This window comes from Halococcus sp. PRR34 (genome assembly GCF_028617175.1).
Taxonomy (GTDB): domain Archaea; phylum Halobacteriota; class Halobacteria; order Halobacteriales; family Halococcaceae; genus Halococcus; species Halococcus salifodinae.
The window spans coordinates 112,833-167,284 of record NZ_JAQJDA010000004.1 but is presented as its reverse complement, the minus strand read 5'-3'; the positions used below and the strand labels follow the sequence as shown (position 1 = coordinate 167,284).

The following is a 54,452-nucleotide window of genomic DNA, read 5'->3' as shown; positions in this document are numbered from 1 at the left end:
CTCTCGTCACCGACAGCCGCCATCGTTCGTCCCCGAGATCAGTCCATCCAGTTGGGGCGCGGTCTGGGCGGGCTGAAGCACTCGACACCGCGAACGATCGCGTCGCCACGGTTCTCGACCGCGTGCGCCTCGTCGGCGGGGATGGCGTACGATCCTTCGGGGCCGACTTCGTGTTCGTCGTCGTCGAGGACGAACGTCGCGTGGCCCGCGAACAGGTAGCCCGCCTGTTCGTGGTGGTGGCTGTGCGCTGGAACGGTCGCATCGGGTTCGATCGTGAACGCCTGGACGTTCATCGCCTCGCCGCTCGCGAGCACTGTGACCGAAACACCCTCAACCGCCTCGGTGGTCTCGCGATCGGCCGTCGCAACGGTCTTCATGCGGACATCACACGGCCGATGTACCTAAAGGTTCAACCGATCGCGGACCCGAGAAAGGGGCATGTATGCGGTGGTCGGCTGCGGCGAGTGCAGCGCGCTGTGGGTGGTCGAGGACCGTCCCGAGACCACGTCCTGCCCCTCGTGTGGCGCGCGCCATCAGTACCCGAAGCTCACGAAATTCGCCGAGACCGACGCCGCCGACGCCGCGCGCGAGGCCCGCACCGCGCTGCTCGCCGACCGCAGCGACCACGCGCCCGACGACCTCGACTCGTTCGCAACGCTCGAGACCCGCGCCGAGAACGAACGGATGGACGAGACGACGTACCTCCAGGAGTCGGGCCTCGACGCCGAGGCAGTCTCCGAAGCGGGCGAGGGCGCGACGAGCGGGGCGGCCGCGGGAAGCCCGAACTGGCTCGATACCGTTCGAGCGGCAATCGACGAGCTCGACGAGCCAGGGGAGGCGGAGGTTGTCGCGTACGCGACCGCGCGTGACGTGTCCGCCACGTTCACCGAGCGCGCGCTCGACCGACTCGTCCAACAGGGCGAGGCGAGCCGGAACGACGGCGCGTACCGACTCCTGTGACGGGCAAGCGTGACCTCGATCCCGCGCCGCTCGCGGTGGGCGCGCTGGTCGGGCTCGCCGGCCTGCTCTTCCTCCTCGAACCCGTGGTCGAACCGATTCCGATCTTCGGGACCCCGACCCCGCCGTTCGTCCTCTCCGGCGCAGTGTTGACGATCGGGTTCGGGCTCGGTGCGGTGGTGTATCTCCGGCGCGGTCGCCGGCTGATCGGGCTCGCTCACGCGATCGGCGCGGGCGGGTTCGGTCTCGTGGTCGGTGCGACCGCGCTCGCCAGCGGCACCGTGTTGATCGTCGGCGTTGCGGTGCTCGCCGGCGGCTGTGCGTTTCTCGTGGGGCAGATGCGATAGAAGGAGTCCGTCGTTCGTCGATCCGATCGAACCGGATCGTGACGCTGAACTACGGGTCGTTGGATTCGTACTCGACCGGGACGATGTGTTCGGCCTCGTCGCGGTCGGCGTTGAGATCGACGTCGTTCCGCAGCGCCGGTCGAACCTCCGAGCCGAGCCGCTCGCCGAGTGCCTCGATCGCCTCGTCGTCGAGATCGGCGTCGGGATCGGGGAGATTGAGTTCGTCGCCGACGAAGCGCTCGGGATGCAGATCGACACCCTCCGCGGGCTGTTCGAACCCGTCTTCGTGGACGAACAGCTCCGCCTCGCCGTCGGGCGCGACACGGATCGCGGGCTCGCCGACGGGGTTGGGTTCGAGGAACTTCTGCTGGAGCGCCGTCACGACGAGATCCGGCTCGGCACGGACGCGATCGATCTCGGTCATGGCTCGCCTACTGGCTCGCCGGTTATGTCGGCACCGGTCTCCGGTGGCGGCGGTCGCAGCGCCGATCGAGCCTCACCGTCCAAGCTCTTCGTGGGCGCTCGACAGGTTCCGTGAGGCGAGCGCTCCGAGGAGGGAGAGTTCGCCAGCGAGCGCGCCCGCGGCGATCACTTCCGCGAGGCGGTCGGCGTTCGCGCCGGGCGGGTCGCCACCGCCCGCCACGCCGAGCAGCGAGAGCGCCTCAGCCTGCGTCGGCAGTTTCGTCCCGCCACCCACCGTTCCGACTTCGAGACTCGCAAGCGAGACGCTGGCGTAGAGTTCGTCTCCCCTGGCTTCGACGGTCGTGATCGCGTTGCTTCCCTCGACCACCTGGGCGGGGTCCTGGCCGGTGGCGAGGAAGACGCCCGCCACCACGTTCGCGGCGTGGGCGTTGAATCCCAAACTTCCGGCTTTCGCCGACCCGACGAGGTTCTTTCGGGTGTTGACCTCGGCGATCGCGTCGGGCGTGGCGTGGAGTCGATCCTCCACCACCTCGTTCGGGATCGTCACGTCGGCCACCACGCTCCGACCGCGACCCTCGACCGCGTTGATCGCGGCGGGCTTCTTGTCGGTACAGAGGTTGCCCGAGAGCGCCACGAGGTCGGCGGACGTCTCGGCTTCGACTACCTCGCTGGCCGCTCGCGTGGCGATGGTCGCCATGTTCATCCCCATCGCGTCCTTGGTGTCGTAACCGAAGCGGAGGAACACCGAGTCACCCACGACGTAGGGCGTCACGTCCGTGAGTTCGCCGTGGCTCGTGGTCTCCTCGGCGGCGTTCCGGAGTGCGTCGCGGTTCTCGCGCACCCACGAGACGACCGCCTCGGCCTCGACCACATCGGCCACTCGAAAGACTGGCGCGCGGGTCATCGAGCGCTTCGTGACCCTGGCGTTCGCGCCCTCGGCCGCGCGGAGGATCGAACAGCCGCGGTTGACCGAGGCGACCAGCGCGCCCTCGGTTGTCGCGAGCGGAAGGTAGTGTTCGTCGTCGGCCGCGCCGCCCGCCACAGGAAGAGGGCCGGCGACGCCGAGCGGGATTTCGACTGCGCCGATCATGTTCTCGATGGTCGTTCCGACGGCGTCGGTTGGATCGAGGGCAGTTGCTCCCACCCCGTCGAGATCGGTGTCGGTCGCGCGCGCGACGACCCGGCGTCGGGCTTCGGTCGCGGTTGCGGGATCGGCGTGATCGTCGAGGTCGTGGAGCGCGAGGTCGCCCGATCGAACGCGCTCGGCGAGGTCGGCAGCGTCGCTCATACCTCGACAGCGGGTGGCCGCCGCCTAAGCGTTACCCTCTCTGGTGTGCTTGCTGGCTAGGACTGCTTCGTGTCATGAGGATGTCCGGTGACTATCACCGTCGTCGAGACCGCTACGATGCCGACGCAAATGAGAACCACAAGCCACGAGTCTCCCCAGCCGACTCCCTCGGTCGCTGCGCTCCCTCGGTCATCCCTCGCACGAGTCGCGCGCTTTGGCGCGCTCCCGCGCGCCAACCGCAACTACCGCAGCAGCGACATCAGTACCATCGTACTCGGCATTGGCTCATCACCCATCCGACACGCCCGCTTCGCTGGCTGTATCCTTATTGCCCACCCGATCGTTCCAACGCCATGACCGACGCTGCGGATCTGGTGCTTACGAACGCCGCGGTCCACACGCTGACCGATCCCGACGAGACCGCCGAGGCGGTCGCCGTCCGCGACGGCGAGATCATCCGGGTGGGGTCGACGTACGAGATCGACTTCCTCGCGGGCGTCGACACCCACACGATCGACCTCGACGGCCGCGTGCTCCTCCCGGGATTCATCGACGCCCACACGCATATGGAGGAGCTCGGCAAGCGCCTCGTCCACGCCGACCTCGCCGACGCCACCTCGCCCGACGAAGCGGTCTCGCTGCTCGCAGAGCGCGCCGACGAACTCGACGACGGTGAGACCGACCGCGAGTGGGTTCTGGGCTTCGGCTACGACGAGAGCGCGTGGGAGGAGTCGCGCTATCTCGACCGGGAAGACCTCGATCGGGTGAGCGAGACGCGACCGGTGGTCGCGTTCCGCGAGGACATGCACACCGGGGGCGTGAACGGCGTCGCCCTCGATCGCCTCGGCGACCGGCTTCCCGAGGGCGATGTCCGAACCGAGAACGGCGATCCCACGGGCGTGCTCGTCGAGGATGCGCTCGGCCCCGTTCGAGAAGCGATCGCGCCCGACCGCAACGAGACCCGCGACCTCCTCCTTGCCGCCCAGGAACACGCCAACGAACGCGGCGTCACCGGCGTCCACGACATGATCCGGCACTCCCACGCACCGCGGGTCTACCGCGACCTCGATTCCGCAGGGGAGCTCGCGCTCCGAGTCCGAATCAACTACTGGAGCGATCACCTCGACGCCGCGATCGAAACCGGCCTCGCGACCAACCACGGCAGCGAGTTCGTGCGGACGGGCGCGATCAAGACCTTCACCGACGGGAGCATCGGCGCACGGACCGCGAAACTGACCGAGCCGTACGCCGACACTGAGACCGAAACCGCTGACGGCGGGGCCACTGGTCAGTGGGTCGTTCCGCCCGCCGAACTCCGTGAGATCGTCGAACGTGCCGACGACGCCGGCTTCCAGGTGACGGCCCACGCCATCGGCGACAGGGCGGTCGACGAGGTCCTCGCGGCCTACGCGGCGACCGACGATCCCGGCGGCGCACGTCACCGGATCGAGCACGCCGAACTTCCCTTCGATGGGGCCATCGACCGCTTCGCCGATCTCGACGTGGTGGCGTCGGTCCAGCCGAACTTCCTGAAGTGGGCGGATGAGGGAGGGCTCTACGACGCCCGGATCGGTTCCGAGCGCCGGCGACGCTCGAACCCGCTTCGAGAACTCCGCGACGCCGGAGTTCGACTCGCCTTCGGCAGCGACTGCATGCCGCTCGACCCGCTGCTTGGCGTCCACCACGCCGTGAACGCGCCCGCCGACGTCCAGCGACTCCCCGTGACCGACGCGCTCCGGGCGTACACCCGCGGCGCGGCGTACGCCGGCTTCGACGAGGATCGGCTGGGAACGATCGAACCAGGCAAGCGTGGCGATCTCGTCGCGCTCGACCGCTCGCCGTGGGACCAGCCAGACGACATCGCGGCCATCGATGTCGCGGCAACGATCATCGACGGCGAGATCGTCTACGACGCGCGCTGAGCCCGGTTCGCGGCGATCGGATCCTCCTGTTGTCGAAATCGATAGCTTGTGGTCCCGGCAGATACGTTTTGAAGAGAAAATATTTTCAATAATGGCCACCGTGGGCTAGTGCTACCGGAGTCCCGAAACACATGCCAGAACTGGAAACAACGGACCTCAAAACCGACCTCAGCCTGTTCAAATACGACAATCTGGAACAGCTCCCACCACGATACCGGGAACTGTCCGAATCCGAGCGTACGGAGCGCATCGGGCGGGCGCTCGACGAACTCGGCGACGACGTCCTCGTGCTCGGACACAACTACCAGCGCGAGGAGATCGTCGAGCACGCCGACTTCATCGGCGATTCGTACGCCCTCTCGAAGCGCGCCGCCGAGGCCGACGCCGATCACGTCGTGTTCTGCGGCGTGACGTTCATGGCCGAATCCGCGGACATCATCACCGACGACTCTCAAACAGTCATCCTCCCCTCGATGGAGGCCTCTTGCCCGATGGCGGGGATGGCAGAAGCCCTCCAGGTCGACGCCGCGTGGGCGGAGATCACCGACGCCGCGCCCGACGAGAACATCATCCCGGTGACGTACATGAACTCCTACGCCGACCTGAAGGCCTTTTGTGCCGAGCAGGGCGGGCTCGTCTGCACGTCCTCGAACGCCCACAGGGCCTTCGAGTACGCCTTCGAGCGCGGCGACAAGGTGCTCTTTCTCCCCGACAAACACCTCGGTGAGAACACCGCTCACCGGTTAGGAATGGAAGACGATACTGCTGTGTGGGACCCGTGGGACCCCGAGGGCAAGGACGCGAGCGAGGTCGCGGCGGCCGACATCGTGCTCTGGGAGGGGTACTGCCAGGTCCACGAGCGCTTCCGCGAGAGTCACGTCGAGGAGATTCGGGAGGACCACCCCGACGCGAACGTGGTCGTCCATCCCGAGTGCCGCCGCGAGGTCGTCGAGGCTGCGGACGTGGTGGGCTCGACCAGTACGATCACCGATACGGTGGCCGAGGCCGATCCCGGTGAGACGTGGGCGATCGGAACCGAAATCCACCTCGCGAACCACCTCGCGCGGTGGCATCCCGAGGTCGAGGTCCTGCCGCTCTGCGGCGACGCGTGCATGGACTGCAACGCGATGCGCCAGATCGACCCGAACTACCTGACGTGGGTGCTCGAAGAGCTGGTCGAGGGCCGCGAGCGAAACGTGATCGAAGTCGCGCCCGACGAAAAGGAACTCGCCGGCGTGGCGCTCGACCGAATGCTGGAGATCTGACCGTGCCTGGCACCGAAGCGGACGGCAGCGAGGCTGCGAGCGAGACGGACGAAACCGACGACACGAACGCGACGACCGCCGAAACGCTGGTAATCGGCAGCGGCGTCGCGGGCTGTGCGGCGGCGCTCGCGGCCGCACGCGCAGGCCAAGACGTGTTGCTCGTGACGAAGGCCGAGCGCCCGGCGGACGCGACGAGCTGGTGGGCCCAGGGCGGCATCGCGGTCTCGCGCGAGCACCCCGAAGAGTTCAAGCAGGACATCCTCACGGCGAGCGACGGCGCGGCCGACCCCGAGGCGGTCGACGTCCTCGTGGAGAACGCGAACGACGCCGTCGAGGACGTGCTCGTGGAGACGCTCGACGTGCCGTTCGACACCGACGAGGACGACGACGGGTTCGCATACGGCCGCGAGGCCGCCCACGGCGAGCGCCGAATTCTCCACGTGAACGCGAGCACCGGCCGCCACGTCCTCGGCCCGTTCCTCTCGCATCTCGACGACCATCCGAACGTGGCGATCCGCGAGGACACCGCGGCGCTCGAACTTCTCACCCGCGAGGGCCGGGTCCACGGCGCGATGGTCGAGTCCGATTCGACCGTCGAACCGATCTATGCCGGCGCGACCGTGCTCGCCACGGGCGGGATCGGCGCACTCTACGACCGCTCGACCAACCCCGAGGGCGCGACCGGTGACGGGATCGCGATGGCGGCGCTCGCCGGAGCCGACGTCACGGATATGGAGTACGTCCAGTTCCATCCGACAGCGTATGCCGGAGACGAACCGTTCCTCCTCAGCGAAGCCGTCCGTGGGGAGGGCGCACTGCTCCGGAACGACGAGGAAGAACGATTCATGCCTGACTACCATCCGGACGCCGAACTCGCGCCGCGGGACGTGGTCGCGCGCGCCGTGGCGAGCGAGCGCGACCGGACCGGCGACGTGGTGCTCGACGTCTCGCCGCTCGACTTCGAGGAGGAGTTCCCGGACCTCGCCGCGAAGTGCAACGAGCGCGGAATCGACGTTGAGGCAGGGATTCCGGTGTCGCCCGCCGAGCACTTCGTGTGCGGCGGGATCGGCGTCGATTCTCACGGGCGGACGAGCCTCGATCGGCTGTTCGCGGTCGGGGAGTGCTCCCGAACCGGAGTTCATGGCGCGAACCGGCTCGCCTCGACGAGTCTGCTCGAAGGGTTGGTGTGGGGCCTACGCGCGGGCCAGGCCGCCGCCGCGGACGATGCGTCCCCAGTGGTGGTCGAGGCTCCCGACCTCCGCGACAGCGACCCCGCGCTCCCCGAGGCGTTCGCTGAAGAGAAGTTCAGCCGGCTCCGGCGGACGATGGACGAGTACGTCGGCCTCACCCGCACCCCCGACGGCCTCCGGCGCGCGAGCGCGGCGGTCCGGCGGCTGAAGGGCGAGGTCGACGCCTACGTCCGGACACGCACCTCGCGCGAACTCTACGAACTCCGGGCGGCGACCGTCACGGCACTCCTGATCGTCCGGGCCGCGAGCGAGAACGCCGAGTCGTGCGGCTGTCATCATCTCGTCGACGAGAGCGCCGATACGACCGACGCCAGCGAAGAGAACGAGGTCCATGCCGGTCGCCCGTAGCCAGGTCGAGCGGTGGCTTCACGAGGACCTCGGCCACCACGACGTGACCAACGAGGTGCCGGGCGAGACGACGGGACGACTGGTCGCGAAGGAGTCGGGCGTCGCGGCCGGACTGGAGGCCGCCGTCGCGGTCTTCGACCATCTCGGGGTCGGGGTCGAGACGCACGCCGATCCGGGCGATCGGATCGAGTCGGGCGACACGGTTCTGACCGCCGACGGTGCGGCGCGCGAAGTTCTCCGTGGCGAGCGCGTTGCGGTCAACGTCGCGGGCCACGCCTCCGGGGTCGCCACTCGAACCCGGGAGGCCGTCAACGCCGCCCGCGAGGTGAGCGACGGGGTGCGGATCGCGGGGACGCGCAAGACCACGCCCGGTCTCCGCGGCGTCGAAAAGCGCGCGATCGTCGCTGGCGGCGGCGACACCCACCGGCTCGATCTCTCGCACATGGTGATGGTGAAGGACAACCACGTCGCGGAGATGGGGCTCGAAAGCGCCGTTTCGCACTTCCGCGAGCGTGCCTCCTTCGCCACGAAGATCGAAGTCGAGGTCGAGCGCCCCGCCGAGGGCCGGCGGGCCGCCGAAGCGGGTGCGGACATCGTGCTGTTCGACAACCTCGCGCCCGAAGCGGTCGCAGAAGGCGTCGAGGCGCTGCCCGCAGACGTGCTCGCGGAGGCGAGCGGCGGGATCACGCTCGACACCGTTCCCGAATACGCCGCTACCGGCGTCGACGTGATCTCGTTGGGCTCGCTCACCCATTCGGCCCCGGCATTCGATTACTCCTTCCGGACGGGGTGAGGGCGTTCAGTCACGTTTCTCGGCGACTGATTCGACAGTTACAGTTCGACGCGCTCGCCGGTCTCAGCGGATTCGTAGGCCGCTTCGATGATGCGGAGATCGGTGAGTCCGTCCTCGCCGTCGGTCTCACAGTCCTCGCCGGTGAGCACGCAGTGCGCGAAGTAATCGAACTCCTCGCGGACCTCGTCGACCGACGGGCCGGCGTAGCGGGTGTGAGTGTCGCCACGCTCGACCACGATTTCCTGGGAGACGTCGCCGCCGAAAGGGTCGGTGATGAGCACCTGGCCGTCGGTGCCGAGCACCTGGAGACGGCTGTCGGGGTGGGCGTCGAAACTCGCCGTACACGAGGCAGTCACGCCACCTGGGAAGGTGAGTTGGAGGGCGACATGCTCGTCCACGCGGTCGAACGGTGCTTCCCCGGAGTGAGTCTCGGCCACCACCGACGTGGGATCGGCATCGAGCAGGAAGCGGGTGGTGTTGAGCGGGTACACCCCCAGATCCATCAGCGCGCCGCCGCCCGCAACGTCGGGATCGAGCCGCCACGTGTCGGCGCTCATGTCGTCGAGCAGCCGTGCGGAGAACCCGCCGTGGACCTGGACTGGATCGCCGATCGCGCCGTCGGCGATCAGTTCGCGCATCCGCCTGACCGCGGGTTCGGTTCGGAGCCGGTAGGCTGTCATACACACCACGCCGGCGTCTGCACAGGCCGCGACGATGCGCTCGGCCGCCGCGTGATCCACGGCGAGGGGCTTCTCACAGAGGACGTGTTTGCCGCGGTCGGCGGCGGTCGTCGCGTACTCCTCGTGGAACGCCGGCGGAGTCGCGACGTAGACCGCGTCGTACGCGTCGCTGGCCTCTCCGTCGCGGAACGCCTCGTAGTCAAGCACCCGCTCGACGCCGAACGACGTGGCGAGGTCCGCAGCCTTCTCGGGCGACCCACTCACGAGGACGGTGACCTCGCAGAACTCCGCGTCGCGGATCGCAGGCAGGGCGCGCTCGCGGGCGAACCCACCGAGACCGATCACGGCGATTTCGACTTGCCCCTCGTCGATCGTCTGCCAGTCGCGCCTCGTGAACCCCTCGAAGTAGCCGTCGAGAGCCATTGCCCGCGCTACGGCCGTCGGCGGTAATACGGTTTCCCGGCGCGAGGGATGTCAGCGCAAGAGCAAAGGCCGTTCCCCACGTGGTTCCAGCCCATGTCCGGAACCGTCGCGGAGCAACTCATCGACGACCACCTCGTCGAAGGGGAGATGGAACCAGGCGAGGAGATCGCCCTCGAGATCGACCAGACGCTGACACAGGACGCCACTGGCACGATGGTGATGCTCGAGCTCGAAGCCATGGACGTCGAGCGGACCGAGACCGAACTCTCGGCCCAGTACGTGGATCACAACCTGATCCAGGAGGACAACAAGAACCCCGACGACCACCTCTTCCTCGAAAGCGCCTGCGAGAAGTGGGGCGTCTGGTACTCCGCCGCCGGCAACGGCGTCTCCCATCCCGTCCACCAGCAGCGATTCGGCATCCCGGGCAAGACGCTGCTCGGTTCGGACTCGCACACGCCGGCCGCGGGCGCGATGGGAATGCTGGCGATCGGCTCCGGGGGGCTGGACATCGCGATGGCGATGGCCGGCGAACCCTACCACGTGGCGATGCCCGAGGTGTGGGGTGTCGAACTCACGGGAGAACTCCCCGACTGGTGCAGCGCGAAGGACGTGATCCTCGAAATGTTGCGTCGCCACGACGTCGACGGCGGCGTCGGCCGCGTGATCGAGTATCACGGACCCGGACTAGAGACCCTGACCGCGATGGACCGGCACGTGATCGCCAACATGGGAACCGAACTCGGAGCCACTTCGACTGTGTTCCCCGCCGACGACGCCGTGAAGCAGTTCCTCGCCCAGCAGGGTCGAGAGGACGAGTTCCGTGAACTGCACGCCGATGACGACGCCGAGTACCACGTCACCGAGACCATCGCACTCGACGAGATCGAGCCGCTGATCGCCAAACCCTCTAGTCCAGGCAACGTCGTCCCGGTGACCGAGGTGGCTGGCGACGATCTCTACCAGGCCTACATCGGCTCCAGCGCGAACCCCGGTCTTCGGGATTTCGCGGTGCCGGCGATGATGGTCGCGGGCGAGCGCGTCCCGCCCGCGGTGAGCTTCGACGTGAACCCCACCTCCCGACAGCTGCTCCAGAACCTGACCGAGATGGGATATTTGGGAGATCTGTATGCCAGCGGCGCGCGTGTCCACCAGGCCGGCTGCAACGGCTGCATCGGGATGGGTCAGGCCCCCGCCACCGGGCGGAACAGTCTGCGAACCGTCCCCCGAAATTTCCCCGGGCGCACCGGCACCCGCGAGGACAGCGTGTTCCTCTGTAGCCCGGAGACCGCGGCCGCGAGCGCGCTCAGTGGTAAAATCACGGACCCGCGCACGCTCGAAGACACCCACGACATGACCTACCCCGAGTGGTCCGAACCCGAGGCGGTCATCGTGGACGAGGCGTCGCTGAGCCCGCCGCCCGAGGAGCCAGGTGGCGAACTCGAAAAGGGGCCGAACGTCAAATCGCTGCCTGCATTCGAGGCGGTTCCCGACTCGCTTGCTGGCCCGGTGTTGATGAAAGTCGGTGACGACATCTCGACCGACGAGATCATGCCCGCCGGATCGGACGTGCTTCCCTACCGATCAAACATCCCGAAGATCAGCGAGTGGGTGTTCGATCAGGTCGAGCAGGGGTTCTACCAGCGCGCCGAGGACGCGGGCGCGCCGTGGCTGGCCGTCGGCGGGTCGAACTACGGCCAGGGGAGTTCGCGCGAGCACGCCGCCCTCGCGCCCTACCACCTCGGAATGCGGGCCGCGCTAGCCGTGAGCTACGCCCGCATTCACTGGCAGAACCTCGTGAACTTCGGGATCGTTCCCCTGGAGTTCGTCGACCGTGACGACTACGACGCCATCGAGCAGGGCGACACCCTCGAACTCCCCAGCGTCCGCGAGGAGCTACAGAACGGCTCCGACGTCACCGTGCGCAACGCCACGCGGGACACCACGTTCACGGCCGAACACACGCTGAGCCCGCGCCAGGTCGAAATCGTGCTCCAAGGCGGGATGATCGAGGACTACAAGAACTGATCTCGCCAGTGGGGAGCGCGACGTGCGCGCCGACGAGACGGGGGATGAACCCCGACCCGCGCGGCCTACTCATCCACGACCAGCGTCTCGCCGGTCATCACCTGGGGCACCTCGATGCCGAGCAGCGAGAGGAGCGTCGGCGCGATGTCGGAGAGTTTCCCGTCGGGGCGCACACGTCGGTCTTCCGACGATGCGTCGTCGGGCGTGAGGTAAACCAGCGGCACGGGGTTCAGCGTGTGCGCCGTGTCGGGGTCGCCTGGCGTGCCCATGTCGTCGGCGTTGCCGTGATCTGCGGTCACGAGCACGTGGGCACCCGCCTCGCGGCAGGCCGCGACTAGACGTTCTAGCTGGGTGTCGACGGCCTCGCACGCGGCGACCGCCGCGTCGAAGTCGCCGGTGTGACCGACCATGTCGGGGTTCGCGTAGTTGAGAACCATCACGTCGGGATCGTCCGTCTCGATCACCCCGATGGCCGTGTCGGTCACCGCTTCGGCGCTCATTGCCGGCTGGTGGTCGTAGGTCGGCACGTCCGGGCTGTCGACGATCTCTCGAATTTCGCCGTCGAACTCCACCTCGCGTCCCCCATTGAGGAAGTAGGTGACGTGAGGATACTTCTCGGATTCCGCGATCCGGAGCTGTGTCAACCCGTTGGCGGCGAGGGTCTCGCCGAGGCTGTCCGTGGGCTCGTGAGGCTCGAACGCCACAGGAAAATCGAAGGTCTCGTCGTACTCGGTCATCGTCACCAGTTCGATCGCGGGCTGGTCGAGAGCGGACCCCCACTCGGGACGAGTGTCAGTCAGCATCCGGACGAGCTGGCGCGCGCGGTCGGCCCGAAAATTGAAGAACACGACCGAGTCGCCGTCGCCGAGCGCCGGTCCACTCTGCTCACGGCTCCGCCGTTCGCTCTCCGAGGTCGTTCGAGAGGCGCTTTGCGCCTCGCCCTCGATCGTCGTCGGCTCGACGAACTCGTCGGTCTCGCCGCGGTCGTACGAATCTTCGACCGCCGCGACCGCCGTTCCGGCCGTGTGGTCGGCGTCGCGTTCCACGATCGCGTCGTAGGCCCGGCGAGTACGCTCCCAGTTTTTGTCCCTGTCCATCGCGTAGTACCGACCAGTGACGGTCGCCACGTCGCCGGTGCCGTGCTCGTCGATCGTGGCTTCGAGGTCCGCGAGGTAGCCCGCGCCGCTCTTGGGGGGTGTGTCCCGGCCGTCGGTGAACGCGTGGGTGACCGCGTCGACGCCGCGGTCGGCGGCAGCCTCGATCAGCGCGTGGAGGTGGCGCTGGTCGGAGTGCACGCCGCCATCGCTCACCAGACCCATGAAATGGACTCGGCCGCCGTTCGTCTCGGCGTGGGCGAACGCCGACTCGATGGCGTCGTTCGTCGGGAGCTCGTCCGCCTCGACCGCCCGCGTGATCCGGGTGTACTGCTGATCGATCACTCGCCCTGCGCCGATGGTGAGGTGGCCGACCTCGCTGTTGCCCATCTGGCCGTCGGGGAGGCCGACCGACCGCCCCGAGGTGTCGAGAGTGCCTGTCGCTCCCTCGTCGGCGAGGCGATCCATCGTTGGCGTGTCGGCCGCTCGGATCGCGTCGAGCCGATCGTGGTCGCCGATCCCCCAGCCGTCGAGCACGACGAGCGCCGCTCGCATACGCGTCACTCTCGTCGTGGGTGGCTAATTACCTTCGCACTCGGGCCCACACGGTGGGCGGACTGGTGATGTCGACACCGAGTCAGCCGAACAGTCGGAGGCCGACGCCGATCGCGATCACGACGAGCCCGAGAACCGACGTGATCGGCTCGGGGAGGAACAGCATCACGACACCGATCGCGATCACCAGCGTACTGGTTTTGACCATACGATCGACAGCACCCGAAGCCCGATAGTCGCCCGGCTTTCGAGCGCCGGGCGTGGCCGAACCGTGGTCGTGGCGGGAGTACAGCCGTGTCGCTACCGCCGGAGTCAGAGGATCGGTTCGTCGTGGGTGTCGGGGTCGCGCTCGACGACTTCGATCTCGACGTCGGCCTCGGCGACACCGATCCGGGCGAACTGGGTCCGGAGATGCTCGTGTGCGCCGTCGACCGCGCGCTCGCGGGTCTCGAACCCGTGGGCCACCGGCGATTCGAAGGCGACGTTCACCGTTTCGCCGCCAACCATCTGGCGCTGGCCGCCGCTCTCGACCTCGTAGAAGGAGTCACAGACCCAGACGTAGGGCGCGTCCTCGTCGGGCGCACCGCTGAAGGAGGGAGCGTCCTCACCGCGCTCGTAGAGCGTCCCGGTCAGATCGGTTCCGCCGGCTCGTCCGCAGATCAGAAGCATACCCATTCTCGGTACCGAGCGGCCAAAACCTCGGTGTTCGCCGGCGGGCGGTCGATGGGGCGGTGGCCGATCCCCTCGGAGACAACAAGCCGTGGATTTAACTCGGATGCTATGCTACTACCCCACATGGCGAAACGCGTGTTGGTGCCGATCGACGGCTCGGACGGAGCGTGGGATGCACTGGAGCACGCCGTCACGGAACACCCGGACGCACACCTCACGCTGCTGTACGTCATCAACCCTGTCGGAGCGGGCGCGGGTGGCCAGGTCGGCGACGTCGGCTACGCCGAGGAGTGGTACGAGACCGCCGAACGTCGCGCCGAGGAGCTGTTCGACGTCGCCGCCGATCGTCTCGATGGTCATGCGTTCGACAGCGAGATCGTGGTCGGTCGCCCCTCTCGGGCGATCGTGGAGTTCGCCGACGAGCACCCGATCGACGCCATCGTGATGGGCAGCCACGGCCGCGAGGGTGTCTCGCGCATCCTGCTCGGCAGCGTCGCCGAAACCACCGTCCGGCGCTCGCCGGTGCCGGTGACTGTCGTCCGTTGAACCACCACGTTTTTACTTCGGGGAATCGCGCGCTCGCTGCGCTCGCGCGCTCAACCCCTCGCAAAAACCTGGACTAAAAACACCCGCTCGCTCCCTCCGGTCGCTCGCGGTACAACAACTAGCCTTCTCCGCACTGCTCCGCAACCGCACAGCACCGCCCGAGCCCTCGCGCCTTCGGCGCTCGCCCTCGATCCACCGAGGGCAGCCCCCGCAGCCGCAAACCGCTGAAGCCCTCGCTCGTTTCACTCGCTCACGGGTCGTTCCTCCCCGTTCGCGCGTTCGACGGTGCTCACTCCGTTCGCACCGCCCGACGCTCGCCCTTCATCCGCCAGGCCCGCACCGCTCTGCAACCGCCGCCACAGCCGCACCCGCCCCGCACCCGCCCCGCAACCGCCCCGCACCCGCCCCGCACCCGCCCCGCACCCGCCCCGCAACCGCCCCGCACCCGCCCCGCACCCGCCCCGCAACCGCCCCGCACCCGCCCCGCACCCGCCCCGCAACCGCCGCACGGCACGGCGGACCATGCGGCTTTTGTCTGGTGGGCGTTAGTACCGAACGATGAGAGTCGGGATCGTCGCGCGGCGAGGCAACGAACGCGCAGCCTCGCTCGCCAGCGACGTCCGCGAGCGCCTCCGCAAGGATGGCGTCGAAGTCCGACTCGACGAGGCGACCGCCGACGCGCTCGGTCACGCTGGCCACCCGGTCGATCGAATGAGCGAGTGTGACCTCGTGGTCTCGATCGGCGGCGACGGCACCCTCCTCTTCGCCGCGCGCGGCGCTGACGAGGCCCCCGTGATGGGGGTGAACCTCGGCGAAGTCGGCTTCCTGAACGCCACCCCACCCGAGGAAGCGGTGGCGACGGTCGAACGCGAGGTCGAGCGCATCGAGACCGACGGTCAGCCCCGCACACGCACCGTGCCGCGGCTCCGTGCGACCACCGACGGCCGAACGCTCCCGCCCGCGCTCAACGAAGTCGTGGTCCAAGGCCGGCGCGGGCCTGGCGGGGGGGCCGACGTCGCGGTCGAGATCGACGGGTCGTCGTACTTCGAGAGTCACGCCGACGGCGTGCTCGTCGCCACCCCGACCGGCTCGACCGCGTACAACCTGAGCGAGGGCGGCCCGCTGGTCCATCCCGACGTCGATGCGCTCGTCGTCACCGCGATGTGCGGGGCCGAGACGATGCCCCCGCTGGTCGTCGACGCCGACGAGGTCGTCGTCCGAGTGACGAACGCGCCCGAGGCTGTCGTCGTGGGCGACGGCCGGACCCGCGAGACGATCACGCCACCCGCCGAGGTCACCATCGACCTCGCTCCCGAACCACTGCGGATCGCGGGCCCGCCACTCGAATTCTTCAGCGCACTCGACAAACTCGACTGACCGCACCGCGGCCGCCCGACAGCTGACTGACTGGCTGGGAAAACACGAAACAGTTTGTGGCTTTCGCAAAACGTAACCAGCGCCATCACCAACACCGATCCAATGAGTCAGCAGCTGCCGGATGTCCAGGCCGCCCAGCCCGACGTCACCGTCGGCCTCAATCAGGTCGGCGTCACCGGGGTCGAGAAGCTCGTCGAACTCGATCGGCCCGACGACCGCCCGATCGTCCTGATGGCGGAGTTCGAGGTGTTCGTCGATCTCCCCTCGTGGCGCAAGGGCGCGGACATGAGCCGGAACATGGAGGTCGTCGACGAGACCTTAGAAGCCGCGGTCGCGGAGCCGGCCTACCGAGTGGAAGACGTCTGTGGCGACGCCGCCGAGCGCCTCCTCGAAAAACACGAGTACACCACCGAAGCCACCGTCGAGATGGAGGCCGAACTCGTCACGCGCGAGCGCACCCCCGCGACCGACCGCCCCACCCAAGGAACCGCAACCATCATCGCCGGAGCCTGTGCGACCGAGGAGGGCACCACCGAGGAGATCGGCACTCGCGTGACCGGGATGACGGTCTGTCCGTGTTCACAGGGGATGTCGAACTCGCGCGCCCGCGAAACCCTCGCCGACCTCGGCGTCGACGACGAAACCACGGAAGAGTTCCTCGATCGCGTGCCTCAGGCGGGCCACTCCCAGCGCGGCCACGCGACGCTCAGGGTCGAAAGCGACGGCGCACCCGAGGCCGACCTCTCCGATCTGATCGACGTCGCGCGCGATTCGATGAGCGCACGGATCTACAACCTCGCCAAGCGGCCCGACGAGGACTACATGACCGAGCACGCCCACGCGAACGCGAAGTTCGTCGAGGACTGCGTTCGCGACATGGCCGAGGGTGTGGTCCGGGAGTTCCCCGACCTCCCCGACGACGCGGTCGTGACGATGAAACAGTCCAACGACGAGTCGATCCATCAGCACAACGCTCACGCCGAACGGGTCGCCCAAGTGAGCACCCTCCGCGAGGAACTCGACGACACGGACACCCCGGCAGACGACTGAATCCGCTTTCTCTCCGCCTATCTGTCCCCGAGCGCGAGCGGCTCGGCTTGCTCCCACCGCGGGGTGAACTCCTCCAAGATTTCCGTCGCGAACGCCGGGTCCTGGAAATCGATCATCGCGAACGACTCGCTACTGTCGAGCGGGTGAGGGACCTCGATGCAGGTCTCGACCCCGTCGATCACCGTGAACGTCCGCTCGACCGCGTCGCTGGTCCGGGTGGCAAATCGCTCGTTCGGCGCAAGTCGGTCGAGATAGCGCTCGCCGACGGTCTCGGGCAGCGCCGACACGAGGTCCGGGCGCATCAGCAGCGATACCTCGACGCCGCGCTCGACTGCCGCATCGAGCTCCGCGGTGATCCGGTCGCCGACCGAATCGACGTCGAACTGCCTGGAGAGCGCCGAGGCCACCATGACCACGCTCTCGTCGGCTGTCGCGAGCCGCTCGACGAGGAGGTCAGCGGTGTCGGCCGGCCCGACCGCCGCCGTCCAGAACGTCTCGCTGGACTGGTCGGTCGCGTCGAGCTCGCCGATCAGGTCGTCGACGATCTCCTCGTACTGGTCGGCCTTGGCGTCGAGCTCGCGCTGGCGGTCCTCCAGCAGCCGCGAGAGCGCGGTGTCGGGCTCGACCGCGACGTACTTCTTGGGGCGGCTCGCGGTCTGGGCGCGCACCAGTCCGTGAGTTTCGATGCTCGCCAGGACATCGTAGATCCGGCCCATCGGGACCTCGCTCGCGCGCGAGAGCTCCTTCGCGGTCGTCGGCCCGGTGTCGAGCAGCGCCCGGTAGACCCGCGCCTCGTACTCCGAGAGACCGAGATCCCTGAGACTCGCCATACCACCATCCGTGACCGCGCGAGGATAAACCCACCGGCAGTTTACGCCGACTGCTCAACTCTCGCCGTAGTCAGGGAGTCGTGCCGATCGATCGGTGCCGTCGACGAACGGCAGCGGCTCCTTGGTCGCGTCGTGTTTTTCGTCCTCGGCTTCGATCGCGAGCTCGTCGGTCGGGGCGTCGAACGCGACCAGCGCGAGCGCGATCGGCGCTTCGAGCATCGGACTCTCGGCCGCGCGAGTCACTTCGCCGACCGACTCGCTCCCGGCGAGCACCGTCGCACCCGCTTCGGGCAGCGTCTCACACCGGAGTCCGACCAGCCGTCGGCTCGGCTGTCCGCGGTTCTCGACGCGCGAGACGACTTCCTGACCGACGTAACACCCTTTCTCGAAGTCAAGCGCGTTCCGGAGGCCGAGCACGTTCGGGATTCGCCCTTCGAGTTCGGTGTGATAGAGCGGTGTCCCGGCTTCGAGCGTGAGCGCGTCCCACGTCCGATAGCCGAAGGGCGCGGCGTTCAGTCCGTTGTTGATGAGGGTGTCGAACACGGACTCGGCGCGATCGGCCGCACAGACCACCTCGTACCCCTCCTCGCCGACGAGGCCGTCGCCCCGAATCACCGTCACGCCGTCATCGCCCATCGTCCCGCGCACGAACTGGAGGTGTTCTTCGGGGGTGCTCGCGCCGTTGAGCACGCTCGCGATCTTCTCGGTCGCCTTCGCGCCGTGGACGCCGAACACGCCGAACGCCTCGGTGGCGACTTCGATATCGACGTCCTGGATGAACGTCTTCTCGCTCCAGTCATCGGCGACTGGTGCGGCGCGCTCGGGTGGGGTGAAGAGGAGGAGACGCTCGCCGGCGTTGTAGATATAGAGGTCGGTCTCGATCTTGCCCTGGGGATCACACAGAAGTGCATAGCAGCCCGCACCGTCCTCGTGGGGAACACGGTTCGACACCGCGTTGTCCACGAACTCGACCCGGTCGTCGCCGGTGACGGTGAGCACACCGTAGCCCATCTCGATCGTGCCGACCACGTTTCGGACTGCACGGGCCGCACGATCGGGGCGGCCGTACTCGGTGGCGACCCGGACGCCACCGCGCTCTTCGAACGTCGCGCCGTGGGATTCGTGGACGCCGGCGACGAGCGTCATTTCCGTATCGTCGGCCCCGGGCGGGGATAAGTCGTGCTATAGGCCGAGCCGATCGCGGAGCTCATCGAAAAACGACTCCTCAGTGTCTTCGTCACCTGGTTCGGGCACCACCCGATCATCGGGTTTGATCAGCATGCGCTCGCTATCGTCGTCGGCCTCGATCAAGCCGTCGGCCTTGAGCGCGGCGAGCGCGTCCTCCAGATCGTCGATGCCGACCGCGACGTGCGAGCGGAGTTCGAACACGGTCATGCCGTCCTGACGATCGACCAGCGCGTCGAGGACGGCCACCTCCGTGTCGTCGCGGTTCCGGAACTCCCGCTTTGCCTTCATGTACAGGGCGTTCGACCGGACTCGCCTTACCCTTATCCCCTCGATCGGGGAGTGTCCGCGTCGTGATCGTTCCGATTTCGTCGCCTGCTCTTCTCGTTTCGTTCGTCCACACGGTCTCGTTCGTCCGAAGGGGAGTCTTTATGTCACACAGGGTCCCAATGGCGTTTCAATGGGGCTTCGCTGTTCGGTGCTCGGGCACGACTACGGTGAGACCGGCGTCGAGCGCGAGCGCGACGAACGGGGAGCGGAGGTCGTCCGGACGGCAAAGCGGGTCCAGACGTGTCGACACTGCGGTCACGAACGGACCGTTTCGGCGAACACCGAGATCACGGCGCTCGAACCCGAGGCCGGCGTGGTCCGCGACGGGGATGGCCGCGTGGTCGCGGCGACCGCCGAGGAGAACGTGGCGGCCGACGGAACTGGCTCGATCACGATCGAGGACGGCACGCTCGATGGCGGAACCGCGACCGACGACGCGACGAGTTCCACCGGGGACGCGGCGGTCTCGCTCGACGAGATCTCGGGAACGGACGTCGAGGGGCTATCGACGAACGAGCCAGCAAGCGGCACGGCCGCGAACGAACACGAGCCCGACGCCACTGCAGCCAAGCCAACGACCGACACCACCGCGACCGAAACAGCGACCGAACACGACTCCGGCACCACCGCGACCAAACACGACTCCGGCACCACCGCGACGGACACCGCTGTGGCGGACGACGAGAGCGAGATTCCGACCGTCGAGGCGTCACGGACTGACGACCCTGCCGACGAACCGGGCCGCGCACCCGGTGAGTGGCCAGCGGATCCAGGTGCCGAATCGGCAGGATCGACGGGACGGACGGGGAACGGGGCGGGATCGCTTACGCCCATCGGCGACGCAGCTGACACCGCGGCCGGCAGCGACCCGGGATCGAGGACACAGCCGCTCACCGAGGGGTGGACGCTGGAGAGAGCTGAAGCGCGCGCGAAAGAGGAAGGTGCAGCCGGGACGAACGGCTCGCCCGGGACGGCCGAGCCGGGAGAGACGTTCGTGTGCCGGCAGTGTGGGTTCACCGCCGTGGTCGTCGACTCGCCGCTGCGGGCGGGTGACAGCTGCCCGGAGTGTCGGACGGGGTATCTCGCGCGCGGGACGCGAAAGGAATAACCCCGCTGCTCGCAAACGAACCGTTCATGCGTGAGTACAAGATGCGGCGCGGTGAGCATCTCGACGAACGGATCCCCGACATGACAGGCACCGTCGAGGGGTACTTCGGGGAGATTACGGCGACCCAGGAGCACAACGGCAGCGATCTCCACGTCGTCGAGGATCCCGAGAACCCGGTGTTCGAACGGATCGTCGCGGGCACGGTATCCTACGGCAGCAAGAAAGACACCCTCGCAGTCGATTTCGAGGAACGTCCAGCCGAGGACGTGATCGCCGAGGGCAACGCCGACGCGGCCGCCGACGCGGTCGACGCGAAAAACGAGTTCCTGCTCGAAGCCACCGGCCGCGACGCCAAGAGCCGCCGCGAGTCGATGAAACGCACCGTCGAGGACGACGCGGACACACCCGACAACGTCTGAAATCGTTTTCGGTGCGAGTAGTGGTTCGTACAACGTTATTACGCAGGGCGGCGGGGCACAAATTATGACGACGAGATCTATTCGACGAACGGCTGTCACCGTGTTACTGGTGATACTCGTGCTGGCCGCCGGCTGTTCGAGCCTTGCCGGGAACTCCGATACACAGGACACGACCACAACCAGTACCATGCTGGAGGGGACAGCGACGGCGGCATCAACTCCGGGTTCGTCCGGAACGACCACTCCGACGCCCACTGCCAATCCAACGAGCGTTTCGACGGAAACGGCGACGCAAACGCCTACAGCAACGTCGGCATCCACGGCGACATCGACACCGACTCCGACACCCACGCCGACGCGAACCGAGACGACCACGCAGACAGCGACACCGACCGAAACGCCAACCGCGACTCCGACGCAGTCCTCGACGCAAACGGATCGGTCGAGACCTGACGGCACGTACAATCTGACGATCGTCGCAGCCAACGGCGGCGAGTCACATTATCGGGTATTCGGCCAGTTTGGAATGAGACTCGGCCCCGAGGCCGATAGAGAGAACGCCAAATACCCGGATGCGATATACAACGACGATCCGTATTACATTCAAGGCTACATCGGTGATGGCGGAGTCGATAGCTACTACACATACGGTGGTGGCCCCGGCGAGATCCCGTATTATTCCTCCAGGAACAATGGGAACGCGACGTTGCACGTCTACGTTAACGGCAACCAAACACGGACCGTTGCTCCGGGCGAGGGAGTCGAAGAAGATTTCGGTCCGTCAGCACCTCCGAAGGGTAACAACACCATTACCGTCAAAGCCGCCGGTGATGGCGCATCGAGCTATCGACTCTCGTCGAAAAACGAGTCGTACAACCCTATTTACGTGGAGTACGGGGCAAATCCCTACCAAACGGCGAAGTATCCAGACTATTCGAACATTGACAACGCCGGTCAAATCCATTCCGCTGCCGGTGGATTCGTCGCCGACGGCGGTGTCGATTCGTTCTCGTCCGACCACAGGCTCACGAAGGTGACGAACAACGGAACAGCGACGTTGAAGATCTACCAGAACGACGAGTTGTGGGCGACCCTCCAGCCGGGTGAGGAGGTGTCCAAAGGAGAAGATTCCTAGCAGTCGAATCGACCGATAGACGCGCTGGTTGCTGCGCGATTCGTGCTACCGAAAGGCCGATTTGTTCCGATCTGACGCCGAAAGTTGGCCTACTGGCCGAGTTTCGTGCGTGAAATACCGATCGTCCCGGGCGTGATGATGAGCTGGTCGTCGGCCTTCTGGATGATGTCGCCGCCGACCTCGCTGGTGATCTCCTGGAGGTCCTGGGTGATGCGCTCCATCGTCTGGTCGGTGGTGGAGTGACGAGTGATGTCGGCGATCACGATGTCGCCGTCGTAGATGGCGTTTTTGATGTCGATGACGTCACGCTGGCTGTCGATACTGGCGATATGCACCGTAGTCGCCGTCTCGCCGACCGACCCCTCGACGTCGTCGGCATCGAGTTCGACGTACTCGCCGCCGCCGGTCCCGCGTCGCGGCTCGCGACTCCCGAGAAGGTTGTCCATCAGACCCATGCCCGCTACCGCGGCCGTCGGCGGTATATCTCTTACGACGCAGTGTCACGCCCGTCCCGAGTGAGCACCGCGACGGTCCGCCGACTCGGGGCGATTCCACCGGCTCGGGGCGACTCCGTCGAACCAGGGCGACTCCGCCGACAGCGAGATCGATCACGGGGCGATTCTCCGGCAGTATAAGTGTCCACCAGCCCTACGCCGGGCGTGACCACGACGGCCACGGACGATCGCCCCGTCCGGACCCGTGCGGCCGATCGGGCCGATCTGCTGGCGGTGTTCCGGATCGAGAAGGCCTCGTTTCCGCAGCCGTGGCCGTATCGTGCGTTCGAGCGGTTCCTCGGCGAACCGGGATTTCTGGTGGCCGATTCCGGCGAGGTGGTCGGGTACGTGCTCGCCGACGTGACGCCGAACGGCGGCCGACGGATCGGCCACGTCAAGGACATCGCGGTGGCCCCGTTCGCCCGGGGGCAGGGCGTCGGCGCGACCCTACTCGGTCGGGCGATCGACGTCACGCGCGAGCGGAACGCAGGGTCGGTCAGGCTCGAAGTCCGCGAGAGCAACGAGCCCGCGCTCGCGCTCTACCGTCGGTTCGGCTTCAGCCACCGCACCACCTCACCGGGCTACTACGCCGACGGCGAGGACGCATTCGTGTTGGTTCGAGATCTTGACGGGTGATGACACCGGTGCTGTCGGCGGTCAGCGCTCGTCGCCAACGTCGCCCCTCACGGCAGCCGCGTAGTCGGCGAGGCCGGCCCCATCGCGCGGTTGGTCCGGGATATCACGAGCAGCCGCCTCGAAGTCGCGCATGATCGTCTCCGGTTCCGTCGATTCCCCGGCATCGAGATACTTCGCCACCATGCCGGCCACCTCGGGAGCCGAAAACGAGGTCCCCGACGATTTCACCCACGGCCCGTCGAGATCGGTTCCCATCGTCGTCCCCGACGCCTGGGCGAGTCGGTTGTCCTTCCCGATGGCGGCCACGTCGGGGTTGTCGCGGTCGGGGTTGTAGGAAGAAAACTCCGCGATCGCCCCGTCCTCGGTGCAGGCCGCGATCGAGAACGCGCGCTCGGCAGTCGCGGGGCTGCCCGATCGCTTCCCGGAGTTGCCGGCCGACACCACGTCCCGGATGCCCGTCTCGACGAGGCCGTTGTGGACGCGGTTGATCGCTCGTGAGTTTTCCTGCGATCCCCACGACATGTTCACGACGTCGTACGCGTCGGTGTTGTCGTGGAGCCACTCGTAGGCGCGCATGATGACGTTGTTTTTCGTCCGGCCCTCCGCGCCGAAAATTCGGAGTGCGATCAGGTCCGCTGCGGGGGCAATTCGGGAGATCTGCCCCAGCACGGCAGTGCCGTGACCGACCGCATCGCCCGTCCCCGATCCCGTGACGTCGACCTGCTGGATGGCGACGTCCTCGAACACCGGATGGTCGGGATCGATCCCCGAATCCATCGCCACCACGGTGAGACCCGCGCCGGTGGCGTCGTCCTCGGGAACGTCGTGGAGTCGCCGGACGTCCTGGATCGTGGCCACCGTGTCGCGCTCCTCGCTCACGTGTGCGGGTTCGACGTGAGGTTCGATCTCGTAGTTCGCCTCGATCGCGAGCACCCGGTCGTCGTCGGCGATGGCCGACTCGTGCTCGGCCTCACACTCCACGAGCGCCGCGCTCCCGACGTCGCCGAAGTGGTACGTCTCGACGACATCGCAGTCCATTCCTTCGAGGAACTCGGCCGGCTCGCGCGCGAAGACGATACGTTCGTTCATTGGTCCCATGACTCGTTCTTTCGGCTACGTCGTCTTAACGTTGTTCCAAATGACAGGCAGAAATCACGCAACGAAGACCGATTCCACCGAGAGCACCCGCGTCACGAGTCCGTTTTCGTGATTATCGTTCCAGCGACCAGATCTCCGAGACGCTGGCGCTGTCTGGTGAGCGCCATCGCGACGAAGCCGATGAGATAGAACAGCGGGAAATCGACGATCCGAAGGAGGTTGCGGATCGCAACGCTTCGCGTCGAGCACTGCGACCCGTCGGCGGCCACGACGACCAACCCGAGGAGTCGCTTGCCGATCGTGCGCCCGAACGTCGCTTCGAGGACGAAGCCGTACAACACCGGCGTCGAGAACGCGCCGACAAGCAGTCCCAGTGGTATCGTTCCGAAAACGAGTTCGGAGACGGCCCCGCCCATGACCGCCACTGGAAGGGCGAGAACGCTGACGATGACGAGATCGATCAGCCCCGCCACCGTCCGTGCGGACGTGGTGCGAGAGTTGAGTGGTTCGCGCGAGTCCGGGTGGGTGAACACGCCGTCGTCCGTGGGTTCGGGATCGGTGCGTTCGTCGTCGGAGCGCTGGAGCCACTTGCTCGCCCTGGATCGGGCGATCGAAACGCCGGTATCGCCGGCCAGTCGGATGAGGCCACTGAGATGGGCCTTGCCGGTGATCAGGCAGGCCCGCTCGTAGCCGTGTTCGGCCGACAGCGCCTCGATTCGCTCCAGCATGTGTCGGTTTCGTTCGGCAAGCGTTCGCTTGACGAACACCACGAACGTGAGGAAGAACACGGCGAGGACGGGGAGCGAGAGTACTCCGAACCAGAACCCGAGCCCCACCGCGAGCCACGGCACTACCGCTCCGAGGAACGAACCGAGGAAGGGGACGTACCGAGCCGGAATGCTGGCCACCAGCCACGCCGCCAGCAGCACGGCGGCCGTCGTCAGTAGCGACCGTGGCCAGAGCACACCGAGGCCGGCGACGAGCGCCCAGTTGGCGACGATCCACGGCCACGGGCTTTCGGCCGCGATGAGCAGCGGATGGTCGTCGACACGGTGAAGCGGTACGTCGCGTTCGTCGCTCAGGCGACGGGCAGCGTTCATTTCGACACTGAACAGCGGGCTCATCCTTCGGTTGAGGAGAACGAACAGCGGCATCTGCAGGAGGCTGTTGAAAACGAGTCCGAAGAAGAAAACGGGAGCCTTCAGCAGGCATCGACCGTACGTGGTCCAGCTCGGATCCTCCTCGGGATATTCGATGAACAGTGCATCGAACGTTCCAGAATACTCCCGGAGTTCAGAAGTCACTTTTTCGAGCCGGTCGATGTGGATGACACCGAACAGCCACAGCGCGACGCTATCCGCCATACAATCGGCGAGCGGGGCTGATCACGTCGCTCACTGCTCGACGATCCGCTCGTCGACCGCCTCGCCGAAGTGGCGGGCGGTGTCCTCGTAGTAGACCCGCACCTCGTCGCCGGCTTCGAGATCGGTCACCGCCCGCGGCCCGTCGCGGGTGGCGACTTTGATGGTTTCGGCGTTCTGGAGCAGCGTCTCGATCCGATCCCCCTCAGGCGGCGTACTGTCGCTGTCGTCCGGCTCGGCCTCGTCGACCCCGCCGGAATCGTCCACATCGCCCGCCTCGGTGTCGCCGCCGACAGCGGCCTCGATCCGGAACATCGGCCGGCGCTCGATCTTGGCGCGTCCGACGACCGCCTCGCGCGCCCGGCCGTCGGTGTCGATCACCTGGACCTCGTCGCCGCTTCCTAGCTCCGCGAGGTACTTCGTCCCGCCGCCGGGCGTCCGGACGTAGGCGTGGACCGCACCCGCGTTCACCCGGAACGGGCGGGAAGCGACGTACGGCGATTCGGCGGTCTCGGCGTGGACGAAGAAGAGCCCGCGGCTCATCGATCCCACGAGCATCCCCTCGTCGCTCTCCATCAGCGAGCCGGTGTCGACGCAGACCCGATCGGCGGAGCCGACCCGCTCGATCTCGGTGATCGTCGCCCACTGGAGGTCGAGCTGTTCGCGCTCGGCCTCGTCCCTGATTTCGACGGTTTGCCTGATCTCGTCGGGATCGTCCGAATCGAGCAGGACGCCGTCAGCCCCGGTTTCGAGCGTCTCGAACGCGGTGCGGGCCTCCGCCGCGGTCTCGACACCCGCGACGAGTTCGGTCTCGTCGCCGATCCGTGCGATCAGGTTTTCGAGCGGGATGATGGTCCAGTCCTCGCTCACCACGAGGGTGTGATCGGCGGCCTCGGCCGCGGTCTCGGCGAAAGATTCGTAATCCTGGTTGAACACCCGGACGTAGGCGGTGTCGGCGTCGCCCCGTCGGAGCGTCGAGAGGTCCGCCGATCCCGAGAGGTCGGGTGGGAGGTCGGCGGTGCCGTCGCCCTCGCCGTCCTTGCCGACGGCGACCGCATCCGGCCCGTCGTCTACGGTGTCGACGACATCGATCCCCCCGTTCCGGAAGGCGGCGATCGACACCGCACCGAGATCGCGCACGCGCGAGACATCGTCCTCGTCGACGAGGACCCAGTCGACGCCGGCCTCAAGCCCCGCGGTGATCCGCTTCTTTCTACTCTCCCAGTCGCCCACCGCGTCGTCGGCCTTGAGCCAGACGGAACGTGTCATAGCGTGGCGCTCGGTGCGGGGCGGCTTGAACGTGGCGAAACCGCCAACGGAAACCCGGACAGTGTGTGGCCGAACGCTTATCGCCGCCGCTCGCCAACGCCCGGCAGTGACGACACCTCCGATTTCGACGGTCTGTTTCGATCTCGACGGGACGCTGCTGACCTACGACCACGATCCCGACGAGGTGCTCGCGACCGCGTTCGACGACGCGGGCGTCGAGCAGTTCTGTGATCCCACCCAACTCTGGGCCGCCGCCGACGACGTGGACGACGCCGACGACGACATCGACTTCCTGACGAAGACCTTCCGGGTCGCGGGCGAGCGTCAGGACGGTGAGATCGACAGTCCGGACGTGCTCGCACGGGCGTACGACGACGCGACCGATCACACCGACGTCTCCTTTCGCCCCGGTGCGCAGACAGCGCTAGATCGAGCCCGCGAGCACGGTCGCGTCGGCCTGATCACGAACGGTGGGCGAGCGACCCAGCGAGAAAAGCTCGACGCCCTCGACATCCACGACGCCTTCGAGACCCACGTCTACGCCGGTGAGACCACCCCGCCAAAGCCCGCCACCGAGCCGTTCGAGCGAGCGATAACCGCTCTCGACGCTGACCCCGAGCGGACGCTGTACGTCGGCAACTCGCTCCGACACGACGTGGCGGGCGCGCGAGCTGCCGGCCTTCAGGCGGCGTGGTTCCCGGTCATGGGCGATCGCGACGACCGGGGCGACGGCGATGGCCACGAGCCCCACCACGTCTTCGAGAGCCTCCACGACCTCGACGACGTGCTCTGAAGAACAGGAGGTCAGGCCTCGACCGCGAGGTCCGCCCGGTCGAGCGCCTCGTCGGCCGGGAGGTCGTCGTGGACGACGCCCGAAACCGCGCTGGTGATCGCCTCGGGATCGTCGTGCTGGAAGATCGTCCGGCCCATCGAGACGCCGGCCGCGCCCGCGTCCATCGCGCCCCGGACAGCGTCGAGCGTCGCGTGATCGCCCTCGGGTTCGCCACCCGCGATCACGACTGGGAGTCGGGTGGATTCGACCACGTGCTCGAAGCTCTCTGCATCCCCTGAGTAGCCGGTCTTCACCACGTCGGCTCCAAGCTCCTCGCCCAGCCGGACCGCGTGACCGAGGCGTTCGGGATCGGTTGCGTCGACGCCGGGCCCGCGAGCGTACGTCATCGCCAGAACGGGGATCCCGAACTCACCGGCTCGTTTGGATAGCTCCGCGAGATCCTCGATCTGAGTCGGCTCGGAGTCGCTGCCGACGTTGACGTGCATCGAGACCGCGTCCGCACCCGCTCGAATCGCCTCCTCGACGGTCGCAGTCATCCGCTTGTCGTTGGCGTCGGGCCCGACCGCGGTCGAGGCGTTGCAGTGGACCACGTAGCCCGCGTCGTTTCTGTTGGGATGGACCCGTGGGGCGATCCCCTTCTGTGTCAGGACCGCGTCCGCGCCGCCGCGTGTCACCGCGTCGATGGTGTCCTCGATCTCTTTCAGGCCGCCGACGGCCCCGATCGTGATGCCGTGATCCATCGGGACCGTGAGGTAGCGACCGTCTGTGCCGATGCGATCGAGTCGTGCCTGCGTGCCGGGTGTCATACTGGTATTCGGTCGCACGGCGGTTATGTTCGTTCCGGTCGCGGTGTGCGTTGCGCGCCTGCGACCGCCCCGTCTTTGAGTTCGCGGGCCTTCGCTTCGAGTCGCTCGGCCACGGTCGCAGCATCCTCGCCTGCCTCGTAACCCTCGGCCACGATGTCGACGAGCGCGCTCCCGACGATGACGCCGTCCGCGCCCGCCGCGACCACCTCGCCCGCCTGCTCGCCCGACGCAATCCCGAACCCGACCGCCTTCGGCACCTCCCACTCAGCGAGCCGATCGAGGCTCTGTCCCGTCTGTGCCGAGACGTCCGCCTTCGCGCCGGTGACGCCGAGTCGCGCCTGAACGTAGACGTACCCCGAGACCCGCGACATGATCCGATCGAGGCGCTCGCCCTGGGTCGTGGGCGCAACGATGAACACGAGGTCACAGTCGAACTCGTCGCAGGCCTCGCGAAGCGGATCGGCCTCCTCGGCCGGCAGGTCGGGCACGACGAACCCTTCGATCCCCGCTGCGGCAGCGCGCTCGACGAACGCTCGGGGTCGTTCGGCGTCATCATCGCCGTACCGGTAGATCAGATTGTAGTAGGTCATACAGACCAGCGGCACGTCCACATCGAGCTCCTCGACGAACGCGAAGAAGCGTTCGGGGGTCATCCCGGCGTCGAGCGAGCGGTTGACCGCCGCCTGGATCGTCGGGCCCTCCGCGACGGGCTCGGAGAAGGGGAGGCCGAGTTCGATCACGTCGGCCCCGCCGCGTGCGAGCGCTTCGACGTATTCGAGCGATGCGTCGTAGTCGGGATCACCCGCCGCGAGGTACGGCACGAACGCCGGTCCCTCGGCGAAAGCCGCCTCGATGGCGTTCATCGGAGTCCCTCCGTGAAGACGTCCATTTCGGGCGCTTCGTCGATCTCGCGCCGATCGGTCTCCTCGATCACCGTTTCGAGGTCCTTGTCGCCCCGTCCGGAGACGTTCACGACGACTGTATCACCGAGGTCGTCGTGGGCCTCGTGGAGATGGGCGAGCGCGTGGGCGCTTTCGAGCGCCGGAATGATTCCCTCCGTGCTGGAAAGTCGATGAAACGCCGCGAGCGCGGCGTCGTCGTCGACGTTGGTGGCCCGAACCCGACCGGAGTCGACGAGATGCGCGAGTTCCGGACCGACCCCCGCGTAGTCGAGCCCTGCCGAGACCGAGTGGGATTCGAGGATCTGGCCGTCGTCGTCCTGGAGGAGCCGCGTGCGCGCGCCGTGGAGCACGCCCTCTTCTCCCGTGGAGAGCGACGCGGAGTTGGGCGCGACGCCGCGTTCCTCGTCGACCGCGAGCGACGAGCCGCCCGCCTCGACTGCGTGGAGATCGACCCCGTCATCCGAAGCGAACTCCGCGAACGCCCCCATCGTGTTCGATCCTCCACCTGCGCACGCGAGCACGCTGTCGGGGAGTCCGCCGGCCTGATCGCGGACCTGTCGCCTGGCCTCCTCGGAGATCACGGCCTGAAAGTCCCTGACCATCGCGGGGAAGGGATGTGGGCCGACGACGCTTCCGAGCACGTAGTGGGTGTTTTCGACAGTCGTGGCCCAGTCACGCATCGTCTCGTTGATGGCTTCCTTCAGCGTCCCGCGGCCCGCCGTGACCGGGGTGACGTCCGCACCGTTCAGCCGCATCCGGAAGACGTTGGGGCGCTGGCGGTTGATGTCGGTCTCGCCCATGTAGACCTCGCAGGGCATATCGAGGTGGGCGGCGGCCATCGCGGTCGCGGTACCGTGCTGGCCCGCGCCGGTCTCGGCGACGATTCGCTCCTTGCCCATGTACTTCGCGAGCAGGACCTGGCCGAGCGCGTTGTTCAGTTTGTGTGCGCCGCCGTGGAGCAGGTCCTCACGTTTGAGGTACACCTCGGTGTCGTAGCGCTCACTCAACCGCTCGACGTGCTGGAGCGGCGTCGGCCGGCCGCCGAAGTCGCGGAGGCGATCGCGGAACTCGTCCATGAACCCGTCCTCGTTGTCGAGGACGTACCGCTCGTAGGCGTCGGTCAGCTCCTCGATCGCGGGCATCAGCGCCTCGGGGACGTACTGACCACCGTACTCGCCGAACTTCCCGTCCGTGTTCCGGCCCTCCGTGCCGATGCCCGCACCGCCACCCGCGTCGCTCACGCCTCCACCTCCGCCGTCGTGAGTCGGCGTGTGTTCGCCTCGGGGTCGCCGTCCATGATCGCACTTCCAACGAGGAGTCCGTCCGCACCTGCCCGACGCATTCGCCTGGCGTCTTCGGAACTCCCGATACCGCTTTCGGCGATCAGCGTGACATCCGCTGGAGCCTCAGCAGCGACTTGCTCGAACGTCGAAAGGTCCACGTCGAGCCGCGCGAGGTCACGGTTGTTTACACCCACGAGCTCCGCACCCGCCGCGAGCGCGCGATCGAGCTCCGCCGCGGTGTGGACCTCGACCAGCGGCTGGAACCCGCGCTCGCGCGCCGCTTCGATCATCCCATCGAGATCGTCGAGAAAGCGCACGATCAGGAGCACGGCGTCGGCTTCGACGGTGTCCAGCTGGGCCTCCTCCAGCACGAAGTCCTTTCGGAGCACCGGAACGTCGACGGCCGCCCGTACATCGCGAAGGGCGTCGGGCGACCCGCCGAAGTGGGCGGGTTCGGTCAGTACCGAGAGCGCCGCCGCGCCGCCCTCGACCATCGCTTCGGCGAGTGCGACCGGGTCGGCGTCGCGCCGGCCGTCGGTCGTCGGGCTCGTGGGTTTGATCTCCGCGATCACCGGCACACGCCCGTCGGCATCGGCCGTCGAAAGCGCTGCGGGCAGCGAGCGCGCGTCGACGGACACTCGTTCGTCCCCACCCTCGCGCTCACGGGCGGCGGCGAGGATCGACTCGATCGCGGGGGCGTACCCCTCGCTCGCGTTCATAGTTGTACATCGAAGGACGGTTCTGTACATAAGACTTGCGCCGCGGGGGCGCACGGTAGCCGAATGTTGAAGGACGACACCGCTCAATCACCGTCATGACTGAGGAAGCCGGTATTTACGCCCGCGAGTCGTCGTATCTCGGTCGGTGTGTCCAGGTGGGGATCGCGAGCGGGCGCGTGGTTTCGGTCTCGTTTCCCGGCAGCCTCGCGAGCGAGGCAGAGTCCGATCACGACCTCCTCGATCGGATCTTCGACTATCTGGAAGGTGTCGAGGACGACTTCGAGGACGTCGAAGTAGCGCTGACCGTTCCCACCGACCAGCGGGCGGTGCTCGAAGCCGTCCGGGAGATCCCTTACGGGAGCCAGGTCACTGTCGAGCGCCTCACCCGCCGCATTGCCGATTTCGACGCCGACGAGGAGGACGACCGTGACCGCGTGCGGGCGGCACTCGACGGGAACCCCGTGCCGCTCGTGATCCCCGACCACCGCGTTCGCGACGCCCCGAGCGCCGCTCCGCCGAAAGTCGAACAGCGGTTGCGGTCGCTGGAAGGGTTGTAGAGAATCCGGGCTTACGACCACTCGACGGCGAGACTCTCGTGGACGACGAACTCCAGGGCGTTGACGAGGTAATGGGCGATCACGACGGCGAGGAAGCTGCCGGTCAGCACGAACACGCTCGCGAGCACGAACCCCAGCCCCCCGGTCGCGACCATTCCGATCGTGCCCTGCGCGCCGTGGCCGAGCGCGAACGCGATCGACGAAAGCACGGCAAGCAGCCACGGCGAGAGCCCGAACCCGGCCGCAAGCGCACCGATCAGCGCCGCCCGGAAGAGGAGTTCCTCGAAGATCGCGATGGTCGGCAGCACCACCCCGAGTAACACCGCCCACCCTGTCCGCGAGTCGGGGGCGAGCGACTCGCGGAGCGCGTCGGGCGTCTCGATCCCGGCCGCGTTCGCGCCGAGCGTGCCGAGTTCGTTGACGAGATAGAGCCCGACACCCACGACGATCCCGACCCCGAGCGCCGGTAGTCCGGTGCTGAGTGGGGCCCCATCCAACCCGAGTGCGGCGAGCGGGATCTCGGCGTACCACGCGCCACCGATCAAGACGACCGCGAACAGCCCCTGCGAGAGCGCAACGTTCGCGAGCAGCGCGCCGGTCGAAAACGACGGTGACCGACGAGTGCCGTCCGGCCCCGCCGATGGCTGTTCGATCGAGTCCCTGGCGTCGTAATCCAACGGACTGTCGGGTGAAACGTCCTCGTCACGACGAGTGGGAACGGGCTCGACGCTCGACGGCGTGTTGCCGACTGTCGAGGTTGTGTCGTCAATCGCCGAGGCGTCGTCGACCGTCGAAGAGCCGTCGTCGATAGTCGACTGTGAAGCGCGCGCGAGCGCGAGCAAAACGAAGAGAACGAGGGCGGTCAGGCCGGCGAAGACCGCCCACCGAGCCACGTTACTGCGGGCTCGGGCTGCCGGTGCTCTGTCCGACCTGTCCCTGCCGATCGAGCGCCTGGCCCGTGATCGACTTCAAGCGATCCACGAGACCGTCGGCCTCGCCCTCGCCGGCGAGGGCGACTTCGAGCACTTCGCTGATGTGATTGACCGGGACGATCTCGATCTGGTCCTTGTACTCGTCCTCGATCATCACGTCCTGTTCGTTCGCCGCCGGGATGATGACCGTGTCGTAGCCGGTCTTCGCCGCCGCCTCGATCTTGTGGGTCACCCCGCCGACCGGGAGGACGTCACCCCGGACCGAGAGCGATCCGGTCATCGCGATGTTCTGTTTGACCGGGGCGTTTTCGAGCGCGCTGATGACGGCCGTGGCCACCGTGATGGAGGCCGAGTCGCCGTCGACGCCCTGCTGGCCGGTTTGGACGAACTGGATGTGGATGTCCTTCTCGGAGATGTTCTCGTCCGAGAACTTCTTGATGATCGCCGAGACGTTTTGTACTGCTTCCTCGGCGATCTCCTGGAGCTTCCCGGTGGCGATCACGCCGCCGGGGCCCTGCGATGGCGTCACCTCGGCCATCACCGGCAGCACGATCCCGGAGTCGTCGCCCATCACCGCGAGGCCGTTGACACGGCCCACGACGTCGCCCTCCGAGACCGAGAGCTCGTAGTCCTTCCGGCGCTCGATGTAGTTGTCCGCGAGCTGCTGTTCGATCGAGCGCGACCGGCGTTTCGCCTGAAGCACGTCCTCGCGCTCGGTGAACTCCTTGTCCTCGGCACGAGCGATGTCGCCCGCCACTCTGACGAGCCCACCGAGGTCACGCATCTTGAGCGTGAGGTGACCCTTCCGGCCCGCACGGCGCTGGGCTTCGAGGATCATCTCTTCCATCGCCTCGCGGGTGAAGTGGGGCAGCCGACCGTCCTTGTCGACCTCCTGGGCCACGAACCGAGCGTACTTCCGGCGCATCTCGGGCTCGTCCTCGATGGTGTCGTCCATGTACACCTCGTAGCCGTACCCCTTGATCCGCGAGCGCAGCGCCGGGTGCATGTTCTCCATCGCGTCGAGGTTCCCAGCCGCGATCATGATGAAGTCCGTCGGGACGGGCTCGGTCTGGACCATCGCGCCCGAGGAGCGCTCGGACTGGCCAGTAATGGAGAACTCGCCCTCCTGGATCGCGGTCATCAGCTTCTGCTGGGATCGGATGTCGAGCGTGTTCATCTCGTCGACGAACAGCACGCCCTTGTTGGCCTCGTGGATCGCGCCCGACTCGACGCGGTCGTGGCTCGGCGTCTCCATCCCGCCCGACTGGAAGGGGTCGTGGCGGACGTCGCCGAGCAGTGCACCGGCGTGCGCGCCGGTCGCGTCCTTGAACGGCGCGGTCTGGGTGTCCGAAGAGTCGATCAGGAGGTTCGGGATCATCGCGTCGGTACTTCGGGAGCTGTACTTGAACGCGAGGTAGATCAGGACGGCGAGCACGCCACCCAGCAGGATCTGGCCCGCGATCAGGAAGGAGTAGCCCAGCACGATGGCGATGATGATCCACATCAGGAACTGGCGCATCTGGTTGCGCTTTTGGGCCTCCTCCTTGTGGGCCTCGATGATCTGTTGGCCCTTCCCCCCTGGAACGGTCCGCACCTTCGGCTCGTTCCCATCGTCGGGGTTGTGATAGACCAGTACGTCCTGGAGGTCTTCCTTCGGGAGGAGCTGGCTCATCGCCTTCGCCAGCATCGACTTGCCTGTGCCCGGCGTGCCGATCATCATGACGTGGCGGCGCTGTTTGGCGGCCTTCATCACCACGTCGCGGGCGTGGTCCTGCCCGATGACCTGATCGACGAGCCGGTCGGGGATCTCGATGTCCGCCGTGGTCTCGATCTTGAGCCCGCCGAGCAGCCCGTCCTCGGCGTCCTCGTCGATCTCGGCCTCGATCTCGACGTCGCTACCGAGCTCCTCCCCCAGAGGAACCCTCTCGTCGTCTCCCGCATCCGAGTTCGGTCCCGGGTCCGGATCCGGGTCGTGCTCGGTCGGGAACGCGTCGTCGGTGTCCGTGTCGTTACTCATGAGACTGTCTCTAACACCTCAAAGGAGGGCACGTTTACTGATATACTTTCTCCCCTCGGACGTCCCGGCCGCACTTCCGGAATACGCTGTCGAGAAGCCGTCTCGGCCGGGTGCCGATCGCGGAAAACCCCACGATTCACTTATAAACAAATCGGTCGATCGGGCGCTGTTTCACCGATCGGAACTCCTTCGAGACAGCCCGGAACGAATCGACGAGCAGCGACCCGAAAGCGGGAGTTTATGCACGATGGCGTTCTGGCCGATCACATGCGCCGTGGCTTCTACATCGGCCGGTTCCAGCCCTACCACGACGGCCACCACCGGATGGTCGAGCGGATCGCGGGCGAGGTCGACGAGCTCGTGCTCGGGATCGGCAGCGCCGACGATTCCCACACCCGCCACGACCCCTTCACCGCCGGCGAGCGCATCATGATGCTCACCAAGGCGCTCGACGATGCCGACCTCGTGATCTATCCCGTGCCGATCGAGGATCTCGACCGGAACGCGGTCTGGGTCTCCCACGTTCGGAGCATGTCGCCGACCTTCGAGATCGCGTACTCGAACAACCCCCTCGTGGTGCAGCTGTTCACCGAGGCCGGCGTCGAGGTGCGCCAGTCGCCGATGTTCGAACGCGAGAAACTCGAAGGCACGGAGATCAGAGAGCGGATGATCGCCGACGACGGCTGGGAGGCGCTCGTCCCCGACGCCGTCGTGGACGTCGTGCGGGAGATCGGCGGGATCGAACGCATCCAGCGCGTGAGCGACACCGACGGTGCGGACTCCTATCGCGCCGACGCCACGGCCGACCCCGAGTGATCGACACCGAACGAGCCATCCCACATGATCACGCTCACCTCCGACTTCGGTTCGCCGTACCCCGCCGCGATGAAGGGCGTTCTCTGTGCGCACACCGACGCCAGGCTCGTCGACATCGCCCACGACTTCCCCCGCCAGGACGTCCGGACGACCGCGTTCTGGCTCCGCGAGGTTTTCCCCTATTTTCCGCCCGCGACTCACCTCGTGGTGGTCGATCCCGGCGTCGGGACCGATCGGGCGGCGCTCGCGATCCGGGCGGGCGAGCACGTCCTCGTCGGGCCGGACAACGGCGTGCTAGCTCCCGTTGCCAGGCGACTCGCCGGCGACGCAGTGGGAGCGCCGGACGACGACGCCCAAGCGAGCGCGGGTATCGAACCGTTCGAGATCGTCGTCGACGAGCCCGAGAGCGCGACCTTCCACGGCCGAGACGTGTTCGCGCCCGCGGCCGCGTTGGCCCACGAGGCGGGCGCGGATCGCCTCGCCGAGTGTGAGGAGTTCGTCTCCGCCGACGGCTACGAGGACCTCCGGTTTCCGGAGCCAGAGGTTCGGGACGGCGACGCCACGGGCGAGGTACTCGTCGTCGACGGGTTCGGCAACGCCGTCACGAACGTCCCCGGTGAGATGCTGGATGGACGGTTCGGCGAACGGATCGCGGTCGACGGCGAGCACGTTCCGGTCGCACAGTCGTACGCACACGTCGCGGCCGGCGAGCGACTCGTCACAGTAGGGAGCCACGGCAACGTCGAACTCGCCGCGAATCGGGGCCGGGGCGACGAGACGTTCGGCGTCGGGGTCGGTAACCCGATCGAGCTGGCGTTCGAGTGATGATCGGTGCGTTCGGAGCGATGAACGCGATCGGGCTGGTGGCGTTCGCGGTCGTGGGCGCGCTCAAGGGTGCGGACGCCGATCTCGACCTGTTCGGCGTCGGCGTTCTCGGGATGGCGACCGCGCTCGGCGGCGGCATCCTCCGGGACGTGCTCGCCGGCCGTGTTCCCGTCGTGCTCCGGACGACTTCGGACGTGAGCGTCGCACTCGTCGGCGTCGGGATCGGTGTCGTGCTCGCGCGGGCGATGGGCGGCCGGCTCCGGAACCACACGGCGGTTCAGCTCCCTGACGCCGTGGGATTGGCGGCCTTTGCGGCCACTGGCGCGCTCGTCGGGACCGACGCCGGACTCTCGCCGTTCGGGGTGGTGGTGCTCGCGACGCTCACCGGCGTCGGTGGCGGAAGTATCGCGGACGTCCTCCTGGGGCGGGTTCCCGCGGTGCTTCACGAGGACTTCTACGCGACGCCTGCGGTGCTCGGCGGCGGGGCGTTCTGGCTGGCGACGGGGATCGGCGTCGCCGCCGGCCAGGCAACCCTCGGCTGTGCGGCGTTCGTCTTCGCTCTCAGACTCCTTGCGCTCCGGTACGACTGGCATCTGCCAACGATCTGAGTCCGTCGAACGATTACGGACGAACAGCCACACCGCGGCCTGCTCGGAGAGGTGAATCGGTTGCGAAAAATCAGTGATCGTGAAGCCGCTCGGCCGCCTCAGTTGTCGGCGGAGATGACGTCGTCGATCCGGGCGATCATCGTCGCGGCCTCGGTGGCGCTCTCGATCGCCTCGTGTTTGACCGCTGCCGGATCGAACACGCCAGCGTCGACGGGATCGTCGGCACGGCCGCTCTGACCCTCGCTGATGAGGCCAGCGCGACCCTCGCTGTCGTGGCGCGAGCGGAGGTCCACGAGCGCGTCGATCGGGTCCATCCCGGTGTTCTCCGCGAGCGTGCGCGGCAGGACGTCGATCGCGTCGGCGAACGCCTCGACGGCGAGCTGACGACGGCCCTCGATGCTCGCGGTCTGGTCGCGGACGTGGGCTGCGATGGCGACTTCGCTCGCACCACCGCCAGGCACGACACCACCCGAATCGAGCGCGGCGGTCGCGACGTCGAGCGCGTCGTGGAGTGCGCGTTCGAGCTCGTCGGTGACGTGGTCGGTGCCGCCGCGGGCGAACACCGTGACCGCCTCCGTGGCCGCGCCGCCCTCGACGAACGCGAGCTCGTCCCCGCCGAAGGACTCGACGCGGACGTGCTCGGCCTCACCGAGATCGGCTTCTTCGAGGTCCTCGATCGCGCCGACGCGGCTCGCGCCCGTGGCCTGGACGATCGAACGTGCCTCGTCGTCGTCGACGCCCTCGAACGCGAGGATACCCTCCTCGGCGAGGTACGCTGCCGCGCGGTCCTCGATGTCCTCGGTGACGAACGCGACGTCGACATCGAGGTCGGCGAGTGCGTCGGCGTACTGCTCGAACTGGCTCTCCTCGGCGTCGATCGCGGCGTTCAGCTGATCGACGCTGGAGACGTCGTACTCGGCGTCGACGTTCGCCTCTCGGATGTCGAACTCGACGTCGAGGACGGCGATCGAGGCGTTCTCGACGCTTTTCGGCATGTCCTCGCGAACCGGCTCCTCCTCGCTGATGACGCCCTCGACGAGCTCGGTGGCGCTCGAACTCGCGCCGGTCTGCGTTCGAACGGTGATCTCGTCACGCGCGACGCTGTCGCCCTCGACCTGTCGGACGGCCTCGACGACCGTTTCGGCGAGCGCGTCCGCACCCACGTCGCCGGTGCCCTTGCCGGTCATCGAGGTGCGGGCGACCCCGCGGAGTCGGTCGTCGTCGAGGTCGCCGCCGGCGAGCACCTGCTCGTCGACGGCCTCGTGGGCCAGCTGGGCCGCCTCGTGGTACCCCTCGACGATCGTCGTCGGATGAACGTCGTCGTCGAGCAGGGTTTCGGCCTTGGCGAGAAGCTGACCAGCCAGAACGGCGGCGGTCGTCGTGCCGTCGCCGACCTCTTCTTCCTGTGTTTCGGCGACTTCGACGATCATCTGGGCTGCGGGATGCTCGATGTCCATCTCGCCGAGGATGGTCGCGCCGTCGTTCGTGATGACGACGTCGCCCGCATCGGAGACGAGCATCTTGTCCATGCCGCGGGGACCGAGCGTCGTACGTACGGCCTCCGAGACCGCCTTGCCGGCGGCGATGTTCGAGCCCTGTGCGTCCTGACCGCGTGTCCGCTCCGAGTCCTCGCTCAAGATGAACATCGGCTGTCCACCCATGCGCTGTTGCTGTGCCATGATGGATTCCTCACCAACGGGTCGTTTGCGGTTCTATATAAACCTTCTTACTGCGTGGCGAGAAAACGCCGGACGTGAGCAGGGTGGTATGTCACGTCGTACCTAATGGAAACGCGTTCATATGGCCATCCGCAGGACGGGAACGGATCGAGTCGAGTGCGAGTTTAGCGTCGATCGTAGACCGCGACCGCACGATCCGACCGCGAGGAGATCCCGTTCGGGTTTCGTCGGTCCCGATCGCGCCATCGCGCGAGGAGGCCCGCCCCTTCACCGCGGCCCGAGCCCGTGAGCACGTCCCGGCCGTTGCCGAACCACGCCGTCGGCGTCCCGTCGCCCCTGGCGACCCCGACGAATCCTGAGAACGCGTCGCGCACGGCGTGGTTCGCGAGCCGGCGGGCAGTCGTTGGCCGAACGCCATAGTTTTTGACGAGCCGGTAGGCGAGCGCCCGATACTTCCAGTACCAGTCGCGCTCGGTCCGGCCGCCGTCGGAGATCACCGGACTGCCGGCGGCCCCCGGCCTCGTGGGACCGACGGCGGCCGCGTCCCGCACACACATATCGTCCTGCCAGTCCACCGCATACCCGTTTGCGGCGAGTCGGTGGGCGAGATCGCGCGCCCCGCCGGTTTGGAGGTACTCGTCGAACCCGTCGAGTGCGTCGAGCGCCGCGCGCGAGAACGCGACGTTCCGACCGTCGACGTACGTTACCTCACGTCCGGCGATCGCTCTCGATTCCGGGCCATCGCTCCGTTCGCCGTCGACTCCGGTGGGACCGGTGACCGCTCCAACCCGTTCGCGGCCGCCAGGCATGGGATACCCTTCGGCAAAAACGTGTGCGCCCGCGCGTGCCGCCCCGGGATCGAGCCCCGCCGTGACGGCGTCGTACCAGCCCGGTTCCACAGTCCGATCGTGGCCGACGAGCGCGATCCACTCGCCGGAAGCGTGCTCGATGCCTGCGTTCCGGGCGACGTTGAGGTTGCGGTCCGCGATTTCGACGAGTACGTCGACGTCGTCGCGCTCTCTGACCATCCCGGTGGTGCCGTCGGCCGAGGGGCCGTTCACGACGACGACCTCGCTCTCGGGGGCCGCCGTGGCGAGCGCGTCGAGACACGCCACGAGCTGGGTCCGGCCGTTGAGTGTCGGCACGACCACCGAGAGCTGCATGAACAACCGATAGACGATCTCTGTATAAAAATGCCCGTGTTCAGCGTCACGCTCGCGCCGCTCGAATCGATCGCGACACCGGAGGGATAGCCAGCCGTCACTCCGCCGTCGACAGCGTCCACTCTCCGGTCGCTCGGACGTTCAGATAGGCGAGACCGGAGAGCGTGCTGGTGCTCTCACCCTCGAACGAGCCGAGCTCGTTGAAGATCGACGTCGTGATTGGCCGATCGTCGGCCGCGATCGGGGAGACGACGAAGGGGCCATCGCCGTCGTGCGATCCCACGAACGTCGTCGGGCCGTCGAACGCGTACGGCCCGGCGTAGTCGAGACCCTCCCCGTCCACATCGATCGGTAGCGGTTCGGAGTCGGAGTCGGTGGGCTGGTTCAGCGTGAGTTCCCAGTCGTCTGCGGCAGTGACATCGAGCGTATAGGGCCCGGCCGCGTCCACACCTGTCACCTGGCTCCCCTCTACTTCCCCGATCGTGTTCACGAGCGTGACGCTCCCGGCGAGGTCGCTTTCGGTCGGGACCAGCCTCACGATGAAGTTCGATTCGCCCTCGTGGCTGAACGCGGCCGTGACGGGACCCGCCGTCAGTCCGAACAGTTCATTTTGCGGACCTTCACCACTCGTGACCGTCACCGGATCGTCGCTCCCGTGCAACGGAACGATGTCCCGACCGCCGACGCTTCCGTTGCCACCGGCAATCGCGGTGTTTGCGGTGGTTCCGCCGTCAGAGTGGTTCACAGCGTTCGTCCCGACGGTCGCTCCAGTCGTGGTTCCGGCTCCCGACACGTCCGTTCCACTCACTGTGCCCGTTTCCGCAGCCGTTTCGGTCGGTTCGAGCGTTTCGACGATGTCGGTCGGGGTTCCGTCGTTCTCGGCGGAGGCCCCATCGCCGGCGAGATTCGAACAGCCAGAGAAGCCGAGCATTCCGACAGACACCGCCGCGAGATACGTTCGCCGACGCATACTCGTTTGGCCCGAGGCTGGTCGTAAAGATGTGTCGCCCTTATCGCGTGGTTGGACGGCGAACGATACGACTCACGAGCGCCGGGATACTAACGCTTCAGTCGTGCGTCCCAGTACGACACCGACGCCACGTGGTCGCCGATCGGCGACTCCATGACGGCCGTATCGACCTCACGAAGACGACCCGCCAGCCGATCGGGGAGCTTGCGATACAGGCCGTACGGGAGGACGAAGTCGTGTTCCTCGTCGGCGAGCCGGAGGCCAGCGCCGTCGAGCAGCTGTTCGACCTCCATTCGAGCATAGAGCCGCGATCCCATCGGGAGGAGCCAGTTGTAGATGCTCCGGGTGCTGAAACGTCGGAAGGTGTCGAAGACCACCTGATCGCGTGCGACCCGCTGCATCTCCGCGAGGAAGGAGGCCGGAGTGTCGGCGAGGTGGAAAAACCGCATCGCGATAACAGTTTGAAAGTGATCGTCGGGGAAAGGGAGCCGAGCGGCGTCACCGCGCATGAACTCGAGGTGGTCGGCGACGCCCGCCGCGCGGGCCTTCTTTCGGCCCTCCTGCAACATTGCGGGGGAGATGTCGAGACCCACGATGTCCGCGCCGCGCTCGGCGAGCATCGTGGTGAATCGCCCCGTTCCGCAGGCGATCTCGAGCATTCGCTTGCCCTCGACCGGACCGACCGCCGAGAGCACGGCTCGCTTCTCGCGCTCGTCGATCAGCCGGCCGCCGTCGGAGAACCGCTTCGACTCGTAGGTCTCGGCGATCTCGTCGGCCTGGTACCACTCCTGTCCCTTCACGCTGTCCGATGTTCGCCCGCCCGGGGATAAAACCGTACTGGATGCGCTCGACGGGCTGCCTCCCACCTCGGTTCGCCGGCGGGCCCTCAGTCGGCCCCGCCGGCGGCGACGTCGTCGGGCCGGATCCGGATCTGGACGCGCGCACCCTCCTCGTCTTCGAGGCCAGGATACTCCTCGACGTCCATGTATCGGCGTGCGAGCTGGTGGATGTGCTCGACCGCTCCGTCCTCGGTGAGCTCGTCGACCTCGCCACGCACTGAGACGAACCGGTAGGGGTCGTCGGGATCGACCATCGAGAGCGCGACCTTCGGATTCCGGACGACGTTCTGCTCTTTCTGTCGGCCCCGCGCCGTATTGACCAGCACGCGGCCGGCGTCAGGGTCGTAATCCACCCAGACCGGTGTCGCCTGGGGCGTGCCGTCGGGCATCATCGTGGTGAAATGGGCGAACGTCTCGCGCTCGAACAGATCGTGGAACGACTCCGGGATCGACGCCATGCGCTGGCTTCGGTCGACCCGGTCAAAGCGGTTGTGCCGAAAAAATATAATGGCATATGTAGAAACTCATGTGGCCGTATTATACATGCGCATATATGGGGAAGTTTTACCAGTTCCCTCACTGGAGGGGCAGGTATGAGTGCCACGACGGACCACGCACAAACCGACGGCGCGCTGTCGAAGACCGAGTACCGCGATCGCTTGCGCGAACTCCCCCCGAGCGCGAAGCTCGTCGCCAAGGTCCTCGAATCCGATTCGCCGCTCTCGCAGGGCCAGCTCGCCGACGAGTCGCTGCTCCCCGACAGAACCGTTCGCTACGCGCTCAACAGGCTCGAAGACGTCGAGCTCGTCGGCTCACGGTACAGCTTCCACGACGCGCGCAAGCAGGTCTACTTCCTCAACACGTAGCGCTGCCGAGCGGTTTTTGCTTCATCGCACCCGCCAACCGGCATGGAGCCCGAGCGGGTCCCGATCCCGGTCGACACCGCCGCGCCCGGCGGCACGACGAACGCCTATGTGCTCGGCAGCGATCGCGCCGTGCTGATCGATCCCGCAGCCGAGACGGACACACTCGACGCCGTGCTCGACGGGCGGCAGATCGATACTGTTCTCGTCACCCACGCCCATCCCGACCACGTCGGTGGCGTCGCGAGGTACGCCGACCGCGGGGCCACCGTTCTCGCACGGGCTGGTTACGAAGACCGATTCGAGCGCGCGACCGGGGTCGTTCCCGACGACACGGTTCGTGACGGAGCCACGATCGAGACCGATGTGGGGACAGTGCGGGTGGCATCGACGCCGGGTCACGCTCCCGATCACGTCGCGCTCGCGTTCGATGGCGGGATTCTCGTCGGTGATCTCGCGATCGCGTCGGGGAGCGTGGTCGTGGGATCGGGCGAGGGTGACATGCGCGGGTACCTCACCGCACTCCGACGGCTCCACGCCCGCGATCCCGAGCGGCTGTACCCGGGCCACGGGCCGGCGATCGACGAACCACGGACAGTTTTGGAACGGCTGCTCACCCACCGTCTTGATCGAGAGACGGCGGTGCTGCGGGCGGTGATAGGGGGTGCGGAGACGGTCACGGAAATCACCGACGCGGCCTACGAGAAGGACGTCTCGGGAGTCCGGGGGCTTGCGGAAGCGACGGTCGAGGCCCATCTCGAAAAGCTCGCGGTCGAGGAGCGGGTGGCGTGGGACGGCGTGCGGGCGAGCGCGCGAGAAGCGTTTTTGCGGCGCGAGCGCGAAACGGGGTCGTGAGCCTCGAATCCGAACTCGACCGGGCGCGCGAACTCGACACCACGGAGCTGGCCGACGCGATCGAGTCGATCGGGTTCGAGTGTACGCGCTGCGGTGCGTGCTGTAAGGCCGCCGAGACGGAGACCGGTGAGGACGAGGAGCATACCGCGACGGTGTTTCCGGACGAGATCAGGGATCTGCAGGAAGGGGGCGAGTACGACCACCGGGACGTCGCCAGGCCGATGCCCTATGGCCTGACTGACGGCCCCGAAGGCCCGGAGGGAGAGACCTTCGAGTGGGCGCTCCAGACCGACGGTTGTGGCGACTGCACGTTCTACGCCGAGGACGACGACGGGACGGGGGCGTGTACCGTCCACGACGATCGGCCGCTGATCTGTCGGACCTACCCGTTCAGCGTCGCTGTCGAGGGATCGAGCCAGCCGATGGGCGAGGCGGTGGATCGGGTGGGGCAGGTCCGCGCCCACGAATGTGAGGGGCTCGGCCGCGATATCGACCGCGAGGACGCAGAAGAGTTGGCCGCCGCGCTCAAACGCCGCGCAGTGCGCGAACTCGAAGAGGCTATCGGGGTGCGCGAGAACTACGAGCCCGCCGACCCCGAGCCTGGCGAGGTGGTCGTCCACGACTCCGAGGGCGCGAAACGGCACGACGGCGAGCCAGTCGATCAGTGATTTCAGAGGCAGGGCAGATCTCGACCGGAAGGGGCAAGTATCAGGTGATATCCGTTCAGTAAGTTCGATCGTCCTATGCCAGCGACAAATGACTTCACATGCAAATGTTGATGGGATTTTCGCAAAACCGCATCACGGAGAAGGAGTCGATATCGAGATCGATCAAGAGTTACATCGGCTATCGATCCACCCGAAACATAGACCAGGGAAATTGAGTCTTTTTCGACAATTCATACCGAGCACTTGATTGAGAATATAAGTCAGACACTTGTCTATAATATCGTCTCTTCGATAGGTAGTCTATCGGATTTGTAAAGTATTATCCTGCAACAGAGCAGTAAAGGAAGCAGACTGATGATCTATGAGTAGTCTTTATGTGTTTGTTGATGAAAGTGGTACTCCTGGTAATGGCTCGTTCTTCACTGTTGCCGGGTTTTGGTGTGTCTCTGACCGACAACCTTCCGCAGTTCTCCAATCATCTAAGGATAAGCTGCTGGAGCAAATGAACACCAACTACGCGCGTCGAGGACCCGAAAATGAACTCAAGGGTAGCCAAATCCGCAATGACGGATTAGATGTACTTTTTAGCACGTTGCAATCCACCTTTCGTGGGGACGATTCCATTCATCAGAACCCACCAGTATGGACCGATGATCGAGTATTTCGATATACTGCTAACAACCTGAATCCAGGCCTCATGAATACCTTGGTCAAAGACGTTGCGGGGATCGACCAACAGTCTCCCGCTATGCTTCAGACATTCCTGCTATCATCAATATTAAATCCTATTTTGAACAATCACCTAGTAAATTGCTCTCCGGTCGAAAGTGTACGAGTGGTTTTGGATGCTGAAACATGGACAGCACCCGCGAACTACATCGACAGTGGGTTATGTCAAATTGAAAACGTACCAGATGATGTTGAATTTGCAATAAGAGACAGTAAATCTACACCAGGAATTCAGTTTGCTGACGTGGCTGCGTACTCATGGGCTCAGTTTGCTACAAAAGGCCGTTGCGAAACACCAGCCAGGATGATGAAGGACTTACTGCTACAAGGTTGAAAACGGCCGACAGACAGGGAGTCTCGTTCCCCTTTACCCGAGGGATCATTGACTCGCACGCTGCCAGCCATACTACTCAGCCAGATTAGGTGGGCTCATTCCCCTTTACCCGAGGGATCATTGACCGACCCATCCGGCTGCTAACTGTGAGTAGCACTTTCGCACCAATATATCTTTTGTATTGTTGCACGATATGTTGTGTCGTCAGAAACTATACGATGAAGGCGGGTGGCTTCACAACAGACGTGATCGTCCCCACAGGAGGGATAGACTGTTAATCGGTCAAGAGGGTTGATCCTCCCCCCCCCCACCTCAGTAAAAGGTACTACTGGAACATCCGTAGCGGCTCGGCCTGGGAGCTCTCGTCGTCGGCCTGCTGCATCTGCTTTGCGAGGCGCTCGCGGGCGTCCTGGATCTCCTCGGCCTGATCGACGAGCGCGTCGGTATCGATATCGATGCCGGCGATTGGTTCGACGCCGCCGTCGATCACCGCGCGGGCGGCCTCGGGGTCGGGGAACTGGGGGTTGGTTTCGGCGATCAGGCCCACGCTGTCGAGGTCGTTCCGGCCGGCGTGATAGAGCAGCGCGCCAGTCGGGCCGCTGACGAGGCCACCCTCTGCGGGTGGCACGATGCCGGCGTCGTCGAGCAGGCGCTCGCCTTCGCCGGTCGAGACGCCGTAGACCTCTGGTACCTTTTCCGACTGCTCCGGGAGGCCACTGAGATACAGCGGTGTGACGTCGTTCGCGTCGAGCCAGCCCGTGATACAAGCCGCGAACTCGGTTGCCTCGGCCGGCGACACCGGAACGTCGCTCTGGAGCACGAGCAGGTTCCGGTCTGCGTCGGCGTGGAGGCGGACGGGCGGCCGGAGCGGCGAGCGCTCGCCACGATAGACCGCCGCCTGCGGGACGCCATCGCAGTGGACGCCCGCGTAGTAGTCCATCTCGAACGTGCTGACGAGGTGATCGGCCACGATCTTCCCGACCAGACCCACCCCGGGCAACCCCTCGACGAGCGTCGGCGCGTCGAGGGACACGTCGTCGGCGACGACATCGATGCGTGCCATGCGTACTCTTTTCACTGAGTCGACTTAATTCCCGACCATACTGCCGGTCGGCATTCTGTTCGGAGCTGTCGGGACTGTCCCGTTCCGTGGGATGCACCCAACGTCGCTGATCCGATGGCCGACAGACACACACTCCGAAATCGACAAACGAGCCGACGACGATCGTCACCCAATGGACGTACTCTCCCGATACGAGCCACTGATCGACGATTTCGCGGCGTTCCGGGCGGCCTGCGAACGCCCGCTGCCGTCGGTCGTCCGCGTCAACGAGATCAAGGCGACGCCCGAGCGCGCTCGCACCGCCCTTGAGGAGGAGGGCGTTGGCTACGAACCCTGTGAGTGGCATCCCGGACTCCTGCGCCTCGATACCGACCATCCGGGTCGGACGTGGGGCGCGTTTCACGGTTGGGTCCACGGCCAGGAGGAGGTGTCAGCGCTGCCCGCAGTGGTCTGTGATCCCGAGCCCGGCGAGCGTGTCTGGGCCGCCTGCGCCGCCCCCGGTGGGAAGGCCACCCAGCTCGCGGCGCGCGCCGACGACGCCGGCCTCGTGGTCGCCAACGATCGCAATCTCGGCCGACTCTCGGCACTGCGGTTCAACGCCGAACGTCTCGGCGTGACATCGATGGCGGTGACGAACCGCGACGCTCGGAACTACTCGCTCGACCCCTTCGACTTCGAGGAGTTCGATCGCGCGCTCTGTGACGTGCCGTGTTCGTGCGAAGGAACCATCCGGAAGAACCCGGACGCGCTCGACAGGTGGTCGCTCGGCTATCTCGACGAGATCGCGAGTACCCAAGAAGCGATCCTCCGACGGGCGATCCAGGCGACTCGATCCGGCGGCACGGTGGTCTACTCGACGTGTACGTTCGCGCCCGAAGAGAACGAGGCGGTGCTCGATGACGTTCTCGACCGCGAGGACTGCCGGCTCGTCGATTTTACCTGTGCGCTCGACAGCCGCCCCGGTGTCACCGAGTGGGAGGGCGAGCACTTCGATCCGAGCGTGCAACGAGCCAAGCGGATCTATCCCCACCTGAACGACACGGGTGGCTTCTTCTGTGCGAAGTTGGAGGTCGGCGGATGAGCGAGCCGAGCGACGGACTCGCCGAAAACGATGGCTCCCGATTCGATCGCCTGCCCGCCACCGCCGCCGAGCGCGAGGTTTCGGGACGGGCGACCCGCGAGTCGGTACTCGATTTCTGGGAGGAGCGGTACGGTATCGACCCCGCGATCTTCGCCGACTACACGTTCTGGGAGAAGGGAAGCCGGAAGCTCTGGGCGTTTCGTGGGGAGATCGACTCGCCGATCGAAATCGAGAGCCTCGGGATCACGTTTCTCCGGACGCGCCAGGAACACTGGAAGCCCACCACCGACGCGGTGCAGCGATTCGGCCGACACGCGACCCAAAACGTGCTCACCCTCTCGCGGGAGGCGGCGCGGCGGTTCGTCGCGGGCGAAGATCAAGAGATCGAGTGGGACGGTGACTGGGGGTATCTGATCGTCGCCCACGACCTCGCGGGCGAGCGCGAACCGCTCGGCGTTGGGCTCTACCTCCACGGCGAACTCCGGTCACAGATCCCGAAGGGACGTCGTCGGGAGCTTCGAGAGGTCGATACGGGCGAGCAGTGAGCGCGCCGTGGATGATCAGTGGGTGGTGAAGTTCAGTCCGACGACGCCGAGGACGATACACGAGATGAACCCCACACGGGCGACGCTGATCGGTTCGTCGAACAGCACGACGCCGAGGGTCGCCGCCCCGACCGCACCGATGCCGGTCCAGACCGCGTAGGCCGTCCCGATGGGGAGCGATTGGACCGCCCGCGCCAGCAACAGCATGCTGATGACGAGCGCGACGACAGTCGCGATGCTCGGCAGGAGTTCGGTGAACCCCTCGGAGTATTCGAGGCCGATGGCCCAGCCGATCTCGAACACGCCAGCGACGACGAGCACGAGCCACGGGTTCATGTCGCCACTCTACCGGGATCGGTGATAGGGTCTGGGATATGCGTATCGATGCATACCGTCTTCGTGCACGACCCCGGTGTTGGATGCAAAATATTTATTAGATGCCTTCATGAGATGCTGTCATGGGTGCGATATCGGCAGGCCGACAGACGGTTACGGCGGTCGCACGGAACCCGATTCTGATCGTTGTCGCGTTGGTGCTCGGGCTCGTTCAAGTGCCACAGCTGCTCGCTCAGTCCGCCAACTCCACCGCCATCGTGACCGTCACCGGGCTTCTCTCGCTGCTCTTTTTGCTGCTCTACCCGTTTTTCTTTGGCGGCATCATCGGAATGGGCAACGAGGCGGTCGAAGGAAAAACGAGTCACGGGACGTTCGTGAGCGCCGGGAAGGCGAACTACGTCTCGCTGTTCGGTGCGTACCTCATCCTGATGGGGGTGGCGATCCTGTACGTCATCGCGCTGTTCGTCGTCACCGCTGTCGGCGGTGTCGCTGTCGTCTCCGCCGGCGACGCGCTCGGCGGAGTCGCGTTCCTCGCCGTTGCTGGCGTCGCACTGGTGGCCTTTCTATTGTACTTCGTGCTGTTCTTTTTCATCCAGTTTTTCGGACAGGCCATCGTGCTCGATGACGTGGGTGCTGTCGACGGGTTCAAGCGAAGCGTCGGAGCGGTCCGGGGACACAAACTCAGCACGCTCGGCTATACGCTCGTCCTCTCACTCATCGGTGGCATCTTCGGTGCGTTCGGGGCGCTGTTCGCGCTGCTTCAAAACCCAACGACCGCCGACGGTCTCCCGACACTTTCGCCGAGCGCGGCAATCGTGGCCGTGGCCGTGTTCGTTGTTCTCACCGGCATCGTTGGGGCGTTTTCGATGACGTACGGGGTCGCGTTCTACCGGCAGATTCGGCCCGCCGCCACGTAGCGCCGCTCGCCGTTAGGAGATTGCCACCGACGGCCGTTTCAGAGACGCAATTCATATATTGCACTCGACTAAGACGTTACTTAGATGGAGCTCTCTACGGCCGGTTCGATCGACATCATGTCGAAGGGACCGATCGCCGGAGGTGTCAGCCTCCGATCGGGAGCGGGTCGCTCGTGTTAGAGAACGCGTTCGTTCGGCTCGTCGGAACGGACCCGCTGTGGCAGGCGCTCGTCGGCGGCTTGGTGATCGCCGGCTTCAACGCGGTCGGCGCGCTGTCGGTGCTCGTCTGGCGGAATCCGAGCGACCGTGCGCTCGACGGCGCGCTCGGCTTTGCGGGCGGTGTAATGCTCGCGGCGAGTTTTACGAGCCTCATCATCCCGGGCATCGAAGAGTACGCTGGCGGGAGCCTGTTCCCGGTCGTCGCCGGGATCTTGCTGGGAGCGGTCGTACTCGATCGCGGCGAGAAGTGGGTACCGTACGTCCAGCGGCTCGTCACTGGACGGCGCAGCGAGGAGTTCTCGACTGATGGTGGGGCGGAAGCAGAAGCAGCCGCGGCGAGCAGAGCCGCCGCCAGTGATCGGGTCGCGCCAGTGATCGTCTTCATCGTCGCCATCACGCTCCACAACATGCCCGAGGCGCTCGCGGTCGGGGTCGGGTTCGGCTCCGACAACCTCGGTAACGCCATCGCGCTGATGCTCGCCATCGGCATCCAGAACATCCCGGAGGGGCTCGCGGTCGCGGTCGCCGCCAGAAACGCCGGGCTGGGCTCGCTGTTCTACGCCGGCGTGACCGGAATCCGTTCCGGACTGGTCGAGGTCCCGCTCGCGGTGTTCGGCGCGGTCGCGGTTTCGGTCGCCGCCCCACTTCTGCCCTATGCGATGGGCTTTGCCGCCGGTGGCATGCTCTACGTCATCGTCGACGAGATCATCCCTCAGACCCACGCCCGTGGTCACGAACGGGTGGCGACGCTCGGCACCATCGTCGGCCTCGTCGTGATGCTTTCGCTCGACGTCGCGCTCGGGTGATCGCGTCCGGACGAGTCTCCCACTCGACGACTACTTTTCTCGGACGTCGCCGCCGCTCAATCCCTTCCACTCGATGCGGTAGCCGAGCCGCGACAGCACCGCACTCGCGTCATCGATGCCGTGCTCATCGAGCCGGTCCTCAGCAGTCGATAGCTCCATCCCTGGTTCGATTTCGCTGGCGAGCGCATCGAGCACGGTGGGGCGAACGAGCGTCCGGCCGACTCGTTCGTGCTCGGGAAACACCGTGTTCTCGATCGCGGTCTCGCTCACACCGTGATCGGCCGCGAGTGTGGCGAGCGTGATAGTGTCCGGCTCGGGAATCAGCTCGTCGGGCAACGCCGCCGCCTGCTCGTCGTTCAGTCGGTCTTCGTACTCTCGAAGCGCGTCGCGGACGTCCGCGAGTCCCACGGTGCCCGAGTACGGAATTGCGCGGGCGTCGCGGGCTTCGAGGTCCTCGCCGACGCCGAGCGACTCGTCGACCGCCACGAGCAGTTCGACGTCCTCCAAACCGTGGATCTGATCGAGCTTCTTTTCGACGTACTCGGGCGTCCAGAAGCCCATGATCTCGAAGAACACCCGGAACGCGCGGGAAGAGACAGTCTTCCCTGCTCTCGAGTCGCCGTCGGCGACGTCGCGAGTCCCGTGTTTCCAGTCGAACGCGAAGTCCGGGATCATCACCCGCGAGCCGGTCGCGAGCGGTTCGGGTTCGCGCACGAGCTCCCAGTCGAGATCGAGCGATTCGAACCGCGCGGCGAAGTCCGCTTCCACGGCGCTATCGTACTCGATTTCGACCACGGGCTCGGTGCCTGGCATCCGGAGGTCATCGTGTGTGAGTCGGAGTTCGCGGTCGGTCCCGCGGTCGTCGATGGTGGCCGAAAGTTCCCACTCGCCCGCCTTCGTGATCGTCCGGAGCAGCCGGGCGAACCGCGTGCCGTACCGCCGCGTTCGCCGGAACAGACTATCGGGGCCGGTGACGATCACCTCGCGATCCGAGAGCGCGCCCGCAGCCGAACCGGGACTCGCGTCGGTGTTTCGGATCTCGTACATGAGTCGCAGACGTTTGACCGCCGAAACCAGCGCCTTCGGGTCCGCACTCCGCACCCGGAGTTCGGTCGCGTCGAACAGTACTGTTTGGGCGAGTGAGAGGTCGTACTGCGCGCAGAGTGCTTCGGGATTCCACGGCGAATCGAACGCCGCGAGGATCTCGCGTTCTTCGAGGTCGGCGTACAACGAGCGCTCGACGGTTTCGGGGGTGGTGTCGAGTCGGTCGGCGGCCGCAGTGAGTGCCTGGCCACGTTCAGCCGTGGTGACGATCCCGACGGACTCCGCGGCCGCGAACGTCGCGCGCCGCGCGCGCTCGGGGTCGATTGCCGCCCGCGTCTCGAAGGTGGCCTCGCGATCGAGCAGCTTCGCGAACCCCCGGACGAGCTTGAAGTCGTCGGCCGCGCGTTCGAGTTCTTCGAGCGCGGCGTCGAGTTCGTGGCGGGCCTCGCCGACGTGGCCCTGGTAGACCCCGATGACCCGCGCCGCGAGCGGGCGGTCCTCCCGGATCGAAAACTGCGGGTGGTAGCCCCCGCCCGCGCGTGACACCCGGAGGAGGTCCTTCGTGAGCATAGTCCCAGATATGACTATAAGTTACTCTGTGATATCTTGAATTGTATTGGTGACAAGTTGTTCATCCAGTCCCTCTCGATGATCTTCATTATTGAGGAGAGTTACCCCGATAGGACTTGCTTGTGATTGAAGACTTGCGTATGTCTGCTCAGGAATATCGTTCACAATCATGATCAGAGAAAGCCCAATCCGTTCAGCACTCACCTTTGGCTGATTTATGAGCTTAGATTGAAGATTGTCTGCACTTAATTCTGATTCGCGTTCTTCCTCGTCTATAGACTGCTGAACACTCTGAAAATTCTTTGCCTCGATAGCAAATTTGCTACCCTGTCCTCCTAATGGAAGCGCAACTACATCATATTCTCCGTTGCCCGAGTCAAAATATACCCTTACGTTTCGTATAGAGGGCCCCACAAACTCTTCTACATTCAGTTGGACATTTTCTTCAAAATCGTTCTGAGATTCTGTTGTCTCCCAACTTTGTATCTGATCATGACTATCTAGATACTCCTTCACGAGTTCCACTCCATTTGACAACCCATCTAAAGACACAAATTCACCGACAACTTCTGATATAGACTCTATTTCCGACTTCATGAACTGAACGAAATTTTGACAATCGTCTGAAGATTCTGCAACTAGTTGCAATCGAGTGACATAGTTGTTAATACTAGTCGTTCGTCTTGGCTGAGAATTTCTATTGAAAAATGCCAGAATTTGGCCATCTGTTTCAGGTCCACCATATATTAAAAGTGAACTGCTTTCTCGGAAAAATTCCTTTATCATAGATAACTCCCGCTCTGGAGCCAGCGCATCCCAAATACTATTACTTACCACTGGACCAAACGAAGATAATTTCTTTTTCACACCTTCTTCCCGGTCCTCCATATAGTTTTGAACCTCTTGGTTAATCTCTGTACCAGGATCTAACACCTCGAAATGGTCCTCATTCTGCTCGATCGTTTTGTTGGTGAAAAATAACGGATCTATACTCTCAGATCCTTCTCTTGGTGCAGTTACAATCTTAATCGTATCCAGATACATAACGAGGTGCTCTGCGGTTCAACCGGATCATTGTTAATGCCTCCGGTCAGCAATATTCTCCTCGGCGGTTTCCTCGGTGACGACCTCGTAGAGCAGCGCCCGTCCCCCGTCCTCTGTCGGACGCAGAATCCGCCCGAGCCGCTGAGTGAACTCCCGGGTCGAACCACTCCCTGAAAGAACGACCGCGACGTTCGCGGCCGGCACGTCCACACCCTCGTCGAGCACGTTCGCCGCGACGACCCGCGAGTAGGTCCCCTCGCGGAACTTCGCGAGGACCTCATGGCGCTCGGCCGCTCCCGTCTGGTGGGTGATCGCCGGGATGAGAAACCGCTCCGAAAGCCGATACACGAGGTCGTTGTGCGCCGTGAAGACGATCACCCTGTCCTCGCGGTGGTGATCGAGGAGGTCGGCGAGCGTCTCTACCTTGGCGTCGGCGTTCATCATCACCTCGCGAGCGCGCTGGTTGGCGAGCAGCGCCTCGCGCGCCTGCGGGTCGTTGCCCGAGCGCATCACGAGCTTCCGGTAGTCGCTCCCGCTTTGCATGTCGAGGTTCGAGCGAGCGAGGTAGTTCGTGAACGTCTCGCGGTGATCGTCGTATTCTGCTCGTTCCTCCTCGGTGAGTTCGACTTCGAGTCGCTTGATGTCGTAGGCCGCGAGATGCTCCCCCGCCAGATCGTCGGGCGCGATCCGATGGACGAGCGGGCCACAGAGGTCCTCGACGATCTCGTGTGCCCCATCGGGGCGTTCGAACGTCGCGGTCAGCCCGAGCCGCGCGGGCGCGGCGACCAGGCGCGCGATCTCGCGGTACCCCTCGCCGCCGAGGTGGTGGACCTCGTCGAAGATCACGAGCCCGAACCGATCGCCGATGTCGTCGGCCCGGAGGTAGGCGGAGTCGTACGTCGCGATCGAGAGGGCTTCGACGCGCTGTTCGCCGCCACCCAACTGCCCCACCGGCACGTCGAACTCGGTTTCGCACTCCCGCCGCCACTGTTCGAGCAGATCGATGGTCGGCACGACCACGAGCGCCGCGGTGTCGAGCGCCTCGATCGCCGCGAGCCCGATCACGGTCTTCCCGCTCCCGGTCGGGAGTTCGAGACAGCCCCGATCGTCGTTCGCACGCCACGCATCGAGCGCTTCCTGTTGGTACTCTCGGAGTTCGTACGCCGACGCCACGTCGATCGAGGGGGCGTCGAGCACGCGATCATCGACGGCGACGCCCCGCTCGTCGATCGCCTCGCGGAGGGCGACGTAGCGGACGGCGGGCGCGCGGGCGGTCTTCGAGCGCGGATCGGTCTCGACGAACGGGAGATCGGGAACGCTCCCCTCGATTCTGATTGTTCCGTCCTCGAACGCGAGCGTGACGGCCACACCGCTGCTCGGGGTCCCGAGCGCTTAACCCTGGGTGATTTCTGAATCCTTTTACCCGCGTGTCGGCTGGTTTCGACCATGAGCGAGGACGACGCCGCGGACGTGACCGATCCGAGCGAACCGGCCGAGAGCGCGGCGGACGAGCCGACGTCCGAGGCGAGTTCGCCATCGGAGTCGGCGGCCGGGGGCGCGGAGACGGGAGCGGTCGGCGAGGAGCT

General features: G+C 66.0%; 59 protein-coding genes (1 of these 59 only partly in view). 28 read left to right on the top strand and 31 right to left on the bottom strand.

The genetic code is table 11. The annotated features are described in order from the left end of the window. Positions 1-38: 38 nt before the first annotated feature. Positions 39-377, bottom strand: a complete 339-nt coding sequence (locus PHA81_RS07270) for a cupin domain-containing protein (RefSeq protein ID WP_273836075.1) — start codon at positions 375-377, stop codon at positions 39-41. A gap of 61 nt (positions 378-438) precedes the next feature. Between PHA81_RS07270 and PHA81_RS07265 the strand changes: the two genes are divergently transcribed. Then, positions 439-960, top strand: coding sequence for a DUF5817 domain-containing protein (locus PHA81_RS07265; RefSeq protein WP_273836073.1), 522 nt, complete (start codon positions 439-441; stop codon positions 958-960). Then, entirely contained in the window at positions 957-1,304 is a 348-nt protein-coding gene (locus PHA81_RS07260) for a hypothetical protein (protein WP_273836071.1), read from the top strand. Before PHA81_RS07265 ends, PHA81_RS07260 begins: the two co-directional genes overlap by 4 nt. 49 nt (positions 1,305-1,353) lie before the next feature. Here PHA81_RS07260 and PHA81_RS07255 read toward each other — a convergent pair whose 3' ends face one another. Then, a complete protein-coding gene (locus PHA81_RS07255) occupies positions 1,354-1,728 on the bottom strand; it encodes a hypothetical protein (RefSeq protein ID WP_273836070.1) in 375 nt (124 codons plus the stop codon). Positions 1,729-1,800: 72 nt separating this feature from the next. After that, entirely contained in the window at positions 1,801-3,015 is a 1,215-nt protein-coding gene (gene hmgA / locus PHA81_RS07250; RefSeq protein WP_273836068.1) for a hydroxymethylglutaryl-CoA reductase (NADPH), read from the bottom strand. A gap of 353 nt (positions 3,016-3,368) precedes the next feature. Between hmgA and PHA81_RS07245 the strand changes: the two genes are divergently transcribed. The 4 genes from PHA81_RS07245 (at position 3,369) to nadC (ending at position 8,593) form a co-directional block, all read left to right on the top strand. Further along, positions 3,369-4,937 (top strand): amidohydrolase, encoded by a 1,569-nt coding sequence (locus PHA81_RS07245; protein WP_273836067.1) that lies wholly within the window; start codon positions 3,369-3,371, stop codon positions 4,935-4,937. Between the two features lie 140 nt (positions 4,938-5,077). Continuing rightward, on the top strand, positions 5,078-6,202 hold the full coding sequence (gene nadA / locus PHA81_RS07240) for a quinolinate synthase NadA (protein WP_273836217.1): 1,125 nt from the start codon (positions 5,078-5,080) through the stop codon (positions 6,200-6,202). Between the two features lie 2 nt (positions 6,203-6,204). Then, positions 6,205-7,800 (top strand): FAD-dependent oxidoreductase, encoded by a 1,596-nt coding sequence (locus PHA81_RS07235; RefSeq protein ID WP_273836065.1) that lies wholly within the window; start codon positions 6,205-6,207, stop codon positions 7,798-7,800. Then, positions 7,784-8,593, top strand: coding sequence for a carboxylating nicotinate-nucleotide diphosphorylase (gene nadC / locus PHA81_RS07230; protein ID WP_273836063.1), 810 nt, complete (start codon positions 7,784-7,786; stop codon positions 8,591-8,593). Before PHA81_RS07235 ends, nadC begins: the two co-directional genes overlap by 17 nt. Before the next feature lie 38 nt (positions 8,594-8,631). Here nadC and gfo6 read toward each other — a convergent pair whose 3' ends face one another. Beyond that, positions 8,632-9,696, bottom strand: coding sequence for a D-xylose 1-dehydrogenase Gfo6 (gene gfo6 / locus PHA81_RS07225; protein ID WP_273836061.1), 1,065 nt, complete (start codon positions 9,694-9,696; stop codon positions 8,632-8,634). 93 nt (positions 9,697-9,789) lie between these two features. On the opposite strand from gfo6, the gene PHA81_RS07220 reads away from it, so the two are divergent. Then, the gene (locus PHA81_RS07220; RefSeq protein WP_273836059.1) at positions 9,790-11,724 is read left to right on the top strand and encodes an aconitate hydratase; all 1,935 of its coding nucleotides are present in this window, start codon (positions 9,790-9,792) and stop codon (positions 11,722-11,724) included. Positions 11,725-11,789: 65 nt separating this feature from the next. Here PHA81_RS07220 and gpmI read toward each other — a convergent pair whose 3' ends face one another. From gpmI to PHA81_RS07205, 3 genes are all read right to left on the bottom strand, one after another. Further along, positions 11,790-13,373, bottom strand: a complete 1,584-nt coding sequence (gpmI, locus tag PHA81_RS07215) for a 2,3-bisphosphoglycerate-independent phosphoglycerate mutase (RefSeq protein ID WP_273836058.1) — start codon at positions 13,371-13,373, stop codon at positions 11,790-11,792. 82 nt (positions 13,374-13,455) lie between these two features. Continuing rightward, positions 13,456-13,581 carry a hypothetical protein gene (locus tag PHA81_RS07210; protein WP_049910325.1) on the bottom strand — a complete coding sequence of 42 codons (126 nt, stop codon included), beginning with the start codon at positions 13,579-13,581 and terminating at the stop codon, positions 13,456-13,458. Between the two features lie 104 nt (positions 13,582-13,685). After that, a complete protein-coding gene (locus PHA81_RS07205) occupies positions 13,686-14,042 on the bottom strand; it encodes a hypothetical protein (protein ID WP_005045159.1) in 357 nt (118 codons plus the stop codon). A 126-nt stretch (positions 14,043-14,168) separates the two neighbouring features. Here PHA81_RS07205 and PHA81_RS07200 point away from each other — a divergent pair, with 126 nt between their 5' ends. Beyond that, the gene (locus PHA81_RS07200; RefSeq protein WP_005045157.1) at positions 14,169-14,591 is read left to right on the top strand and encodes a universal stress protein; all 423 of its coding nucleotides are present in this window, start codon (positions 14,169-14,171) and stop codon (positions 14,589-14,591) included. Between the two features lie 242 nt (positions 14,592-14,833). On the opposite strand, the gene PHA81_RS07195 is transcribed toward PHA81_RS07200, so the two are convergent. After that, positions 14,834-15,115 carry a hypothetical protein gene (locus tag PHA81_RS07195; protein WP_273836054.1) on the bottom strand — a complete coding sequence of 94 codons (282 nt, stop codon included), beginning with the start codon at positions 15,113-15,115 and terminating at the stop codon, positions 14,834-14,836. A 34-nt stretch (positions 15,116-15,149) separates the two neighbouring features. Between PHA81_RS07195 and PHA81_RS07190 the strand changes: the two genes are divergently transcribed. After that, a complete protein-coding gene (locus tag PHA81_RS07190; RefSeq protein ID WP_273836053.1) occupies positions 15,150-15,968 on the top strand; it encodes an NAD(+)/NADH kinase in 819 nt (272 codons plus the stop codon). Positions 15,969-16,070: 102 nt separating this feature from the next. Next, positions 16,071-17,018: a GTP cyclohydrolase MptA gene (gene mptA / locus PHA81_RS07185; RefSeq protein WP_005045153.1), complete on the top strand. Its 948-nt coding sequence runs from the start codon at positions 16,071-16,073 to the stop codon at positions 17,016-17,018. A gap of 17 nt (positions 17,019-17,035) precedes the next feature. On the opposite strand, the gene PHA81_RS07180 is transcribed toward mptA, so the two are convergent. The 3 genes from PHA81_RS07180 to PHA81_RS07170 are packed head-to-tail and all read right to left on the bottom strand — an operon-like array spanning position 17,036 to position 19,324. Beyond that, on the bottom strand, positions 17,036-17,848 hold the full coding sequence (locus PHA81_RS07180) for a helix-turn-helix domain-containing protein (protein WP_005045151.1): 813 nt from the start codon (positions 17,846-17,848) through the stop codon (positions 17,036-17,038). 54 nt (positions 17,849-17,902) lie between these two features. Then, positions 17,903-18,994, bottom strand: a complete 1,092-nt coding sequence (locus tag PHA81_RS07175; protein WP_273836051.1) for an aminomethyltransferase family protein — start codon at positions 18,992-18,994, stop codon at positions 17,903-17,905. A 36-nt stretch (positions 18,995-19,030) separates the two neighbouring features. Then, positions 19,031-19,324 (bottom strand): DUF6432 family protein, encoded by a 294-nt coding sequence (locus PHA81_RS07170; RefSeq protein WP_273836049.1) that lies wholly within the window; start codon positions 19,322-19,324, stop codon positions 19,031-19,033. 169 nt (positions 19,325-19,493) lie between these two features. On the opposite strand from PHA81_RS07170, the gene PHA81_RS07165 reads away from it, so the two are divergent. The 3 genes from PHA81_RS07165 (at position 19,494) to PHA81_RS07155 (ending at position 22,025) form a co-directional block, all read left to right on the top strand. Then, a complete protein-coding gene (locus PHA81_RS07165; RefSeq protein WP_273836046.1) occupies positions 19,494-20,471 on the top strand; it encodes a hypothetical protein in 978 nt (325 codons plus the stop codon). 26 nt (positions 20,472-20,497) lie between these two features. Continuing rightward, complete coding sequence (locus PHA81_RS07160; RefSeq protein WP_005045142.1) at positions 20,498-20,890, top strand: DUF5611 family protein; 393 nt, start codon at positions 20,498-20,500, stop codon at positions 20,888-20,890. Between the two features lie 526 nt (positions 20,891-21,416). After that, positions 21,417-22,025, top strand: coding sequence for a hypothetical protein (locus PHA81_RS07155; protein ID WP_273836044.1), 609 nt, complete (start codon positions 21,417-21,419; stop codon positions 22,023-22,025). 89 nt (positions 22,026-22,114) lie between these two features. Here the strand turns inward: PHA81_RS07155 and sepF are convergent, their stop codons facing one another. Further along, complete coding sequence (gene sepF, locus PHA81_RS07150; protein ID WP_005045140.1) at positions 22,115-22,480, bottom strand: cell division protein SepF; 366 nt, start codon at positions 22,478-22,480, stop codon at positions 22,115-22,117. A 204-nt stretch (positions 22,481-22,684) separates the two neighbouring features. Between sepF and rimI the strand changes: the two genes are divergently transcribed. Next, positions 22,685-23,155 carry a ribosomal protein S18-alanine N-acetyltransferase gene (gene rimI, locus PHA81_RS07145; protein WP_273836041.1) on the top strand — a complete coding sequence of 157 codons (471 nt, stop codon included), beginning with the start codon at positions 22,685-22,687 and terminating at the stop codon, positions 23,153-23,155. A gap of 21 nt (positions 23,156-23,176) precedes the next feature. Here the strand turns inward: rimI and PHA81_RS07140 are convergent, their stop codons facing one another. The 3 genes from PHA81_RS07140 to PHA81_RS07130 all read right to left on the bottom strand — a co-directional run bounded on the left by PHA81_RS07140 (position 23,177) and on the right by PHA81_RS07130 (position 26,883). Beyond that, positions 23,177-24,244: a S8 family serine peptidase gene (locus PHA81_RS07140; protein ID WP_273836040.1), complete on the bottom strand. Its 1,068-nt coding sequence runs from the start codon at positions 24,242-24,244 to the stop codon at positions 23,177-23,179. Between the two features lie 101 nt (positions 24,245-24,345). Continuing rightward, entirely contained in the window at positions 24,346-25,617 is a 1,272-nt protein-coding gene (locus PHA81_RS07135; protein ID WP_273836039.1) for an RDD family protein, read from the bottom strand. Between the two features lie 30 nt (positions 25,618-25,647). After that, positions 25,648-26,883: a 3-dehydroquinate synthase II gene (locus tag PHA81_RS07130; protein ID WP_273836038.1), complete on the bottom strand. Its 1,236-nt coding sequence runs from the start codon at positions 26,881-26,883 to the stop codon at positions 25,648-25,650. A gap of 106 nt (positions 26,884-26,989) precedes the next feature. On the opposite strand from PHA81_RS07130, the gene PHA81_RS07125 reads away from it, so the two are divergent. Continuing rightward, positions 26,990-27,676, top strand: coding sequence for an HAD family hydrolase (locus PHA81_RS07125; protein ID WP_273836034.1), 687 nt, complete (start codon positions 26,990-26,992; stop codon positions 27,674-27,676). Positions 27,677-27,687: 11 nt separating this feature from the next. Here PHA81_RS07125 and PHA81_RS07120 read toward each other — a convergent pair whose 3' ends face one another. From PHA81_RS07120 to trpC, 4 genes are read right to left on the bottom strand one after another with little or no spacing between them, the layout of a single operon-like run. After that, the gene (locus PHA81_RS07120) at positions 27,688-28,482 is read right to left on the bottom strand and encodes a 2-amino-3,7-dideoxy-D-threo-hept-6-ulosonate synthase (RefSeq protein ID WP_273836032.1); all 795 of its coding nucleotides are present in this window, start codon (positions 28,480-28,482) and stop codon (positions 27,688-27,690) included. Positions 28,483-28,505: 23 nt separating this feature from the next. After that, positions 28,506-29,345, bottom strand: a complete 840-nt coding sequence (trpA, locus tag PHA81_RS07115; protein WP_005045128.1) for a tryptophan synthase subunit alpha — start codon at positions 29,343-29,345, stop codon at positions 28,506-28,508. After that, positions 29,342-30,625 (bottom strand): tryptophan synthase subunit beta, encoded by a 1,284-nt coding sequence (trpB, locus tag PHA81_RS07110; RefSeq protein ID WP_273836029.1) that lies wholly within the window; start codon positions 30,623-30,625, stop codon positions 29,342-29,344. The genes trpA and trpB overlap by 4 nt, the downstream gene beginning before the upstream one ends. Further along, on the bottom strand, positions 30,622-31,386 hold the full coding sequence (gene trpC / locus PHA81_RS07105; RefSeq protein ID WP_005045124.1) for an indole-3-glycerol phosphate synthase: 765 nt from the start codon (positions 31,384-31,386) through the stop codon (positions 30,622-30,624). Before trpC ends, trpB begins: the two co-directional genes overlap by 4 nt. Positions 31,387-31,481: 95 nt before the next feature. Between trpC and PHA81_RS07100 the strand changes: the two genes are divergently transcribed. Continuing rightward, entirely contained in the window at positions 31,482-31,943 is a 462-nt protein-coding gene (locus tag PHA81_RS07100) for an MGMT family protein (protein WP_005045122.1), read from the top strand. A gap of 11 nt (positions 31,944-31,954) precedes the next feature. Here PHA81_RS07100 and PHA81_RS07095 read toward each other — a convergent pair whose 3' ends face one another. Both PHA81_RS07095 and lonB read right to left on the bottom strand, forming a co-directional pair. Continuing rightward, on the bottom strand, positions 31,955-32,836 hold the full coding sequence (locus tag PHA81_RS07095; protein WP_005045118.1) for a CPBP family intramembrane glutamic endopeptidase: 882 nt from the start codon (positions 32,834-32,836) through the stop codon (positions 31,955-31,957). Position 32,837: 1 nt separating this feature from the next. Further along, the gene (gene lonB / locus PHA81_RS07090; RefSeq protein WP_005045116.1) at positions 32,838-34,892 is read right to left on the bottom strand and encodes an ATP-dependent protease LonB; all 2,055 of its coding nucleotides are present in this window, start codon (positions 34,890-34,892) and stop codon (positions 32,838-32,840) included. A gap of 267 nt (positions 34,893-35,159) precedes the next feature. Between lonB and PHA81_RS07085 the strand changes: the two genes are divergently transcribed. Genes PHA81_RS07085 through PHA81_RS07075 form a run of 3 tightly spaced genes read left to right on the top strand, consistent with a single transcriptional unit; the run spans position 35,160 to position 37,141 of the window. Continuing rightward, positions 35,160-35,708, top strand: coding sequence for a nicotinamide-nucleotide adenylyltransferase (locus tag PHA81_RS07085; protein ID WP_049910339.1), 549 nt, complete (start codon positions 35,160-35,162; stop codon positions 35,706-35,708). Between the two features lie 24 nt (positions 35,709-35,732). Further along, on the top strand, positions 35,733-36,533 hold the full coding sequence (locus tag PHA81_RS07080; protein ID WP_005045108.1) for an SAM-dependent chlorinase/fluorinase: 801 nt from the start codon (positions 35,733-35,735) through the stop codon (positions 36,531-36,533). Further along, the gene (locus tag PHA81_RS07075) at positions 36,533-37,141 is read left to right on the top strand and encodes a trimeric intracellular cation channel family protein (RefSeq protein WP_005045106.1); all 609 of its coding nucleotides are present in this window, start codon (positions 36,533-36,535) and stop codon (positions 37,139-37,141) included. Before PHA81_RS07080 ends, PHA81_RS07075 begins: the two co-directional genes overlap by 1 nt. A 98-nt stretch (positions 37,142-37,239) precedes the next feature. Here PHA81_RS07075 and thsA read toward each other — a convergent pair whose 3' ends face one another. From thsA to PHA81_RS07050, 5 genes are all read right to left on the bottom strand, one after another. After that, entirely contained in the window at positions 37,240-38,820 is a 1,581-nt protein-coding gene (gene thsA, locus PHA81_RS07070) for a thermosome subunit alpha (RefSeq protein ID WP_049910323.1), read from the bottom strand. Positions 38,821-38,984: 164 nt separating this feature from the next. Further along, complete coding sequence (locus tag PHA81_RS07065; protein ID WP_005045103.1) at positions 38,985-39,983, bottom strand: glycosyltransferase; 999 nt, start codon at positions 39,981-39,983, stop codon at positions 38,985-38,987. A gap of 97 nt (positions 39,984-40,080) precedes the next feature. Continuing rightward, complete coding sequence (locus tag PHA81_RS07060) at positions 40,081-40,953, bottom strand: hypothetical protein (RefSeq protein ID WP_005045102.1); 873 nt, start codon at positions 40,951-40,953, stop codon at positions 40,081-40,083. A gap of 89 nt (positions 40,954-41,042) precedes the next feature. After that, on the bottom strand, positions 41,043-41,753 hold the full coding sequence (locus PHA81_RS07055) for a class I SAM-dependent methyltransferase (protein WP_005045100.1): 711 nt from the start codon (positions 41,751-41,753) through the stop codon (positions 41,043-41,045). 86 nt (positions 41,754-41,839) lie between these two features. Further along, entirely contained in the window at positions 41,840-42,250 is a 411-nt protein-coding gene (locus tag PHA81_RS07050; RefSeq protein WP_005045097.1) for a PPOX class F420-dependent oxidoreductase, read from the bottom strand. Positions 42,251-42,385: 135 nt separating this feature from the next. On the opposite strand from PHA81_RS07050, the gene PHA81_RS07045 reads away from it, so the two are divergent. The 4 genes from PHA81_RS07045 (at position 42,386) to PHA81_RS07030 (ending at position 45,241) form a co-directional block, all read left to right on the top strand. After that, a complete protein-coding gene (locus PHA81_RS07045) occupies positions 42,386-42,658 on the top strand; it encodes a helix-turn-helix domain-containing protein (protein ID WP_005045096.1) in 273 nt (90 codons plus the stop codon). Positions 42,659-42,700: 42 nt separating this feature from the next. Next, positions 42,701-43,510, top strand: coding sequence for an MBL fold metallo-hydrolase (locus PHA81_RS07040; protein WP_005045094.1), 810 nt, complete (start codon positions 42,701-42,703; stop codon positions 43,508-43,510). Continuing rightward, on the top strand, positions 43,507-44,178 hold the full coding sequence (locus PHA81_RS07035) for a YkgJ family cysteine cluster protein (protein WP_005045092.1): 672 nt from the start codon (positions 43,507-43,509) through the stop codon (positions 44,176-44,178). Before PHA81_RS07040 ends, PHA81_RS07035 begins: the two co-directional genes overlap by 4 nt. A 361-nt stretch (positions 44,179-44,539) precedes the next feature. Next, positions 44,540-45,241 (top strand): DUF3800 domain-containing protein, encoded by a 702-nt coding sequence (locus tag PHA81_RS07030; protein ID WP_152424518.1) that lies wholly within the window; start codon positions 44,540-44,542, stop codon positions 45,239-45,241. Between the two features lie 325 nt (positions 45,242-45,566). On the opposite strand, the gene PHA81_RS07025 is transcribed toward PHA81_RS07030, so the two are convergent. Then, a complete protein-coding gene (locus PHA81_RS07025; protein WP_005045089.1) occupies positions 45,567-46,304 on the bottom strand; it encodes a PAC2 family protein in 738 nt (245 codons plus the stop codon). Positions 46,305-46,476: 172 nt separating this feature from the next. On the opposite strand from PHA81_RS07025, the gene PHA81_RS07020 reads away from it, so the two are divergent. After that, complete coding sequence (locus tag PHA81_RS07020) at positions 46,477-47,385, top strand: RsmB/NOP family class I SAM-dependent RNA methyltransferase (RefSeq protein ID WP_005045086.1); 909 nt, start codon at positions 46,477-46,479, stop codon at positions 47,383-47,385. Next, on the top strand, positions 47,382-47,930 hold the full coding sequence (locus PHA81_RS07015) for a hypothetical protein (protein WP_005045082.1): 549 nt from the start codon (positions 47,382-47,384) through the stop codon (positions 47,928-47,930). Before PHA81_RS07020 ends, PHA81_RS07015 begins: the two co-directional genes overlap by 4 nt. 15 nt (positions 47,931-47,945) lie before the next feature. On the opposite strand, the gene sugE is transcribed toward PHA81_RS07015, so the two are convergent. Then, positions 47,946-48,266, bottom strand: coding sequence for a quaternary ammonium compound efflux SMR transporter SugE (gene sugE, locus PHA81_RS07010; RefSeq protein ID WP_005045081.1), 321 nt, complete (start codon positions 48,264-48,266; stop codon positions 47,946-47,948). 122 nt (positions 48,267-48,388) lie between these two features. On the opposite strand from sugE, the gene PHA81_RS07005 reads away from it, so the two are divergent. Continuing rightward, entirely contained in the window at positions 48,389-49,183 is a 795-nt protein-coding gene (locus PHA81_RS07005; protein ID WP_273836006.1) for a hypothetical protein, read from the top strand. Positions 49,184-49,356: 173 nt separating this feature from the next. Beyond that, entirely contained in the window at positions 49,357-50,208 is an 852-nt protein-coding gene (locus tag PHA81_RS07000; RefSeq protein WP_005045075.1) for a ZIP family metal transporter, read from the top strand. 30 nt (positions 50,209-50,238) lie between these two features. Here PHA81_RS07000 and PHA81_RS06995 read toward each other — a convergent pair whose 3' ends face one another. From PHA81_RS06995 to PHA81_RS06985, 3 genes are read right to left on the bottom strand one after another with little or no spacing between them, the layout of a single operon-like run. Next, positions 50,239-51,822 carry a DUF790 family protein gene (locus PHA81_RS06995; RefSeq protein WP_005045074.1) on the bottom strand — a complete coding sequence of 528 codons (1,584 nt, stop codon included), beginning with the start codon at positions 51,820-51,822 and terminating at the stop codon, positions 50,239-50,241. 21 nt (positions 51,823-51,843) lie between these two features. After that, positions 51,844-52,866 (bottom strand): hypothetical protein, encoded by a 1,023-nt coding sequence (locus tag PHA81_RS06990; protein WP_152424517.1) that lies wholly within the window; start codon positions 52,864-52,866, stop codon positions 51,844-51,846. Between the two features lie 33 nt (positions 52,867-52,899). Then, positions 52,900-54,234, bottom strand: coding sequence for a DEAD/DEAH box helicase family protein (locus tag PHA81_RS06985; protein ID WP_005045072.1), 1,335 nt, complete (start codon positions 54,232-54,234; stop codon positions 52,900-52,902). Positions 54,235-54,312: 78 nt separating this feature from the next. Between PHA81_RS06985 and PHA81_RS06980 the strand changes: the two genes are divergently transcribed. After that, positions 54,313-54,452: the 5' portion of a nucleotide exchange factor GrpE gene (locus tag PHA81_RS06980; RefSeq protein WP_005045070.1), read on the top strand. It continues 517 nt past the right edge of the window; 140 of the gene's 657 nt are visible here — the first part of the coding sequence; the start codon lies at positions 54,313-54,315; its stop codon lies off the right edge, out of view.

What these genes read in the sequence shown, in the direction of transcription:
- PHA81_RS07270 (WP_273836075.1), bottom strand. Translation starts at nt 377, where the DNA reads ATGAAGACCGTTGCGACGGCCGATCGCGAGACCACCGAGGCGGTTGAG.
- PHA81_RS07265 (WP_273836073.1), top strand. Translation starts at nt 439, where the DNA reads ATGTATGCGGTGGTCGGCTGCGGCGAGTGCAGCGCGCTGTGGGTGGTC.
- PHA81_RS07255 (WP_273836070.1), bottom strand. Translation starts at nt 1,728, where the DNA reads ATGACCGAGATCGATCGCGTCCGTGCCGAGCCGGATCTCGTCGTGACG.
- hmgA (WP_273836068.1), bottom strand. Translation starts at nt 3,015, where the DNA reads ATGAGCGACGCTGCCGACCTCGCCGAGCGCGTTCGATCGGGCGACCTC.
- PHA81_RS07245 (WP_273836067.1), top strand. Translation starts at nt 3,369, where the DNA reads ATGACCGACGCTGCGGATCTGGTGCTTACGAACGCCGCGGTCCACACG.
- nadC (WP_273836063.1), top strand. Translation starts at nt 7,784, where the DNA reads ATGCCGGTCGCCCGTAGCCAGGTCGAGCGGTGGCTTCACGAGGACCTC.
- gfo6 (WP_273836061.1), bottom strand. Translation starts at nt 9,696, where the DNA reads ATGGCTCTCGACGGCTACTTCGAGGGGTTCACGAGGCGCGACTGGCAG.
- PHA81_RS07220 (WP_273836059.1), top strand. Translation starts at nt 9,790, where the DNA reads ATGTCCGGAACCGTCGCGGAGCAACTCATCGACGACCACCTCGTCGAA.
- gpmI (WP_273836058.1), bottom strand. Translation starts at nt 13,373, where the DNA reads ATGCGAGCGGCGCTCGTCGTGCTCGACGGCTGGGGGATCGGCGACCAC.
- PHA81_RS07210 (WP_049910325.1), bottom strand. Translation starts at nt 13,581, where the DNA reads ATGGTCAAAACCAGTACGCTGGTGATCGCGATCGGTGTCGTGATGCTG.
- PHA81_RS07205 (WP_005045159.1), bottom strand. Translation starts at nt 14,042, where the DNA reads ATGCTTCTGATCTGCGGACGAGCCGGCGGAACCGATCTGACCGGGACG.
- PHA81_RS07200 (WP_005045157.1), top strand. Translation starts at nt 14,169, where the DNA reads ATGGCGAAACGCGTGTTGGTGCCGATCGACGGCTCGGACGGAGCGTGG.
- PHA81_RS07195 (WP_273836054.1), bottom strand. Translation starts at nt 15,115, where the DNA reads ATGGTCCGCCGTGCCGTGCGGCGGTTGCGGGGCGGGTGCGGGGCGGGT.
- PHA81_RS07190 (WP_273836053.1), top strand. Translation starts at nt 15,150, where the DNA reads ATGAGAGTCGGGATCGTCGCGCGGCGAGGCAACGAACGCGCAGCCTCG.
- mptA (WP_005045153.1), top strand. Translation starts at nt 16,071, where the DNA reads ATGAGTCAGCAGCTGCCGGATGTCCAGGCCGCCCAGCCCGACGTCACC.
- PHA81_RS07180 (WP_005045151.1), bottom strand. Translation starts at nt 17,848, where the DNA reads ATGGCGAGTCTCAGGGATCTCGGTCTCTCGGAGTACGAGGCGCGGGTC.
- PHA81_RS07175 (WP_273836051.1), bottom strand. Translation starts at nt 18,994, where the DNA reads ATGACGCTCGTCGCCGGCGTCCACGAATCCCACGGCGCGACGTTCGAA.
- PHA81_RS07170 (WP_273836049.1), bottom strand. Translation starts at nt 19,324, where the DNA reads ATGAAGGCAAAGCGGGAGTTCCGGAACCGCGACGACACGGAGGTGGCC.
- PHA81_RS07165 (WP_273836046.1), top strand. Translation starts at nt 19,494, where the DNA reads ATGGGGCTTCGCTGTTCGGTGCTCGGGCACGACTACGGTGAGACCGGC.
- PHA81_RS07160 (WP_005045142.1), top strand. Translation starts at nt 20,498, where the DNA reads ATGCGTGAGTACAAGATGCGGCGCGGTGAGCATCTCGACGAACGGATC.
- PHA81_RS07155 (WP_273836044.1), top strand. Translation starts at nt 21,417, where the DNA reads ATGAGACTCGGCCCCGAGGCCGATAGAGAGAACGCCAAATACCCGGAT.
- sepF (WP_005045140.1), bottom strand. Translation starts at nt 22,480, where the DNA reads ATGGGTCTGATGGACAACCTTCTCGGGAGTCGCGAGCCGCGACGCGGG.
- PHA81_RS07140 (WP_273836040.1), bottom strand. Translation starts at nt 24,244, where the DNA reads ATGAACGAACGTATCGTCTTCGCGCGCGAGCCGGCCGAGTTCCTCGAA.
- PHA81_RS07135 (WP_273836039.1), bottom strand. Translation starts at nt 25,617, where the DNA reads ATGGCGGATAGCGTCGCGCTGTGGCTGTTCGGTGTCATCCACATCGAC.
- PHA81_RS07130 (WP_273836038.1), bottom strand. Translation starts at nt 26,883, where the DNA reads ATGACACGTTCCGTCTGGCTCAAGGCCGACGACGCGGTGGGCGACTGG.
- PHA81_RS07120 (WP_273836032.1), bottom strand. Translation starts at nt 28,482, where the DNA reads ATGACACCCGGCACGCAGGCACGACTCGATCGCATCGGCACAGACGGT.
- trpA (WP_005045128.1), bottom strand. Translation starts at nt 29,345, where the DNA reads ATGAACGCCATCGAGGCGGCTTTCGCCGAGGGACCGGCGTTCGTGCCG.
- trpC (WP_005045124.1), bottom strand. Translation starts at nt 31,386, where the DNA reads ATGAACGCGAGCGAGGGGTACGCCCCCGCGATCGAGTCGATCCTCGCC.
- PHA81_RS07100 (WP_005045122.1), top strand. Translation starts at nt 31,482, where the DNA reads ATGACTGAGGAAGCCGGTATTTACGCCCGCGAGTCGTCGTATCTCGGT.
- lonB (WP_005045116.1), bottom strand. Translation starts at nt 34,892, where the DNA reads ATGAGTAACGACACGGACACCGACGACGCGTTCCCGACCGAGCACGAC.
- PHA81_RS07085 (WP_049910339.1), top strand. Translation starts at nt 35,160, where the DNA reads ATGCGCCGTGGCTTCTACATCGGCCGGTTCCAGCCCTACCACGACGGC.
- PHA81_RS07080 (WP_005045108.1), top strand. Translation starts at nt 35,733, where the DNA reads ATGATCACGCTCACCTCCGACTTCGGTTCGCCGTACCCCGCCGCGATG.
- PHA81_RS07075 (WP_005045106.1), top strand. Translation starts at nt 36,533, where the DNA reads ATGATCGGTGCGTTCGGAGCGATGAACGCGATCGGGCTGGTGGCGTTC.
- thsA (WP_049910323.1), bottom strand. Translation starts at nt 38,820, where the DNA reads ATGGCACAGCAACAGCGCATGGGTGGACAGCCGATGTTCATCTTGAGC.
- PHA81_RS07065 (WP_005045103.1), bottom strand. Translation starts at nt 39,983, where the DNA reads ATGCAGCTCTCGGTGGTCGTGCCGACACTCAACGGCCGGACCCAGCTC.
- PHA81_RS07060 (WP_005045102.1), bottom strand. Translation starts at nt 40,953, where the DNA reads ATGCGTCGGCGAACGTATCTCGCGGCGGTGTCTGTCGGAATGCTCGGC.
- PHA81_RS07050 (WP_005045097.1), bottom strand. Translation starts at nt 42,250, where the DNA reads ATGGCGTCGATCCCGGAGTCGTTCCACGATCTGTTCGAGCGCGAGACG.
- PHA81_RS07045 (WP_005045096.1), top strand. Translation starts at nt 42,386, where the DNA reads ATGAGTGCCACGACGGACCACGCACAAACCGACGGCGCGCTGTCGAAG.
- PHA81_RS07040 (WP_005045094.1), top strand. Translation starts at nt 42,701, where the DNA reads ATGGAGCCCGAGCGGGTCCCGATCCCGGTCGACACCGCCGCGCCCGGC.
- PHA81_RS07030 (WP_152424518.1), top strand. Translation starts at nt 44,540, where the DNA reads ATGAGTAGTCTTTATGTGTTTGTTGATGAAAGTGGTACTCCTGGTAAT.
- PHA81_RS07025 (WP_005045089.1), bottom strand. Translation starts at nt 46,304, where the DNA reads ATGGCACGCATCGATGTCGTCGCCGACGACGTGTCCCTCGACGCGCCG.
- PHA81_RS07020 (WP_005045086.1), top strand. Translation starts at nt 46,477, where the DNA reads ATGGACGTACTCTCCCGATACGAGCCACTGATCGACGATTTCGCGGCG.
- PHA81_RS07015 (WP_005045082.1), top strand. Translation starts at nt 47,382, where the DNA reads ATGAGCGAGCCGAGCGACGGACTCGCCGAAAACGATGGCTCCCGATTC.
- sugE (WP_005045081.1), bottom strand. Translation starts at nt 48,266, where the DNA reads ATGAACCCGTGGCTCGTGCTCGTCGTCGCTGGCGTGTTCGAGATCGGC.
- PHA81_RS07005 (WP_273836006.1), top strand. Translation starts at nt 48,389, where the DNA reads ATGGGTGCGATATCGGCAGGCCGACAGACGGTTACGGCGGTCGCACGG.
- PHA81_RS06995 (WP_005045074.1), bottom strand. Translation starts at nt 51,822, where the DNA reads ATGCTCACGAAGGACCTCCTCCGGGTGTCACGCGCGGGCGGGGGCTAC.
- PHA81_RS06990 (WP_152424517.1), bottom strand. Translation starts at nt 52,866, where the DNA reads ATGTATCTGGATACGATTAAGATTGTAACTGCACCAAGAGAAGGATCT.